This is a genomic window from Acinetobacter sp. M5A5_2a, assembly GCF_053345265.1.
This window is the reverse complement of sequence record NZ_JBKEZV010000012.1, coordinates 57,672-115,342: the sequence shown is the minus strand read 5'-3', so window position 1 is coordinate 115,342 and position 57,671 is coordinate 57,672. Positions and strand designations below refer to the sequence as shown.

Here is a 57,671-nt window from a genome sequence, read left to right as displayed (position 1 = left end):
CGTTTTTGGAAACCAAAACATATTTTCCGTTTTGAACCTGAAGCTGGTCAAACGCTAACTCAACAACCTACAACGATTCAACGTTATAGTATTGGGAAAATTGCTAAGGCATGGTCTCCATTTGCCATCTTAACAGTGATGGTAACCATCTGGAGTGTTAAGCCGTTTAAAGCATTATTTGCAAAAGATGGGGCACTGGAACATTTAATTTTTAAACTTGAAGTGCCGTATTTGCATAAATTGGTCGAAAAAATGCCGCCGATTGTGTCAGAGATGAAACCATATGAAGCGATTTATAAGTTTGACTGGTTCTCTGCGACAGGTACTGCAATTTTTATTGCTGCAATCATCACTGCTATTTTCTTGAAAATGAAAGCGAGTGAGGCAGTAACGACCTTTGGTGAAACACTAAATGAGTTAAAAACACCAATTTATTCAATTGGTATGGTGTTAGCTTTTGCTTTTATTGCGAACTATTCAGGGTTATCTGCAACTTTAGCTTTGGCTCTATCGCATACGGGTCATGCTTTTACTTTCTTCTCGCCATTCTTAGGTTGGCTTGGTGTGTTCCTTACGGGCTCAGATACATCTTCAAATGCTTTGTTCTCCGCATTACAAGCGACCACTGCTCAGCAGATTGGTATTCCCGAAGTATTGCTTGTAGCAGCGAATACCAGTGGTGGTGTGACAGGAAAGATGATTTCTCCACAGTCGATTGCAATTGCTTGTGCAGCAGTAGGTTTAGTTGGAAAAGAATCTGACTTGTTCCGTTTCACCGTAAAACATAGCATCATATTCACTGTCTTTGTTGGCATCATTATTACGGTTCAGGCTTATCTGGTTCCGTGGATGATTCCATAACTCGAGTGAAGGAAACGCGATGAGAATCTCAGATCAAGTGGTCATGAAATTGCAGGCATTAATTGAAGAGCGTCACATGAAAAAAGGTGAACGTTTGCCTGCCGAGCGCCAGCTTGCAACTAGCTTAGGGGTTTCTCGTCCGTCTTTACGTGAAGCGATTCAGCAGCTCAATAGTCAAGGTGTACTCACTAGCCGCCGTGGAGATGGGACTTATATTCAGCAGTTACCTGAACAGTGGCCGCAGCAACTGATTGTGAACCCGATTAGCAACCTGATTGAAGAAGATCCGCTCTATCGTTTTGATGTGCAAGAGGCGCGGTTATTACTTGAGGGCGGTACTGCATGGTATGCCGCATTACGCTCAACGCCTGAAGATCGCGCCAAAATTCATCATTATTTTAATGAAATTAGTCGCCACCAAAATGCGGGTGACTCAGCACAAGCTGCGGTGGCAGATGCTGAATTCCACTTGGCGATTGCAGAAGCATCTCACAATGTTGTGCTGATTCAGATGATGCGTAGCCTGTTTGATTTACTGCAATACAACGTCTTGTTGGGACGTAAAAAAGTTTATAACGATCCAATAAATAGTGACTTGCTGAGCGAGCAGCATTTTCAGGTCATGGATGCGATCGATCGTAAAGATCCCGAGGCCGCGCGCCAAGCTGTCTGCGGTCATATTGAATTTGTGATTAATCATGTACGTTCTCTGAATGAAGACGAAGCTCGTCAGAAACGTGCGAACCGTTTAAATAGAGTTGATTCAAAATGATTATTTCTTCTGGCAATGATTATCGTGCTGCGGCACAGCGTCGCTTACCCCCGTTTTTATTTCATTACATTGATGGTGGAGCGTATTCGGAACATACCTTAAAGCGTAACGTACAAGATTTGTCAGAAATTGCATTGCGTCAACGTGTGCTCAATGACATGTCAGCGTTAAGTTTAGAGACAAAACTGTTTAATGAAACATTGTCGATGCCGGTTGCATTGGCTCCTGTGGGTTTAACAGGTATGTATGCACGCCGTGGTGAAGTGCAAGCCGCAATGGCAGCCGATAAAAAGGGCATTCCATTTACGCTTTCAACAGTTTCGGTGTGCCCGATTGAAGAAGTTGCACCTGCAATTAATCGCCCAATGTGGTTCCAGCTTTATGTATTACGTGATCGTGGTTTTATGCGTAATGCTTTGGAACGTGCAAAAGCAGCTGGTTGTTCAACATTGGTATTTACCGTAGATATGCCTGTGCCGGGTGCACGTTACCGTGATGCACATTCGGGTATGAGTGGGCCAAATGCTGCGATGCGTCGTTATATGCAGTCTATGTTTCATCCGCATTGGTCATGGAATGTGGGCTTAATGGGACGTCCGCACGACTTGGGTAATATCTCTAAATATTTAGGTAAACCGACTGGGCTTGAAGATTATATCGGCTGGTTGGGTTCGAACTTTGACCCATCGATTTCATGGAAAGACCTTGAGTGGATTCGTGAGTTTTGGGATGGTCCAATGGTGATTAAAGGTATTTTAGACCCAGAAGATGCCAAAGATGCTGTGCGTTTTGGTGCAGATGGCATTGTGGTGTCTAACCATGGTGGTCGTCAGTTAGATGGCGTGATGTCATCTGCTCGTGCATTGCCTGCAATTGCTGATGCAGTTAAAGGTGACTTAGCCATTTTGGCTGACTCAGGCATTCGTAATGGTTTAGATGTGGTGCGTATGTTGGCTCTTGGTGCCGATACAGTGTTACTTGGCCGAGCATTTGTGTATGCCTTGGCAGCAGCAGGTGGGCAAGGAGTATCGAACTTACTTGATTTGATTGATAAGGAAATGCGTGTTGCGATGACGCTTACGGGTGCTAAGTCGATTCAGGAGATTAATGCGGATTGTTTAGTACAGGCAATGAAGCAAGGTTTTTAAGAAATAACTTTTTAAGTGAAGCAGTAAGCACAGCCTTAAAATTTGGTGATTTGCTAATGTTTTGCGTATAGGCATTTGTCACTTTTGAAAGGTCAAAAGTAACCAAAAACCTTTTGTTGAGCAAACCGTACTTCCTTGTACAGTTGCTCAACAGGCGGCATCCCTGCCGCTAACGTGTAGCCAATTGATTTATGAAATTAGTCGCTGATGCTAAGCGTCACTTACAGCCTGCGTAGCATTAGCAAAGTATTGTTTTTGCAATATAACTTGAAAAATGAATACAGCGAACAGGTTCTGTAAGTAGCTCATTACTTATAAACAGTAAGACTCTGTCGTGTTGCTCTAAATTTAAAAAAACTATGTGGTATGGATGACCAAAAGGAAACCATCATGCAAACATTTTCTCCTCAAGCAGTGATTGAACGTTTACAGAATATTGTAGGGCGTTCGCATGTTTTGACCGATGATCAAAGCACGCGTCAGTACCGTCAAGGCCGTCGTTTTGGTGAGGGGAAAGTACTTGCTGTGGTGGTGCCGGGCACCTTGCTAGAGCAATGGCAAGTTTTGCAGGCTGCAATTGAGGCAGATTGTATTGTGATTATGCAGGCGGCAAATACAGGACTCACTGGTGGTTCAACCCCATATGGTGATGACTATGATCGTCCTGTTTTGGTCATGAGTACGCGCCGATTAAAGGGTATTCAAGTCATTCATGATGGTAAGCAGGTGATTTGTTTACCGGGTGCGACTTTAGATAATTTAGAGCAAATTTTAAAAGGTTATGACCGAGAGCCGCATTCGGTGATTGGCTCATCATGTATTGGCGCATCGGTCCTTGGTGGTGTATGTAATAACTCTGGCGGTGCATTGGTACGCCGTGGTCCTGCTTATACGGAACTGGCGCTCTATGCTCAGGTGAATGCTGCTGGTCAATTAGAACTGGTGAACCATTTAGGGGTGAATTTAGGCTCGATGCCCGAAGAAATTTTGACTCGATTAGAGAAACAGCAATATCAAGCTGTAGATATTTTAGATGATGGTGAAAAGCAGGCTTCGGACCATCGCTACGCACACGATGTGACTCAAGTCGATGAAGATTCACCAGCACGTTTTAATGCTGACCCATCACGTTTGTTTGAAGCATCTGGTTCGGCGGGTAAAGTCTGTGTTTTTGCTGTACGCCTGGATACGTATGAAAAAGTAGAGAGCAATGTTTTCTATATTGGCAGTAATGATGCAGATGATTTAACAGCCATTCGCCGTTATTTACTCACTTCTTTGCCAAGTCTACCAATCGCAGGCGAGTATATTCACCGCGATGCTTACTTGATTGGTGAAAAGTATGGAAAAGATACTTTTTTGTTTATTGAAAAGTTCGGTACAGCCAATGTTCCAAAAGCCTTCGCCATGAAAGATAAAGTCGACGGCTTTTTAGAAAGATTTAAAATAAAAGGCTTAACTGATCATATTTTACAGGCCATTACGTTCTTTTTACCGAGCCACTTGCCAAAGCGTATGACCGAGTATCGAGACCGTTATGAGCATCATTTAGTGCTACGTGTCGAAAATAATTCAAAAGCACAGACCGAGCAGTTTTTAAAAGAATATTTTGCAGTGCATCAGTCAGGTAGCTATTTCGTATGTAGCGAAGAAGAAGGGCGAAAGGCTTTCTTACACCGTTTTGCAATTGCAGGAGCTGCAATTCGTTATCGCGATACGCATCGTAGTGAAGTTGAAGATATTGTGGCGCTAGATATTGCTTTACGCCGTAATGACCGAGAATGGGTAGAGCAACTGCCAGCCGAGATGGAAAAAAATATTATCCATAAACTCTATTATGGGCATTTCTTTTGCCATGTTTTCCATCAGGACTATATTCTTAAAAAGGGCAATGACCCTTTAGAAATGGAACATCAAATGTGGAAGTTGCTAGATGCGCGCCGTGCTGAGTATCCAGCAGAGCATAATGTCGGGCATCTTTACATTGCCAAACCTGCGTTAGCAAACTTTTATCAAAAACTCGACCCAACCAACAGCTTTAATGTGGGTATTGGACATACCTCAAAACTGAAATATTGGGGCAAAGCGAAATCTTAAGTTAGAGATATAAAAAAAGGCGCCGAAGCGCCTTTTCTTTTAAAGCTGTTTTATGCTGCTTCTGTTGATTTAGCAAGCACTTCTGCAACTGCTTTAGCAACAGTGTAAACATTGTTCATGTTTAAACCCGCTACACAAATACGACCACTACGTACTAAGTAGATTGCATATTCTTCACGCAAGATATCAACTTGCTCAGCAGTTAGACCTGTGTAGCTGAACATACCTTTTTGGTTCACAAGGTAGCTAAAGTCACGGTCTGGTAATGCTTTAGTGAGTTCATCTTTTAAGATGCTACGCATTTTGATAATACGCTCGCGCATCTCTTTCACTTCACCTTGCCATTGTTGGTTAAGTTCAGCGTCATTTAACACTTCATCAACTAACCATGCACCTGTTGTAGGAGGGCTAGAGTAAATACGGCGTACAGTCGCTTTTAACTGACCGAATGTGCACTGAGCAGCTTCTGCATCGTCACATACGAAAGTTAAGCCGCCAACGCGCTCGCCATATAAAGAGAAGATTTTAGAGAACGAGTTGCTCACAATGAAGTTTAGACCAGCTTGGTCTAAAGCACGGATTGCATACGCATCTTCTTCCATACCATCGCCAAAACCTTGGTAAGCGATGTCTAGGAAAGGAATAAGGTTACGATCTTTTAATACCGCAATCACTTGATCCCATTGCGCTGGGTTTAAGTCAGCACCAGTTGGGTTGTGGCAGCATGGGTGCAATAACACAATGCTTTGCTCAGGCAAAGTTTTAAGTGTAGACAGCATACCGTCAAAATCTACACCACGAGTTTCGTTATCGAAATATGGGTAGAAATGAGTCTTGATGCCAGCGCCATTGAAAATTGCAACGTGGTTATCCCAAGTTGGTTGGCTTACCCAAACGTCTGAATTTGGGAAATAGGTTTTTAAGAAATCCGCACCAACTTTCAATGCACCTGAACCACCAAGTGTTTGGATGGTTACAGCACGGCCAGCTTTAACTGCTGGGCTGTTTGCACCAAATAAAAGTGCTTGAATTGCTTCACGGTAAGGTTTGAAGCCTTCCATTGGCAAATAAAGTTTGGTTTTACCGTTTTTAGGCTCGATACGCTTTTGCGCTTCAATAATGGTCTCTAACTGAGGAACAATACTGTCTTCGTTATAGTAAAGACCAATACTCAAGTTTACTTTTTCAGAACGAGTATCAGCATTGAACTGTTCCATTAAAGAGAGAATTGGATCGCCTGCGTATGGGGGGATATGTTGAAACATCAAAAAAGTCCTTTCATTCAACAATATGCATAGAGTTAAGTTTTTTCTGTCTCGAAAAATACATTACATCTATGTCGATGCTCAATAATGTACCAATAAAGCTACTGTGAAGCACCAGATAATTTCACTAATATCGATATTTTCCAGAAGAAACGATAAAAAAGATTTAAAAGAAATTACGGTAAATAGATACTAATTTATAACTCATGATTTCATTCAAACAGATTGTCTACAATCTTACTGTCATACATGGGTTGTAGACTAAAGTTTGAAACAAAAGTTTAGCGCCCAAAAAACACTTGAGAAAGAACCATAAAACTATAGATAAATTGATATTAACTCTTTGTTTTATAAATACTAATAGATAGGCGGCGTAATAGTCTAAATATAAGGTGAAATAAGAGGTTAATCTATAAAAATTGACCTAGTGCGTTCTCTAAAGTGTCAACAATCACCTTGATTTTTTTCATTCATACCGCTATAAAAGCCATAATTGATTAAAAATTGTCGACAATATGCAAGATTTGACCTTCGCACCAGAGCCTCTACAAAGTCAGGGTAGAACACTGACCGAGAATGTATTTAAACAAATACAGACGGCTATTGTTTTGGGTCAAATTCCGGCAGGTAGCAAAATATCTGAACCTGAACTAGCACGGACTTATGGCATTAGCCGTGGACCTTTGCGTGAAGCGATTCATCGTCTTGAAGGCCAAAAATTAGTTGAGCGCACTGCACATGTGGGCGCGCGTGTGGTTTCACTATCGCTGCAACAGTTTAAAGAGCTTTACCAGATTCGTGCTTCTTTAGAAGGTTTGGCTTGCAAACTTGCTGCACAGCATATTGATAAAAAGCAAATCTTGGCATTGCGTGATGTATTGCGTATGCATGCTGAAGATGAAAATTTTAAAGCAGGTAAAGGATATTACTTGCAAGAAGGGCAGGACGATTTTCACTACTGCATCATTAAAAGTAGTGGCAATAAAACCCTAGAAAAAATGTTGTGTGATGAGCTCTATCACCTCATCCGCATGTACCGAATTCAGTTTTCAAACACACCTGATCGACCGAGCAAAGCTTGGGACGAACATATCCGTATTTTAGATGCAATTGCAGAAGGCGATGGTGAACTTGCCGAGCTGCTCATGCATCGACATATCAATGCTTCTTACAAAATTATTGAGCAAACACTGCTACAAGCACAAGGAGAACATAACAATGGCTAAACAATCCGCAGGTCAGCTATTTCGCGATGCCGTAGCCCAAGAAAAGCCATTACAAGTGGTTGGAACCATCAACGCCAATCATGCACTTTTGGCAAAACGTGCAGGTTATAAAGCGATTTACTTATCAGGTGGTGGTGTAGCCGCTGGTTCTTTAGGCTTACCTGATTTGGGAATCAGTAACCTTGATGATGTGTTAACCGATGTACGCCGTATTACCGATGTATGTGATCTTCCATTATTGGTCGATGCTGACACAGGTTTTGGTGCTTCTGCATTTAACATTGCGCGTACCACAAAAGCACTCATCAAGTTTGGTGCTGCGGCAATGCACATTGAAGACCAAGTGGGTGCAAAACGTTGTGGTCACCGTCCGAACAAAGCCATTGTGACTCAAGAAGAAATGGTTGACCGTATTAAAGCTGCGGTCGATGCACGTGGTGATGACAGCTTCGTGATTATGGCGCGTACTGATGCTTTGGCTGTAGACGGTTTACAAGCTGCAATTGACCGTGCGGGTGCCTACATTGAGGCGGGTGCAGACATGCTGTTCCCTGAAGCAATTACTGAGCTTGATATGTACAAGCAATTTGCTCAGACAACTGGTGCACCAATTTTGGCAAACATTACCGAGTTTGGTTCTACACCACTGTTTACCACTGAAGAGTTAGCATCTGCCGATGTAAGCCTTGCGCTTTATCCGCTTTCTGCTTTCCGTGCGATGAACAAAGCAGCCGAAACTGTGTATGAAACCTTACGTAAAGAAGGCACGCAAAAGAACGTGGTTGATATTATGCAAACGCGTAAAGAGTTATATGAACGCATTAACTACTATGCGTTTGAAGACTACTTAGACAACGCATTTGCTAAAAAGAAATAAGAAGTGAAAACGGTACGAATCCGTCGTGTTTAATAAATAAATTCAGTTAGATAGGAAAGGACAATCTTATGAGCTCAAATGAAACAACAACAGGCTTCAAACCAAAAAAATCAGTTGCACTTAGCGGACAAGTTGCAGGCAACACAGCACTTTGTACCGTAGGACGTAGCGGTAACGACTTGCACTACCGTGGCTATGACATTCTTGACCTTGCAGTGGGTAGCCAGTTTGAAGAAGTTGCTCACTTGCTCGTACATGGCAAATTACCAAACAAAGCTGAACTCAAAGCGTATAAAGCAAAATTAAAAGCACTTCGTGGCTTACCAGCAGCACTTAAAACTGCACTTGAGCAATTACCACCGTCTGCACACCCAATGGATGTGATGCGTACTGGTGTTTCAGTTTTAGGTTGTTTAACTCCAGAGCACGAAGACCACAACGAAGCGGGCGCAAAAGACATTGCTGATAAATTAATGGCAAGCCTAGGTTCAATGTTGTTGTATTGGTATCACTTCAGCAACAACGGTCGTCGTATTGAAGTTGAAACTGATGATGACTCAATTGCAGCGCATTTTTTGCACTTACTTCATGGTGAAAAACCATCTGAAGAGTGGATTGAAGCAATGCATACATCACTCATTTTGTATGCTGAGCACGAATTCAACGCATCTACATTTACGTCACGTGTAGTTGCAGGTACAGGTTCTGACATGTACTCGGCAATTACAGGCGGTATTGGTGCGCTTCGCGGACCTAAACATGGTGGTGCAAACGAAGTTGCATTTGTCATTCAACAACGTTACGACAACGCAGACGAAGCAGAAGCAGACATCCGTAGCCGTGTTGAGAAGAAAGAAGTTGTGATCGGTTTTGGTCACCCTGTCTATACAATCTCTGACCCACGTAACGAAGTCATCAAAAAAGTGGCACATGACTTGGCACAAGCACAAGAGAACACCAAGATGTACTTAATCGCTGAACGCTTAGAAGCAGTGATGAAAGATGCGAAAAACATGTTCCCGAACCTCGACTGGTTCAGTGCTGTGAGTTATCACTTAATGGGCGTTCCAACTGCAATGTTTACACCATTATTCGTGATTGCACGTACAGCAGGTTGGTCAGCGCACGTGATTGAACAACGTCAAGACGGCAAAATCATTCGTCCAAGCGCGAACTACACAGGCCCTGAAAACCTCAAATTCAAACCATTGGCGGAGCGTGGTTAATGAACACAAAATACCGTAAACCGCTGGCAGGAACCCAGCTTGAATATTACGACGTGCGTCAAGCCGTTGAAGATATTCAGCCAGGCGCATACGAAAAACTGCCTTACACGTCTAAAGTACTCGCAGAGCAATTGGTACGCCGTGCCGATGCCGAGAACTTAACTGCCTATTTAACGCAGTTGATTGAGCGCCGTCAGGACTTAGACTTTCCTTGGTATCCTGCGCGCGTGGTGTGTCACGACATTTTGGGCCAAACTGCTTTGGTTGACCTTGCAGGCTTGCGTGATGCAATTGCCGACAAAGGTGGTGACCCATCTAAAGTCAATCCAGTTGTACCAACTCAGCTCATTGTCGACCACTCTTTAGCAGTGGAATTCGGTGGTGCTGACCCAGACGCTTTTGAAAAAAACCGTGCTGTTGAAGACCGTCGTAACGAAGACCGTTTCCACTTTATTGAGTGGACTAAAACAGCATTTAAAAATGTCGATGTAATCCCTGCGGGGAACGGCATCATGCACCAGATTAACCTAGAGAAAATGTCTCCAGTGATTCAGGCGCGTGATGGCGTGGCATATCCAGACACATGTGTCGGTACAGATTCACACACTCCACATACAGACGCTTTGGGCGTAATTTCTGTGGGCGTTGGTGGCTTAGAAGCTGAAAATGTGATGTTAGGCCGTGCATCTTGGATGCGTCTACCAGACATTATTGGTGTTGAGTTTGTTGGTCAGCGTCAGGCAGGTATTACTGCAACAGATATCGTACTTGCTTTAACTGAATTCTTGCGTAAAGAGCGTGTGGTTGGTGCATACCTTGAGTTCTTTGGTGAAGGTGCTGACAGCATGTCTGTGGGCGACCGTGCAACCATTTCGAACATGACACCAGAATATGGCGCTACGGCTGCGATGTTCTACATCGATCAAAACACGATTGACTACTTACGCCTAACAGGTCGTGAAGATGCTCAAGTCGCGTTGGTTGAACAGTACGCAAAAGAAATCGGCCTTTGGGCAACTGACATGACCAAAGCAGAGTACCCACGTGTACTACGTTTTGATCTATCAAAAGTAACACGTAACATTGCTGGTCCATCAAACCCACATGCACGTGTTTCAACTGCGGACCTAAAAGAAAAAGGTATTGCGGGTGTTGTTGAAAACCGTTCTGACGGCTTAATGCCTGATGGCGCAATCATTATTGCGGCAATTACTTCCTGTACTAACACTTCTAACCCGCGTAACACTGTGGCGGCAGGCTTGTTGGCACGTAAGGCGAATGAGCTAGGCTTAGTTCGTAAACCTTGGGTGAAATCATCATTTGCACCGGGTTCAAAAGCGGCTGCACTTTACCTTGAAGAAGCGGGTGTTCTAAAAGACTTAGAGCAACTCGGTTTTGGTATTGTGGCTTACGCTTGTACGACTTGTAACGGTATGTCGGGTGCGTTAGATCCAGTTATTCAACAAGAAATTATTGACCGTGACTTGTACGCGACAGCAGTACTGTCTGGTAACCGTAACTTCGATGGCCGTATCCATCCATATGCAAAACAAGCGTTCTTGGCATCTCCACCACTAGTTGTGGCATATGCAATTGCAGGCACGATTCGTTTTGACATTGAAAAAGACGCATTAGGTCACGATAAAGACGGTAACCCGATTTACCTGAAAGACATTTGGCCATCTGATGCTGAAATTGATGCGTTAGTTAAAGAAGCTGTGAAGCCTGAACAGTTCCGTAAAGTCTACATTCCAATGTTTGACTTGGGCGTAACCGTAGAGGCCGAAAGTCCGCTTTATGACTGGCGTCCACAAAGTACTTACATCCGCCGTCCACCATATTGGGAAGGGGCGTTGGCTGCACCACGTACTTTAGCGAACATGCGTCCGCTTGCCATTTTGGGTGACAACATCACCACCGACCATTTGTCGCCTTCAAACGCGATTTTGATGGATTCGGCTGCGGGTGAATATCTTCACAAAATGGGTCTACCAGAAGAAGACTTCAACTCATATGCAACGCACCGTGGTGACCATTTGACTGCACAACGTGCAACATTTGCTAACCCGAAACTGTATAACGAAATGGTAGTTCGTTCAGACGGTACTATTAAGCAAGGTTCAAAAGCGCGTGTAGAGCCAGAAGGCGAAGTAATGCGTATGTGGGAAGCAATTGAAACCTACATGAACCGTAAGCAGCCATTAATTATTGTTGCGGGTGCTGACTACGGTCAGGGTTCAAGCCGTGACTGGGCTGCGAAAGGTGTACGCCTTGCAGGTGTTGAAGCGATTGTGGCAGAAGGCTTTGAACGTATTCACCGTACGAACTTGGTGGGTATGGGCGTGTTACCACTTGAGTTTAAAGCGGGTGTTAACCGCAAGACTTTAAAGCTAGATGGTACAGAGCTTTATAGCGTGATTGGTAATATCGCGCCACGTTCTGATTTAACGTTGGTGATTGAGCGCTCAACTGCCGATGGCAAAAATGAAATTGTGGAAGTGCCTGTGACTTGCCGTTTAGATACAGAAGAAGAAGTTTCTGTGTATGAAGCGGGCGGTGTATTGCAACGTTTTGCACAAGACTTTTTAGAAGGCCAAGTGGCTTAATATTTAGTCTATAACTGATTGAAAATTACTCAAAAGAGCCCTATCTTGATGATGGGGTTTTTTATACTTTAGGAAAATTATAATGACAGTTATTTCAAAAGGATCTGAATGGCATATTTGGGACTTACATTTTCATACACCTAGTTCATATGACTACAAGTATAAAGATGTGACAAATCAAGAAATTATACAGAAATTAAAAGAAAAAAACGTGAAAGTTGTAGCCATTACTGATCATCATATTATTGATATTGATAGAATTGTTGAGCTTCAAAAATTGGGTAGTGCTAATGGAATAATTGTTTTACCAGGAATCGAATTTTTATCTGATGCAAAAGGTAAAGAACCTATTCATTTTATTGGTATTTTCTCTCATGATAGTAAATTAGAGCATATTTGGGGGCAGATTAAGCATAGAACACCTATAAATAAAATAGATTCGGAGAGTAAACGTGTAAATGATATCTATTGTGATCTTGAAGATACTATTAAATTAATAAAGGAGTTGGGAGGAGTTGTAACTATACATGCAGGACAAAAGCATGGAAGTTTAGAAAATATAACTAACTCGTTAGATCATAGTATTGCTCAGAAAAAAGATATAGCTAATTTAGTTGATATCTTTGAATTGGGAAAAGAAACAGATCAAGATACTTATAATACTCATGTCTTTCCGAGGATTGAAAAAAGACTTCCAATGATTATTTGTTCAGATAATCACAATATTAGAAAATATGAAATTAAGCAAAAATTATGGATTAAGGGTGAACCAAGTTTTAATGGTTTAAAGTATGCACTTAATGAGCCACAGGAAAGATTTTATATTGGAGATGAGCCAGCGATATTAAAAAGAACTAGAGAAAATAAAACTAAATATATTAGTAGCTTGAAAATATCTCTTGATGGAAGTCATGATAAAAATAATATTTGGTTTGATGATGTTGAAATTCCTTTAAATAGTGAGTTAGTAACAATCATAGGTCATAAGGGGAATGGAAAAAGTGCGATATCAGATATTTTAGCTCTTTGTGCGGATGGTGAGCATTCGGGTGAATATCTATTTTTACACAAGGATAAGTTTAAAAAACGAGGCCTTGCTGAACGTTTTAAAGCATCGATTGAATTCTTAAGTAACTTTAAAACTTCTGAGCGAAAGCTAAACCATACAATTGATCCAACACAACAAAGTTTAGTTCGATATTTACCTCAAAGTTATTTTGAAAAAGTTTGTAATGAGATTGGTAAAGTCGAGGCTTTCAGAGAAGAAATTGAAAAAGTGGTTTATCAGTATGTACCCAAAGAGAAAAAAATGGGTGCAGAAAGTTTTAGAGATTTATTGGATTTAAAAAAGAAAGCAATTGAGACTGAAATTGCTTCAATTTTAGAAAGGTTAAGAGTATGTAATAAGCAAATAATTTCTTTAGAGGATCAGAGTGATCCTGCATTTAAAGAAAACTTAAAAAGTAAAATTAAAGTTAAGAAAGAAGAATTAGAAACGCATCGTCTTAACAAACCTACCGAAGTTTTAGATCCTTCTTTAGTTAGTCAATCGCCTGAAAATGAGAGGAAAAAAGTTGAATTATTGCAATATGAAAAAAATAGGGATGATCAAATAAGTCTAAAAGATCATTATGAGCAAAATTTAAAAAATTGTAATAGAACAAAATTAGAAATTGAAAACTTAATTAGAGAAATCAATAATAAAGTTAATGAGCTAAAATCATGTCTTGAAAATGGTATTAAATTATTTGAAAAATTGGAAATAAATCAAATAGATATTCTAAATGTGAATTTTAGTGAAAATATTCTGAGAAATAAAATTGCTGAATTAGATATTAAAATTGATGAATATGTAGCTTTACTTGATGAAGCTAATCATGAAAGCCCAATTTTTAAAATTAATAAATATCAATCTCTTATAGAATCAATTACTTCAGCTTTTACAGGAGAACAAAAAGCTTACCAAGCATATATAGATACGATAAAAGAATGGCGTTTTAAAGAAACAGAAATCATAGGGTCAATGGAAGAAGTAGACTCATTAACCTTTCTTGAAAATAAATTAAATTATATAGAACAGAAGCTTTTAATTGATTTATCTTTGCAGCGTAATGCTCGGTTGGAAATAGTAAAAGAAATTTATAAGAAAAAAGCTGAAATAAAGAATATATATGACGAAGTAAAAAATGGAATTGATAAACAGTTAGCTGAGTCAGATGTTTCTGAGCTAAATATTGCTAGCAAATTAGATTGTGACCAACATTTTAAGAAAAAAATATTAAGTAATATTCGACAGAATAAAGTTGGTAGTTTTTATGGTGGAGAAGACGGTGGCAGAATTTTACAAGATGATTTGATTAGTCAGACAGATTGGAATGATGAAGATAGTGTTATTGGTTTCCTAAAGAATTTTATTTATTATCTGGAACATGACATGAGAAATAATGAGAGAAAGAAAACTTATATTGGCGGAATTACTCAGGATAGATTCGAGCTGTACGATTATATTTTTGGATTAAATTTCTTAAATGAACATTATGATTTACAAAATAATGGTAAAAGTTTAGATCAATTATCACCAGGTGAGAAAGGTGCTTTATTATTAGTCTTTTATCTTGTTTTAGATAAGGAAGATATACCTTTAATTATTGATCAGCCTGAAGATAATTTAGACAATAATAGTGTTGCTAAGGTTTTAGTACCATTTATTAAACTTGCTAAGAAAAAGCGCCAGATTATACTCGTGACACATAATCCAAACTTGGCTGTAGTCGCGGATTCTGAACAGGTAATCAATGTGTCACTAGATAAACAAAATGGTTATAAATTTAATTTCATATCTGGTGGAATAGAAAATCAGACTATAAATAAACAGCTGTTGGAAGTACTTGAAGGGACGATACCAGCATTTTGTTTAAGGAAAGATAAGTATTCTATTACTTAATTTGTTTATAATCTAAATACTAGCAATAACTTGGGAAGCTTTTATTTCATCAGACTTCCCAAATTGCTTCTATTAAAATATATAAATACTTAGTGTTGTATGAAATTTCCAAAACTTTCAAGAAAAATATTGATAAGTAAAAATTAAAAAAAGCCCGACATCCTGTCGGGCTTTTTCGTATTTGGTTGCTAGATATGACTCCTGTCGTATCTCACGCTCCTAGTGCATGAACCTATTATTGTTGTTTTGTGTTCCGGAACATCCTGTTCCTCTATGAACTCATCATAGGAAAAAAGTGGGAAGTCGCCAATCCGCAAAATCCCTAAAAGTTTGTAAGATAAATCGTACAAATAACATTTTTCGCATTTATGCCATCATCATCGGGCGAAATGGACAATTGACAATCACTCTAACTGGGTTATATTCCTGTTTAATATCTATACGATTATAGGAACGCAATCATGGTAACAGCTGGCGAAAAACCCGGAACAGGCTTCTATTTCTGCGCTCAATGTGGCCAGAGAGTGTTTTTAGAAATTAATACAGATCGTTTACCGCCGTGCACTAAATGCTATTGCACTGAGTTTAAACGTTAAAAATAAAATAATATTTGCGTTCGCATTTAACAAAAAGCCCTGTCACCCGATGGGGCTTTTTTGTTAATTTAAAAATAAGACTTACATAACAAGACCCGCGATGGGCATGAAAAAGGAAACCGTTATGGAAACTATATTAGGTTTATGTATTGGCGTGGGTTTGAGCGCTGCCTGCGGTTTTCGCGTGTTTGTGCCGCTATTGGTCATGAGCATTGCAACCATGATGGGATGGTTTGAGCCATCAAAAGGTTTTGAGTGGTTAGCTCTACCATCGGTTTGCTTGGCTTTAGGTGTGGCAACGATGTGCGAAGTTGCGGCTTACTATATTCCGTGGGTCGATAATGCCTTAGACACGGTCGCAACACCTGCGGCTATGATTGCCGGTACGTTAGCGACGATGGCTGTGAGTAGTGGTGAAATGTCACAATTCGCAGGTTGGGCGGCAGCCATTATTGTGGGCGGTGGCACGGCTGGTGTGGTGCAAATGAGTACAGTCGCTGCACGCGGTGTTTCAACTGCAACTACGGGTGGCTTAGGGAATTTTGTAGTTGCGACAGGTGAGTGGATTGGGGCCATTTTACTTTCGGTTTCAGCTTTGCTAGTTCCCGGGCTTGTCGCAGTTGTGGTGGTTATTGCTGTTATTTTGGCAATACGTTGGATACGCCATAAAAAGCAAGAAAATATCAGTCATTCAACATCGTGAGTTTTTAAATTTAGTTGAATAAGAAAACTTAGACGTAATTTTATAATCTAAGTTTTCCATGTATATCACCACGTCACACGTTTTAATAAAATATCTTTATACATAGTAAAATCGCAGGCGAGGCCAAAGAACGGCTGTTTAAAGGTCGCAGGTTTATTATGCTTATAAAAGATCGGCTTTTCAGTTCAAGTCTATTTCACCCGAACTTTACGCCTTATGGTGGATTTTGTGCCATCGATGTTTAGAGCTAATACTAGTTTTATCAGCGGTAGCTCTACAGAAAAATAAACCAAGCATTGAGGCAGTACGGTCAAAGTATTTCTAAGATTCGATGCTAAGCTTTTTATGAGTACTCAAAAGAATTACATATATGAAAATCGTTGCCATTCAGCCTGCATTACAGTTAGGAAAGGTTGAAGCAAATTTAAAAAAACTTGAACAATTGATTTTAGCTGCACATCAAGAGCATACGCCTGATGTGATCGTACTTCCTGAGTCGATGACTTCTCCAAACGTCTATTCACCACAGGCGTTGTTTACACCACAACCTTTAGAGGGCAAGCCCTTACAGCTTTTAATCTGCTTAGCTAAGCAATTAAATGTGGTGATCACAGGTGGATTTGTAGCGATACGTGATGGGCATACTTATGGCAGTTATGTCATGGTGGAGCGTAATGGTGATTATCATCTGCATGACAAAGATATTCCAACGGCATGGGAGCAAAACTTTTATCGTGGTGGTTCGGACGATGGGCAGGTGGATTCGACAAGCTTAAACTGTAAAGTTGCTTTGCTGTCGGGCTGGGAGTGGGCAAGATTTCGCACAGCCAAACGTGTGCGAGAACAGCAAGCACAGTTGATTTTAGGCGGAATGTGTTGGTACTCCATGCCGATTAATTGGTATGGGCTATTGGGTACATGGATGCGTCATGAACATGAAATATATAAACATCAAAGTGAAGCACTGCCTGCACAAATGGCACGTTTAACAGGTATTCCAGTGGTACATGCTGCCCATGTCGGAGAAATCCTGAGTGATATGCCGATGTTACCTTACGTCAAATGGTTAACGGAAATGGTGGGTGAAACACAAATCTGTGATGCTACTGGAAATGTGTTGGCACGTATGAGTTTAGCGGATGGTGAAGGCTATATCGCCGCAGAGATTGAATTGGCTGAACCTAAACCTGTTGTACCCTTACAATCACGTTATTGGATTCCTGACATGACCCTGACTTCAAAATTAGCATGGCATGTCGGCAACCTGCATGGCGGATTGATGTATCGCGTGAGACATCGACTGAAAAAGTTTCCTTGGCAAAATGAGTTGAAGTAAAAATAGATTCCAATTAAACAAATAGCGATTAACAGGTCGTGAAGATGCTCGCGTGGTATTGATTGAACAGTACGCTTTAGGGTGATGAGAAGAATAAGAGTTGCTATTGATAACAATATGTTATGTTTAAGTTTGGTTGTAAAAAGAACAATTTTATCGGGAGTAATCAATAAATGACCGTTATGTTGGTAAAACCTCATTTGAGGTTTAAAGAGAGCTATAACAACTATATTAATGAATTAGCAGATGAAGAACGTTACCCTTTGACAATGGATTTTGATCATACAAATTTTGATTCGTTTTTGAATAAACTAAAAGAGTATGAAAATGGGGAATCTTTACAGGAAGGACATGTTGCCAATATTACATATTGGTTAGTAGAAGGCAGTGAAATTATTGGTGTATCTAACTTACGACCTAAGCTTAATGAACAGATTCAATATTGTGGCGGGCATATTGGTCTAGGTATTCGCCCTTCTAAACGTAGAAATGATTTTGGTTCAAAATTATTAGAGCTTACGATTCAGGAGGCCTGGAAATTAGGTTTAACGGAATTACATATACATTGTTATAAATCTAATTTAGCGTCCGCAAAAGTAATTCAAGCAAACAATGGTCGTCTTCATTCTGAAATTACTCAAGATCAAGTAATTCAACGGTATGTTGTGAATAAAACACTATAAGAATTTTCTTTCAGATTATTTTTAAACAGCAATAAAAAAAGCCCAACATCCTGTTGGGCTTTTTCGTATTTGGTTGCTAGATATGACTCCTGTCGTATCTCACGCTCCTAGTGCATGAACCTATTATTGTAGTTTTGTGTTCCGGAACATCCTGTTCCTGTATGAACTCATCATAGGAAAAAAGCAGGGTATCGCCAATCCGCAAAATCCCTAAAAGCTTGTAGGTTAAAACGTACATTGAGAAATAATTTAACTTTTCAAAGTGAATATGAATAATAGCCACCTTGTTACTTCAAGAAAAAATCAAATGCGTATTAGAAAATCTTCAAGACTATTAGTGATTAATGAAAAACATCAAATTTTATTATTTCAATTTACTCATACAAATGATGCTTTGGCTGGTCAATCATATTGGGCAACTGTCGGTGGAGGGCTTGAAGAAGGGGAAACCTTCGAGCAGGCAGCTTGCCGAGAGCTTTATGAAGAGTTAGGTGTAGTAAGACAAAATGTAGGTACTCATGTCGCAACACGAAATTTTGAAATGATGCTACCGAGTGCAGAAGTTGTGATTTCTGAAGAAAGGCTCTTTATTGTTTTTATTAAAAATGAAGAAGTGAATACAGCAAACTGGTCAGAACATGAGAAGCTTGTGATTAGTAAAAGTCGTTGGTGGACGTTTGATGAATTAAGTCAAACAGAAGAAATTGTTTATCCAAATAACATTCCTAATATTCTTGTAGATAGCTTGCCTGACATTTGTAAACTCTAAAATTTTCTTAATATTCAGATATAAAAAAAGCCCAACATCCTGTTGGGCTTTTTCGTATTTGGTTGCTAGATATGACTCCTGTCGTATCTCACGCTCCTAGTGCATGAACCTATTATTGTTGTTTTATGTTCCGGAACATCCTGTTCCTGTATGAACTCATCATAGGAAAAAAGTAGGGTATCGCCAATCCGCAAAATCCCTAAAAGCTTGTAGGTTAAAACGTACAAGGCATTTTAGATGGTATGTGTAAGTTTAAGCGTTTAAGCCATTAATAATGTATTTGCACTCTAGTTAAGTTCTATAATATGTACTTAAATTTAAAGAAGAAAATGATTATGTCTTTAATAGAAAAAGTGGTTCCTGTGGTATTCAGGGAAATAAATAATAACTTGGAAATTTTAGTATTTAGACATCCATTAGCAGGAATTCAAATCGTTAAAGGGACTGTAGAACACCAAGAACAATTGGAACAAGCAGCTTTGCGCGAGCTTTATGAAGAATCTGGAATAAAGAATGCACAAGTTCATTCATATCTAGGTAAACATATTCCCTCAGAGGCAGGGCCTGACTGGCATGTTTTTGTATGTACTACACATGACGCTTTACACGACACTTGGTCACATTTTTGTGAAGACGATAATGGATTAACTTTCGATTTTTTCTGGCATCCTTTCTTAAGTCCTCCAACAGAAGAATGGCATCCTCTTTTTAAAGAATTATTTGAATTTATTAAATCTAAATACAAGCTCAACTAACCAAACAACTTTAGGCCTCTGTGCCACAACAGACTTTAATCTTTTGCGCTGATTTAAAGTAAGAAACCATTGCAACACAGAGATAAAGGAGCTAAGCCAAACGCTTAGCTCATACTACTTTTGTCACACCGCTGCATGACGCTGAAAAAAGTAGGGGCAAAGTCCTGTGGGAGAACAGGACTTTGCAAACTGACATGTTCTAGGCGTTGCATGAGCTTAGGGGAGTAAGCTTGTTCAAGTCGCTGATAAATACAGTCACAACTAGTTTTGGTGTGCCCACCTGACAGGCAAATTTTTTCAAACTCCTGCTGGGTGTGTAGGTTGCAACCCGAAATACCCAAACTACCTAGAATGAAACTTAAAGCCAAAATAGGTTTATAAATTGTCATATTATTCTCATAATGATTTATATCTATGAGTAGAATAAAAATATAATTGGTTTTAAAGCTTAAAATAATTTTTAGGTAATAATTATCCCTCCCATGTATATAGGAAAATAAAATAATTTAAGTTTTAAAATAAAAATAATTTATAAATTTAAAAAATAGACAATAGAAAACCTAAATTTTAAATAAATAAAATAATTAATCTAAAGAGGGAATAAGTTTGAAAAGTGTCATGGTCAACTCCTTATAATTTATGGAGTCCTACCACCAGATTACCGCGAATTAATTTATGGTGGTAGAACGAAAGGGGGTTGACAGACTGGAAACAAAGGAACCAGCACACACAAAGGTGTCCCCCTTCCGCCCTACCATAGAGAAAAAGGGGGCGAACGAGTTCCCGACACACAAAATAAGAATTTTGCATATCGACTTTGTTATTCGCGGTCTGTCATAACCGACTGGCAATGTAGGCCAGCAACGAGATAATAATCGGTGATTTTAATTACGTCAATTTAATATTTAAAATATTTTTGATTTAATAATAAATCTAAATGTATTTTTAAAATAATGGAATTAATGTTTATGTTTAATTAGAAAAAATAAAGAATTAAATAAAACTCCAAAGATGTAGAAAATAATAATCAAATTAGTTTATATTTACTTTCTTTAAATAAAAAATTAATAGAATTATGAAAAAGCTTTTGGTTTTAGTCATGGCTGTCTTAAGTTCACAAGTTGGTTGTGCCCAAAAAACTGAGAATAAAACAGAAATGGGCATTCAAAATTCTAACTCTATTGTTATTCAACAATTAGAAAAGTTTAAAACTCAAGATCATTTTGCTGGAGATGGAAAGCTATACACAGGGGTTCAAGATCCTGCATTACGTATGAGTTTGGATCAAAAAGTGGCTAATGCTGCACAAGCTTTTATTGCGCTCTATCAACAAAAGAATGAGCCAACTAAGGCAGAACTTTTACATGTTCTTGCTTATGGAATTAGCCAAATCGATCCTGATAAGCTTGATACAGAAGATCGAGAACAAGTGGCAACTACATTTGAAAGTTTTCTCGATATTGTAGGCCTAGAAAGTTCGGAAGGTATTTTAAATAAATGGGTATACGGTGAAGAAATTAGTAATTTATTGGAGCAAGATAAACATTAAGTTTTGATTCTTTATTCTAAACTTTTAAGCATTTCTTTCGCATCTGTATCGCCTGCATTGGCCGCTTGCTGAAACCATTTCTTTGCCATTTCTAAGTTTTTCGGCGTGCCTTCACCATTTAAATACATCTGGGCCAAGTTGTACTGGGCATCGCTTTCGCCATGCTCAGCCGCTTTGGTGTACCACTTAAGTGCCTGCCCATCACTTTGGGTGATGCCGTGACCTTTTTTATATAGCTGAGCTAAATTATATTCTGCGGGTGGGTAGCCTTGCTCGGCAGCACGACTAAACCATTCAAACGCCTGCCCATAATCTTGAGCAGTTCCTTCACCTCTGTCGTATAAAACCCCTAAGTTATATTGCGCTTTAGCATGACCCTTAGCCGCAGCCTTAGTAAAATAATCAAAAGCGCGCTTGGCATCTTTTTCGACGCCCGTGCCTGTGTAATACATCATACCTAAACTATATTTTGCGCCCACGCTTCCATTTTGGTCAGCCGCAGTTAGCCATTTAAAAGCTTGCTCATAATTTTTAACAACGCCTTGTTCGCCACTTAAAAGCATCATACCCAAATGATATTGAGCAACGGGTTGCCCTTGTTCCGCACGATATTGAATATCCGCGACACTCGGCTCAGCAAATGCTGAAGAATGAAGCGAGAAAATCACCATAAATATATAAAAAGCAGACTTTTTTATTTTCATATCTCATCCTGAATTTTATTAATTTGAAGATTTACTTACTTTTGTATCTATTTGAATATAAAAGAAAAGTATCAAATATGTCTCTGTGGCTGATATCACTTTAAAATGATCTGATTCTACGGTTTAAATACCTACTTAAAAAGAAATTAACCTAAAACAGCAGATTTAGACCAGTTACATTTTGAAAATGAGTATAGATAGACAGGTTAGTCTTTTTTTAATTAAAATGCGGCCTAAATATAAGTTTGATTGATAATAAAAATGCAGATGAGTGTGTCGAGTATATTGGAGCGTTTAGGCCTTGTTTCACAAAATCGTGCTGTTCATATCCAATTCTCAAATCAGTCTTTAAATCAGCAAGTCTTCTTACAACGTATTGAAGGCGAGCATACGCTCAACCAAGGCAGCGTTGCTGAGTTACTGTGTCTGTCGACAAACGCACATATTGCATTAAAACAATTTATTGGCTGTCAGGTTGCCATCGATCAGGTGACAGACATGGGCCAGTTTTTTAGAACCACAGGCATTATTACCGAAGCGAGCCAAGGGCAAAGTGACGGCTCACTCACCATTTATAACTTAACTTTAAAAGACCCAACTGCACTGTGGCATAAACGCCGTAATAGCCGCGTGTTTATGAACAAAAGCGTGCGGGATATTAGCGAAATTCTGTTTAAGGAATGGCAGGGGAAAAGCCCGTTATTTGCCTCAAGCTTAACGCTCGACACGGCAGGCTTAACTAAAGACTATGATGTGCGTCCATTTGTGATGCAGTCAAACGAAAGCGATTATGACTTTTTAACCCGTTTGTGGCGCAGCGAAGGCATTAACTGGCTGGTCGACGAATCGCAGCTTTTGGTCGCTGACCCGAATGCGTCCATTCAGCCGCAAGTGTTACGTTTAGTTGACGATAACCAAAATTATCAGGCCCTTGAACGCCGTAGCCTACGTTACCAACGTAGTAGTGCTACGGAACAGTTCGATACCATTACCCAAGTTAAAGCTGAACGCCGTTTACAACCGACTTCGGTTCATGTGCAGCGCTGGCAAGCTGATGCCCTGCAACAAGAAGAAGGTAGCGGTAGCGTACAGGGCACGCAGCAACATAGTGAACACTATGACAATGCGAGCCTGAACCTTGAAGATGCATGGCACGTCAGCCCAGCGTGGATGCAGGACTTAAAAGGTGAAGACCAAGCCACCGCTTCCGGTAATAGTCAGATTGAACAGCTTAACCAGCATATTAATGCTTACCATCACCTGAGTTCTAAACAGTTTACCGTTTCAGGTAACGTCCGTGATGTACAAGTGGGTTACTGGTTTGAACTCAATGACCATCCTGAACTCGACCAACATGATAGTGCTGATAAAGAATTTTTAATCTTAAGCAAGCACTACTATAGCCAGAATAATTTACCGAAAGAATTACAGCAGCAACTTGAGCGCCTATTACCAAAAGACAAGCTCAAGGCAGCTCAGCTCGACAGCCAAAACCCTGAGCAGCGCCACTTTGCTGAGCTGAATGTTGTTCGACGTAACATTAAAGCTGTTCCTGAATATAACCCGCTAGAGCACCGACCAGCCGCTCACCCGCAGCGCGCTAAAGTGGTGGGGCTAGAAGGCGAAAGCATTCATGTCGATCAGTGGGGACGCATTAAAGTCCGTTTCTTGTTTACCCGAAATGACGACCATAGCCATGATGGTGGAGCTGGAAGTAACGACAATGACACCGACTCCGCTTGGGTAGATGTACTCACCCCGTGGGCAGGCGCAGGCTATGGCGCACGCTTCTTGCCTCGCGTGGGCGAAATCGTGGTCATCGACTTCTTTGATGGCAATATTGACCGTCCATTTGTGGTGGGACGCATTCACGAAGCTGAACGTCACCCCACCCAATTCGATCAGAAAGGCCAGCTACCTGATACCAAAAAACTCAGCGGCATTCGCTCCGAAGAAGTTGATGGTAAAGGCTTTAACCAGCTACGTTTTGATGACACTACGGGGCAGATCAGTGCCCAGCTACAAAGCAGCCATGCGGCAAGCCAGTTAAACTTGGGTAACTTAAGCCATCCAAAAGACAAGGCAGAGAGCGAAGGCCGAGGTGAAGGTTTCGAGCTACGAACTGACCAATGGGGTGCGGTGCGAGCGGGCAGTGGTTTACTCCTTAGTACCCACAAGCAGGACCAAGCTCAAGGCGTACACCTCGATGCAAATGAGGCCAAGCAACAAATAGACGGTGGCCTTAACAATGCCAAGGCACTCAGTGAAGTCGCCAAAAATCAGCAAACTGACCCTTTAGAAAATTTAGAAAACCTAAAATCCTTTATTGAAAAACTCGAGCAACAAGACAACGCAAAAGCCAAAACTTTCAAAGATGCAATTATGCTGCTGGCGAGTCCAAATAGCATCGCGCTGAGCAGTAACGAAGACATTCACTTAAGCGCAGATGGCCAGATAAACCAAACTGCTGGGGACAGCATAAATCTGTCTACACAAAAGAACCTGATTGCACATGCCCAAAATAAAATCAGCCTTTTTGCAGCGCAAGAAGGGGCAAGACTCTATGCAGGCAAAGGCAAAGTCGAGATACAAGCGCAAGGTGACGGAGCAGATTTAATTGCCCGTAAAGCTGTTCAGATTATTTCAGCAGAAGACAAAATTGAAGCGACCGCAGCCAAAGAAATTGTACTCACTGCGGGCGGCTCTCAAGTCAAAATTACCAGTTCGGGCATTTTTATGACTACAGGCGGTAAGTTTGAAGTGAAGGCTGGGCAGCATTTGTTTAAAGGAGGGGCTGAAGTAGGCATGAACCTTCAAGGTTTACCCGCTTATGAAACCTATAATGAGAGATTCAAGATGCTATTGCCTTCTGGTGAACCACTTTCATTTGTTGATTACAAGATATCTTCTGAAGGTAAAGAAATTTTTGCTAACGCAGATAAGAAAGGTCAAACCAAAGAAATACATAGCCCTAAAGAACAGGGGCTTAAGCTCGATTTGTTATGGTTGGATCTAGAAACAGTAGATGAAGCCGAAGTTTGGGTAGATCCAGAGCAAGGAAGTAAAAATGTCTAACAGTTTAGATTGGAACAGTAAAACGAACATAAGTGAACATAGTTGTAAGGATGCTCACTGTGATTGTTTGACATTTTGGGAAATATATCAGCAAGAAGCGATCAAAAGATTATCTAACTTACAAAAAGCGAATAACTATAAACTTGAGCCAGGATATGAGGCGAGAGCGAGAAGAATCGCCTCCGTTTATGCCAAAATATTTTTAGAAATAGAGCACGGCGGAAATAAAAATCTTTTAGGAAGATATTATTGGATGGGCTTAGGAGCTTTTGCCTCAAAAACGGTTGCAACTATATTCAAACATTGGGGGAGCCTGCTTGGTTATAATGTAGGCGTGCAAGAAGCTCTGAATCTTTTTGCTCGCGGTAATTTGTGGTTGTTTATGGATATTGCACCTTGGCATTTAGCTTGGAGCGTTTCGTCAGCGACCTTTGTAAGTTGTAAAGAAGAGCGAGATACTAGTAAATTTAAATTTGTTAAGCCAGCATTAATGAATTTGCCATGGTCATCATGTTTGCCCACTATTAAAAATTTAAAAGCGACGGATGAAATTAGAGCGGCTTTTGTTCTGTTACCTGAAATTGAGAAAGCTTTTTTGAAGGGCAGTGATGAGAAAAGTAAATATAGAAAAGCGAGTCAAAACCTATTCGATCATATGATGGATATTGCTGTGCAGGAACAACATAATATTCTTCAAGTCGTTGTTTGGGAAAATAGGTCAGTTAAATTCGGTGCCTGGATGCAACGTTGGTTTATAGGTATGCCAGATGCCACACTTGTTCTATCAAGTGATTATAGTGTAGACGCTGTAAAAAAGAATTGGTTTGGCAATTATACAGGTAATAAAGCTGATCAATTAGTAGAGTTAAAAGAGGATGTCTATCTTGCTCCTCTCGATGATACGATTGCTGAAGATTATGATAGTCGTATGAAGTGGATTGGTAAAGCAGCAGAAAAATATCACCGTTTAATGCTTGATGAAAAAGGTCGGCCATTTTTACAACAAGAATTGAAAACCATTTCTAAATGGGGAAATAGTAAAGCCGATTTTAAAATACATTCAAGTAGTAATGAAGGGAAGGTGTGATGCTAGACAAGGCTGAAAACTTATTATGAAAAACTATTTATCTTTATTTATCTGCATTATTACATGCATCTTTTTAACTTCTTGTAAGCCCGCAAATAATACTACCCAAGGAAATAAGTCGATGACCCAAAATCAAGATGTAATAGCCCTTCATTTTGGTGAACAAGGCATGCAGGATTTTACTAAAAATAGTACTACACCAGTTGATCGTCAGCCTGCAGGGATGAATTTTTTATCATTAGATTGGACTCCACCAAAACTAGGTCGAATACGTGTGTTTAGTGAAAAGAGTAATTTAGAAATAGAAAATGTAATCAGTGTGCTAGGTACACAAGTAGCTCGACGAAGCAATGATGGTATTCAAATCATGGACATTAATGCTAGCTTGCATCCAAATGAATATACCACGAGCCAAGAAGCTTATACTGCTTATACTAAATTAGTACATCAGATTAATGACAAACAATGGAAGCAGTATTTTTTACCTTTTAGTGCTCGAATTGATAAACAAGATAATCTAAAGCATATGACTGAAACTATGGGCGAGGTTATAGATCCAACTTATATCTTAAGTTTTAAAGAATGGCAGGATGTTCTTTCGAAAACAAATAGGTTGGTATTTAATTTATATAATGGGGATGTGGAGTTGGGTATTAGTCTTCGACGGACCTATAAAGATGATAAAAAAGAACAGTATATGGTGCGGTACAGCTTTGAAAACTTTAAATATGCAGGGCGAAATGCTATTTCTGATTCAGATAAGATGAATTCAGAACAATTAAAACAAGCATTTGAAGCTGAAGTTGCCAATAATAAGAAAGCTCGTAAAACTGAAGAAAACAATATGAAAAAAGAGGGTTATCATATAGATGAAAGCTATATAGACCCAGACATTTGGCCTTACGTGCAATAATCTGTAAGAAGCGTAATTGATTACGCTTCTTCGGTCATAAGAAATAATTTTAAGCAGCTTGAATTGCTTCTCCACAAAGAGAAACAGTTTCTTGTTTGCGTTGGTGTAAGTACCAGAACTGCTCTGCAATAGTTTCGGGATGTACTGTGTAGGTCTTATCTTCTGCGCCTGATGTCCCATCAACGAAACCATTCACAATCACTTGGCTCACGTAAACATTTGAGTCAGCTAGACTATGAGCAAGTAAGTTGGTGGTTTTATATTGGGCGGCAGCAGTAATTGCTAATGATGAATATTCTTTGGCAACTAAATCTATTCCGACCGCATCGAACGCGAAAATTCCATTGGTCGATAAAATGCTGCCATGATTTTTTTCTAAATCACGTAGGCAAGCTTGTACCGTAGCAATATAGCTCGAAACGCGAATATGAAAGCTTTTGGTGAGCTCCAGTGGAGGGGTTTCTAATATGTTGCCTTCAATATCATGGAAAGCATTCCAATGAATATTTTTAATCTCTCCTAATTGATCTTTAATACGATTAATAAGATTTGGTATGTTTTCAAGAACCGCTAAATCATATGTAAAAGCGTAAGCTTCAATACCATGTGATTTAAGTTCTAAAATGGCCTTTTCGAGTTTTTCGGCATTTCGTGCCACTAACCCGATTTTATAGCCTTCTTTACCAAATTTATGTGCTACGGCTTTGGAAATACCTGTTCCATAACCAAAGATTATAATATTGTTGTTCATTATAAAGTTCCAAAAACCAATTATTTGGTTAGAAATAGTTTATAATATGTTTTTATAATGTATTCAAGCGAAAAAGTTATCTATAAAAAATAATACTGAAAGAGCAAAACAAAAAATCTTAAAAGCAGTAATGAGTAAGTTTGGTTTGAATGATCCAGATGGGACAACGATTGATAAAATAACTTTTAATTTGACTTATTTATCTTCATATCATAAATTAATTGGAACGATCGTTCCTGTTAAGGCTGCTTATGAGAACAAAGGAATTTGAAATTGATGAAATTGCTGATGCAGCCATGCATGTTTTTTGGCGTCATGGATATGCAGCGACTTCAGTTCAAGACTTAGTTGAAGGTACAGGATTATCTAGAAGTAGCCTTTACAGTGCTTTTGAAAGTAAGCAAGGGCTTTATCAAAAAGCATTAAAACGTTATGAACTTTTAACTACACTTAATAATGTGAAGTTGTTGTCTGGTTCAGGCTCGCCAAAAGCACTGATTCGGCAATTACTGATTAATGTAGTTGAAGATGAGCTAAATGATGCAGAACACAAAGGCTGTCTGGTCGCAAATGCTTGTTTAGAGTTAGCTGGTCATGATGAAGATGTCACTCAATTTGTTGTAATTAACCTACAGAAACTACAGCATGCTTTAGAGCGTTTATTAATTAAAGCTCAACAATCTGGTGAAATTGCTTCTACTCAAAATCCGCGTGCGTTAGCAAGTTTCTTTCTAAATACTATGCAAGGTTTGCGTGTTTTAGGCAAAGGCAGCCCACTTGAACAAAGAAAGCAATGCTTAATGGATGTGGTCGAGATTGCTTTAAACGTTTTATAAAATTCATTTAAACCTTAACTATTGTTGAGCTGAATAGTTAAGGTTTTTATTTAACTTAAACTGGAATGATCATTCCATAATGGCGATTTTTAGTTCACATGGATAACAAATGTCTTCCTGTCCTAACGTTGTAAAACAAGCGTATAGCTATGCAGAGCATGGTAAGTACGTTAAAAAAGAATTTGAGAGTAAAGCTTTATGAATATTAAGAGTGATGAAGCATCTCATCAGTTAAGTGAAGAGTTCTCTGCTCAATTACCGATTTGGAAACTGTTGGCTTTTACTGTTGCAGGTTTTCTGACCATCATGACAGAAACTATGCCAGCAGGGCTTTTGCCCCAAATCAGTCAAGGGCTAAATATTTCAGAGGCATACGCAGGGCAGCTTATAGCAGTGTATGCCTTAGGTTCGGTTTTAGCGGCTATACCTCTCATTAGTCTTACCCGTAGTTGGAATCGGAGACCCTTATTACTCAGTGCTATTGCAGGGTTACTTTTATTTAATGCGATTACCGCGTTATCAAATGATTATATTTTGACTTTGATTGCTCGTTTCATTGCAGGTATGGCGGCGGGCGTTATATGGGGGCTTTTAGCGGGTTATGTAAGACGGATGGTCCCAGCATCTTACCAAGGTCGAGCTTTAGCAATTGCTGGGGTTGGGCAGCCAATTGCTTTGTCTATTGGTGTTCCTTTGGGTGCTTGGTTAGGAACGCTGTTTGAGTGGCGTGGCGTATTTTGGATAATGTCTTTACTGGCATTGATGTTATTTGTCTGGATTCGTTTTAGTATTCCTGATTTTGCGGGACAGTCAGCACAAAAAAGGTTGCCCATTTTAAAAGTTCTTTTAATGCCCGGCATTAGAGCTGTTTTAGCAGTCGTATTCCTTTGGATATTAGCCCATAGCATTCTTTATACTTATATTTCGCCTTTCTTGGCCTCGACAGGGCAGGCATACAAAGTCGGGACGATACTTTTTGTATTTGGTATTTCTTCAATTGTAGGCATCTTGATTACAGGTGTGTTTATCGATCGATCATTAAGAAAAATAACGCTTTTAAGCTTATTTGTATTTGCTATTGCAACAATACTGTTAGGTGCTTACAGTTCTTCGAGTTTTGTAGTTATAACTGGCGTAGTGCTATGGGGAGTAACTTTTGGCGGTGCTCCAACATTATTACAAACAGCCTTAGCAAATACTGCGGGTCATGAAGCAGATGTCGCACAGTCCATGTTGGTCACTATGTTTAACCTTGCTATCGCATTCGGTGGAATGGTTGGCGGTGGGTTACTTGAAAGTTTTGGCGCAGCTTCTTTTCCATGGATTATGCTGGTTTTTGCTCTCATCGCGTTATGCACTGTTTACAATGCTCGTAAGCATGGTTTTATCTCTTCATAAAAGATTTTTGCCCTTCATGACTGAAGAAGTGAAGGGTGGTTTAATTTTTATATTTTGATGCAATGCTATAAAAAACAGTTAAAGAGTTGGTAAAATAAACCGTAAAATACAAATAAAGTGGAATTTAAATTTAACTAATTATTGTGAAATGGGAATAAATTCTTTTTAATTTACTTAATGGCGTAAAAATTTCCAAAAATAATGAAAATTAGCTGTTCTTAGAAAAACAATCCCGCAGGGTGCTGGCTAAACTATATCTCAAGGGTGTGATAGGGATCGAAAAGAGTAGCATGCACCAAAACGTATAACGTTAGTGTGTACTCACCCAAAAGGTCTCGATTCGGCTTAGGACGCTATAGATCAAAAGTTTATAGGCATAAGGTTCTAACTTACAAAGTTATAATTGTTGAAGTAAACCATAGATGTTTTCCCTTGACACCCTAAAAAATTCTCTATAATAAAAACGATACTTTACAAGAATATAATTTATGAATAAGCCTTATCTTTCTGCCTTGCCGCATGACAGCCAAATCTCATCTCAATTGAACAATGCTTACTTCCACGACTCGTGGAGTATTGTGCTTGGTCAACCAGACCTTAATGTATTTGGGCAGCTCATTAAACTGTTCCATCACACGCCTCAATGGATAGAATGGAGTATGAATTTACGTAATAAAATTACTTCAAAGATTGGGCTTAAAGATTTAGGAAGTTTTAAGCAAATTGATGCGCATAAAAAAGAAAATGAATATGTAGCTGGTGATCGAATTGGAATTTTTACCTTGTTACAGCGTACCGAAAATGAGTTAGTAGTTGGCGATGACGATAAACATTTAAATGTGACTTTATCTATTTATAAAAATGAAGAGACTCAAGTTCTTACCGTGACCACAGTAGTCCATATTAAAAATTTACTTGGGCGGCTGTACATGTTGCCTGTGATTCCTGCCCACCGAAAAATAGTACCAGCCACTTTACAGATATTGGGTTAGAGCACTATTTTTATTTACGATGTTATCTGTTGAAATCGTTTATATAATATACGTATTATCAATTGCGAGCTGAATAAAATGGACAATAAAAACCAGTATCGCCAATGCGCCGTTTGTGGAAAAAATTTTCCCTTAAAAGATCTGGTTTCGGGTGAAGTCATTCGAGATGTAATTGGTGAAGAAATCTTGAAAGATTATCCGGAGTGGTCTTTTTCAACCTTTATTTGTCGTGCTGATTTGGCAGACTACCGTATTAAATATGTGCAATCACTATTACGTTCAGAAAAAGGCGAGTTAACAACTTTAGAAAATGAAGTGATTGGCAGTATGCAACGGCATGAGCTGATTAGTCGAAATACAGAGACAGAGTTCGATCAGAATTGGACTTTGGGTGAAAAACTAGCAGATAAAATAGCTTCATTTGGCGGAAGTTGGGTCTTTTTAACTTGTTTTGGACTATTTTTAGTGGCTTGGATCATTTTAAATACTGTAGTGATGGTTGTACATCCTGTTGATCCTTATCCATTTATTTTACTTAATCTGGTGTTGTCGTGCTTAGCTGCAATTCAGGCACCTGTCATTATGATGAGTCAAAATCGGCAAGAGGTAAAAGATCGGTTACGCGCTCAACATGACTATCAAATTAATTTAAAAGCTGAGCTTGAGATTCGCCATTTACATGAAAAAATGGATCATCTTTTATCACATCAATGGGAAAGACTTGCACATATTCAAGAAATCCAACTCGATCTTTTATCTGAAATGAATAAAAAACGTTAAAAACTGAATCTGAGTTTCACGTGGAACATGATGAGTTTTATAGAATATTTTGCGGTAAATTGGAAATTTCTTTATGATCTGCCGCCATGCTCCCTTGCTGTTTCTACGACAATGCCTTTAAACGACAACTTTGTTTATGCTCCGCCACAAGATCCGCTTTCAATCCTATTTGAAGATGACGATTTGGTCGTGGTTGATAAACCTGCGGGCTTGTTGTCGGTAATGGGACGTTTACCTGAACATCATGATAGTGCCTATTTAAGAGTGCTTGAAAAGTTCCCTTTAGCCAAAGTGACTCATCGTCTAGATATGGCGACTTCGGGGTTGCTTATGTTTGCAAAGCATCGTGATGCAGAAGTCGCGGTGAGTAAAATGTTTCAGGCGAGAACGGTCAAAAAACACTATATTGCCGTGGTACAAGGGCGAGTAAATCAAGAAGGGAGCGTCGAGGTTCCGCTCATTACCGATTGGGAAAATCGACCTAGACAAATCGTGCATTTTGAGTTGGGCAAACATGCCAAAACCTTATTTCAGCCTTTGGTTTATGATGCCCAAACAGATCAAAGCCGCGTCTTACTCGAACCAGTGACAGGGCGTTCGCATCAGCTACGTGTCCACATGATGCATATTGGACATCCGATTATGGGTGACAAGTTATATCACCCTGAACCTAAACGTTTTCACTTAAACCGTATGGCGTTACATGCCGCATATTTGGCTTTCCAACACCCATTAAATGGAACGGATGTGGTGATTGAATCGAAGGTGCCTTTTTAAAATTTATATAATTAAAAAAATTAATTTGATGCAATTGGGAACGGAATATATACCCAAACTGCAATAAAAGTCGGGTATTCTTAATGCCGAATAATATTAATACGGCAACAACAACAAGGGATCATATTATGACTCGTGATTACGAACAATTTCCAGATGACGATAACGGCAATGTACTTTGGCAAATGGCTGAAGACGGGGATGATTTAACCGATCTACATGAAATTGAATTTTCTATTGCTTTTCAAGATCAGAAAAATGCAGAGCAATGTGCACTCTATTTACTGTACCAAGAACAAAAAGTTTCACTTTTTCAAGATGATTCTGTTGAGCCAAATGAATGGGTGATTACAGTCTTTGTCAACATGGAACCAGAGTATTCAGATATTGTTGACTTGGAACAATGGTTTACCAGCATCGCTGAAAAGTTTCAGGGTGAATATGATGGATGGGGCTGCATGGCCTATGTCTTTGATGAGGATGAAGATGAAGAAGACGACCTGTTACAGTAAGGTCTAAAATAACGGGTAGGAGATAATCATGAACTTATCTCAAAAACAAATTGCAGTACGGTTTTTAGAGCTTGCCGCAGCTGGCGAAGTCGATGAAGCCTATAGCAATTACACCGTGCTTAACTTCAAGCATCACAACCCTTATTATGCGGGTGATGCAACTTCTTTGAAGGAAGGAATGCGTGAAAGTGCAATTGAAACTCCAAATAAATTCTTTGAAGTTCAACATGTCATTGAAGATGGTGATTTAGTTGCTGTGCATTCTAAAATTGAAATGCAAATGAACGGGTTAACAACCTTGGCAGTAGTTCACATTTGTCGTTTCGAAAATGGAAAAATTGCTGAGTTTTGGGACATTGGGCAAATACAGCCTGACCCACTCGTCAATGAAAACGGTATGTTTTAATGAAAAGCCCGAAAATTTTCGGGCTTTTTTATTTTATAGATAAATTAAAATTTCCACTGTGCCGAAATTGAAGCGTTCAGTGGTTCACCCGGTTGAACCCATAAATCGCTATAGCTTGAGACATAGTAAGTTTTATCAAACAAGTTATTTACATTCAGCTGATAACGTAAGCGGTCGGATGGGGCATAGTAGCCATTTAAATTCACCAGCGTATAACTTGGTAAGTTAAATCCATTATCAATGTTATGACCACTGCGCTCACCAACATAAGTGAGGTTGGCACCTACACCTGCCTTTTTCGTGCCTTCTTGCAGAAATTCATAATTGGTGCTGATTGAACCTTGGTGTTTTGGAACATTGCTAAGACGAGCACCTTTAGCTAGGTCTTGGTCTTTTTCAATTTGAGCATCAGTATAACTATAGTTGGCATTGACGAGCCATCGATCATTGATCTGGCTATTTAAGTCAAATTCAATCCCTTTACTGCTAACTTCACCAGCGGCTGTTTGGAATGCATTGTCGATTGGATCTGTCGTCAGCACATTCTGTTTTTTCATTTTAAATAGAGCGAGACTAAGTACACTTTGGTCATTTATTTTATATTTTGTACCAACCTCATAGCTTTCGCCTTTTTCAGGAGCAAAGGTTTGTCCATTTCGGTTCATACCGCTATTCATCGCAAATGAACGACCATAGTTCGTATAAAAAGCCCATTGGTCAGAAGCTTTAAAATTTACTCCGAAACGTGGACTATTTTGGTGAAGTGTCTGGTTGCTTTCGGTCTGAGTCAGGTGATTTTTAAAGTCTTGTTCGACCTGATCAAAACGGTTGCCGAATAACACACTCCACTGATCATTAAAAAAGATCTGGTCTTGTACATTGAGTGCGAAATAGCGTTGGCGCTCTTTGGTGTTGGTGAATGGTGCTAAATCTGGTAAATATTTTCCATATTCAGGTTGGTAAATATCAATTGTGTTTGGCATGCCTGAGCTATGGTTACGACGTAGCTGATATTGTTGATAGTCGAGTTGGCCAAGTTCAGTTGAAACTAAAATTTCGTGACGGGCCCAAGATGTATCAATTTTGCCAAGTAATTCTGTCTGAGCAAGCACATCTTCACTTTGATAATCACGATAGCGGCGTTGGCGCTCTAAAGTATGGTCGTCGGCTTGTATGCGTCGTGGTTCGGTCGAAAAGCCGACCATTTGAGCATCTTTATAACTAACGGCACTATTCAGTTTCCAGTCAGGGTTAAATTCATGACTAAGACGTAACTGATAAAAGTAGTCTTTTACTTTCATATCGCCGTCATCAGGTTCACCCGTAAAGGTTTTCGGGTTCATCACAAACTGGTGATTAACGGTGCTTACCCCACGGTCAAAAGTTCCTTTGTGCTGAGTAAATTCACTGTCAAAATCGATTTGCGTCTGGTCTGAAATTTTCCATGTGAGCTGCGGCGAAAAGAACCAGCGTTCACTGCTGACATGATCACGGAAGCTTTGATTATCTTCATGGGCAACAGCTAAACGATAGGCCAGTTCATTGTTAATTGGCGCGGTGTGTTCCAGACTCATTCGATATTGTTCTTGGCTATTGGCACGTAAGTTAATTTCACTTTCGCTTTCCCACTGTGGTTTTTTACTATTTAGATTGAGCAAACCTCCTGTTTCCCCACGGCCATATAGCGCAGCCATTGGCCCTTTTAAAAACTCTAAAGAGTCAATATTTACGATGTCTTTGGGAGCACTAATCCCTCGGTTTACACTCAAACCATTACGGATCATGGTAGCCCCTAAGTTTGGATCACCACTAAAACCACGGAAAGAGTAATTATCCCAAAAACCACCACCATAATTATTCTGATGAAAAACCCCACTGACTAAGGTTAATGCATCATCAATGCGCTGAACGTCTTGTTGTTCCATCACCTGTTTAGAAACAAAAGCACGATTAAAAGGGACGTCCAAAACATCATGGGAAAATTTAGTCGCTGAACTATTTTGACTTACATCTTCTTGGGTGGTTTCAGCCTGAACGCGTATGGTTGCCAGTACCGTTGACGTTTCTTCTCCCCAACTGAGTGTCGATATAAAAGATAGACCTAAGGAAGACAACAAACCTAATTTGTGTTGCATAAATGAGCAGCCATGAAAGACAAAAGGGATTAAATGTAATAGTATAACGTTACATTATTTTATTGATTATCGCTATGTCTTTAGAAAAAAATATTGAGCGTTTACAGTCGATTGATGCCTTACGTGGTTTGGTCATCTTGATTATGTTGCTCGACCATGTAAGAGAAACTTTCTATTTGCATAAGCAGGTCATAGATCCAATGGATGTAACAGTGACTGAACCTGCATTATTTGGTAGTCGGTTATTGGCACATATTTGTGCTCCAGTTTTTGTTCTTTTAACAGGTATTTCGGCTTTTTTATTTCATTCAAAAAAACAGGATTTACAGCAAACCCGTGCATTTTTATTGAAGCGTGGTCTATTTTTAATTGTGTTAGAGCTGACATTGGTGAACTTTGCTTGGACAGCAACTTTTCCACCAGAAGTCATTTATTTACAAGTGATATGGGCGATTGGGATTAGCATGGTGGTTTTGGCTTGCTGTGTGAGTTTACCGTTGCCTGTTCTTACTGGCGCGGCTTTAGTGATTATTTTTGGGCACAACTTATTAGATTCAGTGCATTTTACAAATGGTTTTTTACAGAATGTATGGTTCGTTTTACACGAGCGTGGTTGGATCGAGTTTGCAGGTATAAAGCTTCGCACAAGCTATCCTGTTTTGCCTTGGATTGGTGTTATTTTGCTGGGTTATGTTTTAGGCCAATTCTTTAGTTCAAAATATACTGCAAAACAAAGAAGCCGCTATTTATTGAGTATCGGTCTGGCAAGTATTGGATTATTTGTTTTACTGCGTTTTATCAATATCTATGGTGACCAGCCGTGGCAGCATTTTGAGTCATTACAACTCACTTTAATGAGCTTTTTTAACCTCACCAAGTATCCACCGTCTTTGCTGTTTATTTTGCTGAATGTTGGAATCGGTTTGATTGTACTGGTTGCTTTTGAACGTATGCAGCAATATTCATTTTTAAAACCATTGGTGGTGTTTGGCTCTGTGCCTATGTTCTTTTATTTACTGCATTTATATGTGTTGAAACTGATGTATGTGTTTGCAGTCAATATGTGGGGAGCCAACCATGGCAATTATTTGTCGGTTAATCATGTGTGGATGCTGTGGTTAATCACGATTGTGTTGTCTTTTGCGCTTTATCCTGCTGTTAAATGGTTCTCGAAATTCAAACATCAAAATAAACATATTTCGATTTTAAAATATTTCTAATGTTCAAAATGTGGGTAAGTAAAGCGAGTTCAATAGTGGCCTCGCTTTACTTACTCACATCTAGATATAAAGTTTCTTTAACTTCTTCCATGACCACATAACTATGTGAAGATGCTGAAGCGGGGAGTTTCTTTAACAGATCTCCTAACAAGCGGCGGTAGGCACTCATTTCTTTTAATCTGGCTTTTACAAGATAGTCAAACTCACCTGAAATGAGGTGACATTCGAGTACTTCAGGAATCTCGACTAAGTCTCTAGCAACCTGATCAAATACATCGCCTGATTTGGCTGATAGTTTAATTTCTAAAAAAACGAGCAGATTACGGTCAACGTAGGCTGGGTTTAGTCGTGCGAAATAACCCATGATGATGCCATCGCGTTCAAGTCGTTTGACACGCTCTGAACAGGGGGTGGTCGACAGGTTGACTCTCGATGCCAATTCACTGATCGCAATTCGTCCTTCACGCTGCAAAATATCCAGAATCATACGATCTATACGATCTAAGGGGCGCATAGATATTTCCTCTTTTTTTAAAATTCTTGTGATAAAAACATAAATTTACCTAGATTATAGCCCGAAAAACAGTGAAATAAACTATTGAGGCGGAAATATACTAGTTAAATAAACTGGTGTGCGTGAGGGAATGGAAATGCGCGTAATTGTATTAGGTAGCGGCGTTATCGGAGTGGCAAGTGCCTATTATCTAGCTCAACAAGGAGCTGAGGTCACTGTTCTTGATCGACAGTCAGGTCCTGCTGAAGAAACAAGTTTTGGTAATGCAGGTCAAATTTCGCCAGGGTATTCAACCCCTTGGGCAGCACCAGGAATTCCTTTTAAAGCTGTGAAGTGGATGTTCCAACACCACGCACCGCTTGCTATTAATTTAGATGGCAGCATGTGGCAGTTACAGTGGATGGCGCAAATGCTGAAAAACTGTAATCCACAAAGTTATGCTGTGAACAAAGAACGTATGATGCGTGTGGCTGAATACAGCCGTGACTGCTTACGTGAACTCAGAAAAGATACAGGTATTAATTACGAAAACCGTGCGAAAGGCACTTTGCAGTTATTCCGTAAAGAAGCACAAATGGAAGCGGTTCAACGCGACATTAGCGTGCTACAAGAGTGTGGCGTAAGTTACGAATTATTAAATGGCAATGAGCTTGGTCGTGTAGAGCCAGCTTTGGCAAATACGCAAGATAAACTTGTTGGCGGTTTGCATTTACCAAATGATGAGACAGGCGACTGTTATTTATTTACTAATGCTTTAGCTCAAATTGCTAAAGAGCTTGGGGTTAACTTCCAGTTCAACCAGAACGTAGAAAAATTGATTGTTGAAGGCGATGAAATTAAGGGCGTTCAGGTCAATGGCAAAGTCTTAACCGCAGATCGTTATGTTCTAGCATTTGGTAGTTATTCACGTGATTTCTTGAAACCACTCGATCTACAGTTGCCTGTATATCCTGTAAAAGGTTACTCGTTGACGATTCCAATTGTTGATCCAGCTTTTGCTCCGCAATCTACCGTGCTTGATGAAACCTACAAAATTGCGATTACCCGTTTTGATCAACGTATTCGTGTAGGTGGAATGGCAGAGTTAAGTGGCTTCAATTTGGGTTTAAATGAAGACCGCCGTGCAACCTTGCAAATGGTGACTCAGGACTTGTTCCCGGGCGGTGATATGGCACAGGCATCTTTCTGGACTGGTTTACGTCCAATGACACCAGACAGTACACCGATTATTGGTGCGACCCGCTTTAAAAATCTGTTCTTGAATACAGGCCACGGTACTTTAGGTTGGACTATGGCATGTGGTTCAGGAAAATTAATTAGTGACATCGTCTTGAATCATAAGACTGAAATCAGTACAGATGGTCTTTCAATTCAGCGCTATTCTCATGCACATGCTGCATAACGGACGTTAGGAAATTAATCATGCCTCGTCCTATTACCGCAGTCATCCACCGTCAAGCCTTGCAAAATAACTTGGCGGTGGTACGCAAGGCTATGCCAAACAGTAAGGTCTTTGCCGTTGTAAAAGCCAATGCTTATGGACATGGAATTGAACGTGTTTATGAAGCTTTTAAAGCCGCAGATGGCTTTGCGTTGCTTGATCTTGATGAAGCAAAACGAACTCGTGCCCTAGGTTGGACAGGTCCAATTTTATTGCTCGAAGGGATCTTTTCTCCTCAAGACTTATTTGATTGTGTGAAGTATCAGCTTAGTTTCACCATTCACAGTGAAGAGCAAATTGAGTGGGTTCAAAAGCATCCCTATCCAGCTCAATTTGATATTTGCCTAAAAATGAACAGTGGCATGAACCGCCTTGGTTTTAAACCACAGCACTATGTTCAGGCATGGGAACGTTTAAATAATTTAGCAAACGTCTCCAAGATTACGCACATGATGCATTTTTCAGATGCAGATGGCGATCGTTTCGGTCAGCAGGGTATTGATTATCAAATCACTGCATTTGAAGAAATTATTAAAGATTTACCGGGTGAAAGATCGGTAAGTAATAGTGCGGCAATTCTGCGCTATCAAGACCAGCTCAAATCAGATTATGCACGTAGCGGCATCATGCTTTATGGCAGCTCGCCAGACTACCCGACGCATAGTATTGCCGATTGGGGTTTACAACCCACCATGAGTTTACGCAGTGAAATTATTTCCGTTCAGCATTTAGATGCGAATGAAAGCGTAGGTTATGGCTCAAACTTTGTCGCAGAGCAAGCAATGACTATTGGGATTGTAGCTTGTGGCTATGCCGATGGTTATCAGCGTATTTCACCGACAGGTACGCCTGTTTTAGTGGACTCTGTCCGCACTCGTACAGTCGGCCGTGTCAGCATGGATATGTTGGCAGTCGACTTAACTGGCATTGATAGTGCCAAAGTCGGCAGCGAAGTGGTGCTCTGGGGGCAATCAAGTACAGGCGTTATTTTGCCTATTGACGATGTCGCAGTTTCATCGGGTACGGTGGGGTATGAACTGATGTGTGCTGTCACCGCCCGTGTTCAATTTATTAATCAGGTATAAGGAAATCCGAATGTCTAATTCAGATATACAAAAGATTAACACTAACGAAGTCATGAGTGCCGTGACTGTTTTTAACAAAGTGGTTTATTTGTCAGGTCAGGTACCTAAAAATACCGAGCAAGACGTGGCAGGCCAAACTCGTGAAATTCTTGCAACAATTGATGGACTTTTGGCGCTTGCCGATACCGATAAATCTCGCTTGCTCTCTGCACAGCTCTATTTGAAAAATCTTTCTGACTTTTCAACCGTAAATGCCATTTGGGTTGACTGGTTAAAAGGGTGTGTTGCTCCATCGCGTGCCACAATTCAGGCCGATTTGGTTAATCCAGACTGGCTCATTGAAATTGCCGTGACGGCAGCACAAAAGTAATTCGTTTTTACTCCAAAAATGATGATGTATCTAACAGAAGGAAGATAGGTACGGTTTAACCAGTCATTTTTTGGTGAACAGATTCAGTGACCTGTGGCATACGGTTCGATTTTCGCCATAGGTTGCTGATCTTAACAAAGGAATACAAAAAGGAATTTTAATATGACAACGGCTCGTCATTCAGATACAGAAAATTCTCCTGATCATCTGCAACGAAAACTGTCTAACCGTCATTTACAACTGATTGCAATTGGCGGTGCAATTGGAACCGGCCTATTTATGGGCTCGGGTAAAACTATCTCCCTCGCAGGTCCTTCAATCCTTTTGATCTATATGATCATTGGAGGAATGTTCTTTTTCTTAATGCGTGCAATGGGCGAGTTGCTCCTTGCAAATCTGCATTACAAATCTTTTGTTGATATGGCTCATGACTTGATTGGTCCTTGGGCTGGTTATTATTTGGGCTGGACCTATTGGTTAGGCTGGGTGCTGGTGGGTATTGCGGACCTTTCAGCGGTCATAAACTATTTAGGTTTCTGGCTGCCCGATGGCGCGAGCTTTTCTCCAACTCAACAAGCCATGATTAGTGCAGGCTGTGTATTGTTTGTGATGGGTCTTAACCTACTGACTGTACGTTTGTTTGGTGAAATTGAATTTTGGTTTGCACTCATTAAGATCTTGGCGATTATTGGCCTGATCGGAGTGGGTGGTTACATGATTTTCAGTCATTTCCAAGCGCCACAGGGCGCCGTAGCAAGCATCAGTAACGTTTGGTCGCATGGTGGTTTATTCCCGAAAGGTACTGAAGGCTTCTTGGCTGGTTTCCAGATTGCCGTATTTGCTTTTGTCGGGGTTGAACTTGTAGGTACAACGGCTGCTGAAACGAAAGATCCAGAGAAGAATTTACCGAAGGCAATTAACGCGATTCCGATACGTATTATTTTGTTCTATGTATTAGCGCTCTTTATTGTGATGTCAGTAACACCGTGGGATCACATTCGCGCAGATAAAAGCCCGTTTGTTGAGTTATTCTTAAATGCGGGTATTCCTGTTTCTGCGATCATCATGAACTTGGTGGTGCTGTCTTCGGTGATGTCTTCAATGAACAGCGGTGTGTTTTCAACCAGTCGTATGCTATTCGGTTTATCAAAAGATGGTCAGGCACCGGGTGCATTTGGTCGTTTATCAAAACGTGCAGTACCTTCAAATGGTTTGATTTTCTCATGTATTTTCATTATGGGTGGGGCGGTGCTTCAGTACTTTGTTCCAAACACAATGGAAGCATTTACCTTGGCAAGTTCACTCTGTGTGATTCTATTCATTAGTGTGTGGAGTCTCATCATGGTGTGCTATTTACGCTATCGTAAATTACGTCCTGAATTACATGAAAAGTCAACTTTTAAAATGCCAGGCGGCGTTTGGATGAGCTATATAGTTCTGGCATTTATGCTTTTCACTTTGGTGATCTTGGCATTAGAACCAGATACTTTAAAAGCACTATATGTCAGTCCAGTATGGTTGGTTATTTTAGGCGTCACATATCATGTGCTCTATAAACCACGCTTGAAAAAACTAGGACGTGAGCTCGTCAACGATCATTAAGTTTTAATAAAAAGCCAATCAATCATGATTGGCTTTTTTTATTTTCTTTCGATTTTTTATCGGAATAATATTGTTTATTTTTGAGTCAATGGTGCGATTTTGAGGGTGTTGGAAAAGTACATATAGCATTATCGCGTGCTACACTTCGGCTAATCTGGAGAATCCAGATATGTTAATTAAAATTGCCGTGAAGGCATTACATAAATAATGTGACTTAAAAAAAACAGGACAAACGATTTATCAATTAAGGAAAAATATACTTGAACATCTTGTCCTGAGGTATAGACTCAGCAACCCACGATATACGGTTCGTTTTTCTCCCTATAGGTTGCTGATTTAAGTTAAGCAAAATATAAAAAGGACTTCTAATATGACAATGGTTCATCATTCAGATGAGGCAGGCTCCCCTGATCATTTACAACGGAAATTAAATAATCGCCATCTACAAATGATTGCAATTGGCGGTGCAATTGGAACCGGCTTATTTATGGGCTCGGGCAAAACCATCTCCCTCGCAGGTCCTTCAATTCTCGTGATTTACATGTTAATTGGCGGCATGTTCTTTTTTCTGATGCGCGCATTGGGTGAACTACTGCTTGCCAACTTACATTACAAATCATTTGTTGATATGGCTTATGACTTGATCGGACCATGGGCTGGCTACTATATAGGCTGGACCTATTGGTTAGGCTGGGTGTTAGTGGGTATAGCCGATCTTTCTGCCGTCATTAACTATTTAAGTTTCTGGCTGCCCGAAGGCGCCAGTTTCTCACCAATGCAACAGGCCATGATTAGTGCAGGCTGTGTACTATTCATTTTAGGGCTTAACCTTCTTACGGTGAAGTTGTTTGGTGAAGTTGAATTCTGGTTCGCACTCATTAAGATTTTGGCCATTATTGGCCTGGTTGGAGTCGGTGGTTACATGATCCTCACTCATTTTCAAGCTCCACATGGAGAGGTTGTGAGTGTAAGTAATGTGTGGTCGCATGGCGGTATATTTCCAAAAGGCGTAAGCGGATTTTTGGCAGGTTTCCAGATTGCCGTGTTTGCCTTTATTGGCGTTGAACTGATTGGTACAACAGCGGCTGAAACGAAAGATCCAGAGAAAAATCTACCGAAAGCGATTAACGCGATTCCAATTCGTATTATTTTATTCTATGTGTTAGCACTCTTTGTGGTGATGTCAGTGACACCATGGGATCACATTCGCGCAGATAAAAGCCCGTTTGTTGAGTTGTTCTTAAATGCGGGTATTCCGGTTTCCGCGATTATCATGAACTTGGTGGTACTGTCTTCGGTCATGTCTTCAATGAATAGCGGTGTGTTTTCAACCAGTCGTATGCTGTTCGGTTTATCGAAAGATGGTCAGGCGCCAAGTGCATTGGGGCGTTTATCAAAACGTGCTGTACCTTCAAATGGTTTAATCTTCTCATGTATTTTCATTATGGGTGGGGCAGTGTTGCAGTACTTTGTTCCAAACACGATGGAAGCATTTACTTTGGCAAGTTCACTCTGTGTGATTCTCTTTATTAGCGTATGGCTTCTGATCATGGCGTGCTATTTACGTTACCGTAAGTTGAGTCCAGAGTTACATGCTAAATCGACCTTTAAAATGCCGGGCGGGGTGTTGATGGCGTATGTTGTCATTGCATTTTTCTTGTTCACTTTAGTGATTCTGGCATTAGAACCAGATACCTTAAAAGCGGTATATGTTAGTCCATTATGGTTAGTGGTTTTAGGCGTTAGCTATCATGTGTTTTATAAACCACGCATGAAAAAACTAGGCCAAGAAACTTTTGATTAATTATTAATAATTTCAAAAAAGCCAATCAATCATGATTGGCTTTTTTATTTAGACTCTTTAATCAACCAATAAATGTTGATATTTATCGGCTTGCTTACGTAGATAATCCCAAACTAATTTGATGCGTGGTTCATGTTGTAAATCAACAAATGTCAACATCCAGAACGTATGGGTAAAGCGAACTTGTTGCTCTAAAACGACGTCAAGTTCCGGTTTATCATCTGCCAAAAACTTGGGCAAAATTGCAAGCCCTGCACCAGCACTCACCGCAATTTGTTGAGCCAAAATACTGCTACTCCGAAAATTTGCATTGAGCTTTAAGGGCAATCGTTCTAAACAGTACAGCTCGGGGCTATAGACCAAATCATCAATATAATTCACGAAGCGATGCTGGGTTAAATCTTCTAAACCGCGAATAGGTGGGTTTTGCGCCAGATAGTTTTGGCTGCCATAAATTTTTAAACAATAGTCAGACAAGCGCGTAATGATATATGGCCCAGAAGTGGGGCGGTCAATTGACACCACAATGTCGGCCTCACGGTGTGAGAGCTTAATCATTTTTGGCACTGGAATCAGGTCGATGGTAAGCAATGGATATTGAATAGAGAACTCAGCCAGTAAGCGGGCCAAAAATGCGGTACCAAAACCTTCAGGTGTGCCAATTCGCACACGGCCTTGTAAAGGTTGATGTGGTTTTTCAATTTGTAAGAAAGCTTGTTCCATTTGTTCAACTCGAGGAACAAGTGCCATCCCTTCAAGTGTCAGTTCATAACCAGTTGCTTCACGCTTAAAGAGCGTTGTACCTAAAGCAAGTTCTAGAGCCTGAATCCGTCTTGCAACCGTACTATGCTCTACCCCAATAATACGCGCAGCATTGGTTAGGGTTTTAGTACGAGCTAAAACCAGAAAAAAATGTAGATGATCCCAATCCACTTTCATTTTTATTGTAATCCCTGTGCATATTTGCACATCAATCGTGCATGAATTTGCGTTGGTGGTCAAAGATTTCTTTGTTAGTCTCAATTGAAACTGAAATAAAGAAAATACGTCGAAAAAGTATTTTCTAATAATTGAACACAATAAAAATATGGCCTACGGAGAGGTTATGAACACAATCCAAAAAATCGAATTGGAAACCGCTAAATTACTCATTAACGGACAATTTATCGAATCTGAAACACAGGAATGGCAAGACATTGTTAACCCTGCAACTCAGGAAGTGATTGGTCGCGTACCATTTGCAACGGTTCAAGAAGTCGATGCTGCTATTCAAGCTGCACAAGATGCTTTTGCTTCTTGGCGCCAAACCCCAATTCAAGCACGTATGCGCATCATGCTTAAACTGCAAGATTTGATTCGTGCCAACATGAAGGAAATTGCGCAAGTACTGACGGCTGAACAAGGGAAAACCTTGGCAGATGCTGAAGGCGATATTCAACGTGGTTTAGAAGTGGTTGAGCATGCTTGTTCAATCGGCACCTTACAAATGGGTGAATATGTCGAGGGTGTGGCACGTGGTGTAGACACGTATACCTTGCAGCAACCTTTGGGTGTGTGTGCTGGCATTACGCCGTTTAACTTTCCAGCGATGATTCCACTGTGGATGTTCCCAATGGCGATCGTTTGTGGCAATACGTTTGTTTTAAAACCATCAGAACAAGACCCGTTATCGACCATGATGCTCGTTGAGCTTGCGATTCAAGCAGGTATTCCGGCAGGTGTACTGAATGTTGTGCATGGCGGTAAAGAAGTGGTTGATCGTCTCTGTACGCATAAAGACATTAAAGCCATTTCATTTGTTGGCTCAACTGCTGTCGGAACACATGTTTATAACCTTGCTGGGCAACATGGCAAACGCGTGCAGTCGATGATGGGTGCAAAAAACCATGTGGCTGTCATGCCAGATGCCAATAAAGAACAAACCTTAAATGCCTTGGTGGGCGCAGCGTTTGGTGCAGCAGGGCAGCGCTGTATGGCATTGTCGGTTGCAGTGATGGTGGGTGAAAGCAAACAGTGGATTCAAGAGTTAGTCGAAAAAGCGAAAACCTTAAAAGTGAATGCAGGCCATGAGCCAAATACTGACATTGGCCCTGTCATTTCAAAACGTGCGAAAGCGCGTGTAATTGATTTGATTAATAGCGGTGTTGAGCAAGGCGCAGAACTACTACTCGATGGTCGCGATGTTCAAGTTCAAGGCTATGAATCGGGCAACTTTGTAGGTGCAACGATTTTTAGCGGCGTAAATACCGACATGCGTATTTATAAAGAAGAAGTCTTTGGCCCTGTACTCTCAATTATTTGCGTAGACACACTTGAGGAAGCGATTGCTCTAATCAATGCCAATCCATTTGGTAACGGTGTGGGCTTATTTACGCAAAGTGGTGCGATTGCGCGTACTTTCCAAAACCTCATTGATATTGGTCAAGTGGGTATCAATATTCCAATTCCTGTGCCAGTGCCTTTCTTTAGTTTTACGGGTTCAAGAGGTTCAAAACTTGGTGATTTGGGACCATACGGCAAACAAGCTGTGCAGTTCTATACCCAAACCAAAACCATTACTAGTCGCTGGTTTGAAGACAGCCATGAGGTTGGTGCAGTAAATACAACCATTAGTTTACGTTAAGGGGATCACGGATGAATATCGCCTTTATCGGTCTAGGAAATATGGGCGGCAGAATGGCCCATAACCTACTTAAAGCCGGAATCAAAGTTTATGGTTATGACCTCAGTGAAGTTGCTATTCAGCACTTTGCCGAGGCGGGTGGCGTAGTATGTGACAGTCCACAGGCAGCCGCGAAAGAAGCTGATGTGGTCATTAGCATGTTGCCTGCGGCAAAGCATGTTAAAGAGGTTTACTTAGGTGAAAATGGTGTTTTAGAAGTGCTAAAAGCAGGTAGCTTATGCATTGATAGCAGTACCATTGACCCGCAAACCATTAAAGATATTGCTGCTGTTGCACATAGCAAAAATATTAAAATCTGTGATGCGCCAGTCTCTGGTGGGACCATTGGTGCTCAAGCGGGGACCCTAACCTTTATGGTGGGTGCCGATGATCAAACCTTTAACGAAGTAAAACCTGTGCTCAGCCACATGGGCAAAAATATTGTTCATTGTGGTGATGTCGGTGCAGGCCAAATTGCCAAAATTTGCAATAACCTGATTTTAGGTATTTCAATGGCAGCGGTGGCCGAAGGTATGGCACTCGGTGTAAAGCTGGGCATCGATCCACAAGCATTGGCAGGTGTTATTAACACCTCAAGCGGTCGTTGCTGGAGCTCGGATGTGTGTAACCCATGGCCACATATTAATGAAAATGCGCCAGCGTCTAGAGGCTATCAAGACGGCTTTGCAACTCAGCTGATGTTGAAAGATTTAGGTCTCGCTGTCGAAGCCGCAGGTCAAGTTAAACAGCCAATTTTATTAGGTGGCATGGTACAGCAGCTGTATCAGCAAATGTGCATGCGTGGTAATGCCAATCTCGATTTTTCGAGCATTATTCAGCAATACCTGCCTCAAGAGGCATAACGGCAAAGCCAAAGGATGGCTTTAACTCAATTAAACCCTGTCGTGAATAACAACAAATCCGGACTGAGGGAAAAGATATGATGGATTATCAAAATGCTGCACAGACTTTCGATTTGGAAAGTACTGCAAAAAAAATGTTATCAGGTTCACTCGATGCCTTAAATGCTTGTTATGAATGCTGTGATCGACACGCAGATGGCGACAAAATTGCACTGTATTGGCAAGGAAAAGACGGGCGAAAAGAGCAATACACCTTCCGTGAACTAAAAGAATGGTCGAGTCAATTTGCCAACTTTTTAAAATCACAAGGTGTGAAAGCAGGTGACCGTATTTCAGGTCTATTACCGAGAACACCTGAACTGATCGTGACCATTTTTGCAGCTTGGCGTATTGGTGCAGTTTATCAACCGCTATTTACTGCATTTGGTCCAAAAGCGATTGAGCACCGTATTCAGCTTGCACAAAGCAAGCTGGTGGTGACCGATGTAGGTAACCGCAGCAAGCTTGATGAAATTGAGAATTGCCCTCCAATTGTGACGGTTGCCGATGTGCAAGGTACTCCACTTAAAGCAGATGATTTTAACTTTTGGAATGAAGTGAAGCAGCAGTCTGATCAATGCGATTTGGTCATGCGTAGCATCCAAGATCCATTTTTATTGATGTTTACTTCAGGCACTACAGGGCCAGCGAAACCATTGGAAGTGCCGTTAAAAGCACTGATTGCCGTTGGGCGATATATGCAAGATGCCATTGGTTTAACCGAAGAAGACTCGTTTTGGAATATTGCCGATCCGGGTTGGGCTTATGGTCTGTACTATGCGATTACTGGGCCGTTATTTTTAGGCCACGCTACTTTGTTCTATGAAGGTGGTTTCAGCACAGATAGCCTATGTCAAATTGTGAAAGATTATAAGGTTAACAACTTGGCAGGTGCACCTACGGCTTACCGCATGATGATGGCGGCTGATCCGGCACAAATGGCGCCGTTAAAAGGATTATTCCGTGTCGTTAGCAGTGCAGGTGAGCCGCTTAATCCAGAAGTGATTCGCTGGTTTAAACAAGTGCTTGATGCGCCGATTTATGACCACTATGGGCAAACCGAAGTGGGCATGGTGGTATGTAATCATCATGGTTTAAAACATGAAATCCATGCCGGTTCAGCAGGTTTCCCAAGTCCGGGCTACCGTGTTGCGATTGTCAATGAACAAGGTGAAGAACTTCCGCCAGATACACCGGGAATTTTAGCGGTCGACATTAGCCAGTCTCCAATGATGTGGTTCGGTGGTTATAAAGAAAGCCGAAAATCGCCTTTCATTGGTCATTACTATTTAACTGGCGACACTGCCGAGCTCCATGCTGATGGCAGCATGAGCTTTGTTGGACGCAGTGATGATGTGATCACGACATCGGGTTATCGGATTGGGCCATTTGATGTGGAAAGTGCTTTGCTTGAACATGATGCTGTCATTGAAGCAGCAGTGATTGGTGTGCCTGACCCAGATCGTACCGAAGTCGTTAAAGCATTTGTAATTTTAGCTGCCGACGCTCAACCCTCAGATGCACTTGCTGAACAACTCAGCCAATTTGTTAAAAGACGACTTTCTGCACATGCTTACCCACGTTTAGTTGAATTTGTGAGTGAATTACCTAAAACTCCAAGTGGTAAAATTCAGCGCTTTTTATTGCGTAATCAAGAAATTGCTAAACAACAAGCTAAAGCAGGGTAAAGGAAATAACAATGCAATTTACCGAAGAACAATTACTCATTCGTGATATGGCGAAAAGTTTCGCCCAAGAGCAAATCAAGCCCAATGCCAGTGATTGGGATCGAGATGGGACATTCCCAAAGGAAACCTTGGCTCAAATGGGGCAACTTGGTTTTATGGGCATGCTTGTTTCAGAACAATGGGGTGGTTCAGACACGGGCAATTTAGCCTATGTGTTAGCACTTGAAGAAGTCGCCGCAGCAGATGGCGCAACCTCGACCATCATGAGCGTACATAACTCAGTTGGCTGTGTGCCTATTTTAAAGTTTGGTACCGATGAGCAAAAAGAGCGGTTTTTAAAACCTTTGGCGCAAGGTGAAATGATCGGTGCTTTCGCCCTAACTGAACCACATACAGGCTCAGACGCAGCAGCACTTAAAACCCGTGCAGTTAAAGATGGTGATGATTACATTTTAAATGGCGCCAAGCAGTTTATTACCTCTGGCAACAATGCGGGTGTGATTATCGTGTTTGCAGTCACTGACCCAAGTGCAGGTAAAAAAGGGATTAGTGCCTTTTTAGTTCCACGTGATACACCGGGTTATGAAGTGATTCGTGTTGAAGAAAAACTAGGCCTGCACGCATCCGATACCTGCCAGATTGCACTGACAGATGTACGCATTCATAAAAGCCTCATGCTAGGCAAAGAAGGCGAAGGTTTAAAAATTGCACTTGCCAATTTAGAAGGTGGTCGTATCGGCATTGCCGCACAGGCAGTAGGTTTGGCACGTGCAGCGCTCGAAGAAGCAACTCGCTATGCCAAAGAACGTATTACTTTTGGCAAACCGATTTTTGAGCATCAAGCTATCGCTTTTCGCCTTGCTAGTATGGCAACCGAAATTGAAGCTGCCAGACAACTGGTTCACTACGCTGCACGTTTAAAAGAAGCAGGGCAACCGTGTCTAAATGAAGCATCAATGGCCAAGCTATTTGCTTCGGAAATGACGGAGCGTGTGTGTTCGAGCGCCTTACAAGTGTTTGGTGGCTATGGCTATCTCAAAGACTTCCCGATTGAACGTATCTACCGTGATGCTCGTATTTGCCAAATTTACGAAGGCACGAGTGATATTCAACGTTTAGTCATCGCACGCAGTCTATAAAACCAGAACAAGGAATAAATCATGCAGTGGCAAAGTATTTTATTAGAAAAGCGTAATGGGGTTGGACTGATTACATTAAATCGCCCTCAAGCGCTCAATGCTTTAAACAGCGAATTAATTAGTGAGATTAATCAGGCATTAGATCAGCTTGAAAAAGATCGTGAAATTGGCTGCATGGTGTTAGCAGGCTCAGAAAAAGCTTTTGCCGCTGGTGCAGACATTAAAGAAATGGCTGATTTGGTATTTCCAGATATTTATTTTGATGACTTTTTTCATCTTGCAGACCGTATTGCCCAGCGCCGTAAACCTTTAATTGCAGCAGTCAGTGGTTATGCGTTGGGCGGTGGCTGTGAATTAGCGCTCATGTGTGACTTTATCTATTGTGCTGACAATGCCAAGTTTGGCTTACCCGAAGTTACTTTAGGCGTAATTCCGGGTATTGGTGGTACACAGCGTTTAACTCATGCGATTGGTAAAGCCAAAGCAATGGAAATGTGCTTTACCGCGCGACAAATGGGCGCAGTAGAGGCCGAGCAAAGTGGGCTGGTTGCACGTGTTTTTAGTAAAGAAGAATTACTTGAACAAACCCTGCAAGCCGCAGAAAAAATTGCAGCACGATCTTTAACTGCAAACATGATGCTCAAAGAAACCATTAACCGAGCTTATGAAGTGAATCTCACCGAAGGTTTACGCTTTGAGCGACGTATGTTCCATTCAATTTTTGCGACATCTGATCAAAAAGAAGGAATGCAGGCTTTCGTTGAAAAACGCCAGCCAAATTTTAAAAATCAATAAGAGATCAATAAAATGAATACAGAAAATCACTTAATGATTGAGCAGCAAGGTAAGTTGGGCATTATTACTCTAGACCGTGTGACTCATCTCAATGCATTGTCACTAGATATGATTGAAGGCATTGGTGCCCAATTGGAACTGTGGCGAAATGATGTTGCTGTTCAGGCAGTATTAATTAAGTCAAATAGTCCAAAGGCTTTCTGTGCAGGTGGAGATATTCGCTATCTTTACGACAGTTATAAAAATGGCACGGCTGACTATAAAGGCTATTTTAGTGCTGAATATAAAATGCTGACCACGCTGCGTGAATATGAAAAGCCAGTCATCGTTGTACTCGATGGCTATGTGTTAGGTGGTGGTTTTGGTTTAGCTCAGGCTTGTCATATTGTCGTGAGCAGTGAAAAGTCCAGATTTGCCATGCCTGAAACAGCGATTGGTTTTTTCCCAGACGTTGGCGCAACACACTTCCTGTCTCGACTTGATGATATCGGCGTTTATATGGCAATTACGGGTGAGCAGATCAGCAGTAGCGATGCACTCTATCTCGATTTAATTGACTACCATGTGCCAAGCGAGCAGTTACAAGCATTGCAAGAAGCACTTGTTGATACGCCAAGTTTAAGTAAAGAACGAATTGAGCAGATCATTACTCAATTTATTACTCGTCCTGCCGAAAGTGAGCTCAAACAATTGGCGGAAGGTATTCGTAAACATTTCGGTTTTCAGCATTTAGATGAAATTGAACAAAGTCTTGAAAATGAACAAGATGAAAGTTTAAAGACTTGGACCAGCAAGATGCTCAGCATTTTGCAGCAACGTTCATTTATTGCCAAACAAACGAGTTTGAAGCTGCAACATTTAGGGCGTGGGCTTTCTTTGCCGCAATGTATGCAACTTGAGCGTGATTTACAGGATATCTGGTTTGAGCATGGCGACTTTATTGAAGGTGTTCGTGCGCTCATTGTCGATAAAGATAAACAACCACAGTGGCAAGAACGTAATCCGGAGCTAGAGCAAATTTTAGAAAAGCTAAGCTAAGCCCGCATTATAAAAACAAAAAAGCTTAAGGAGATAAAACGAGACCTGAAAATGCTTATGGTCAGGGCTGGTCATAAGCATAAAAAAGACAAAACAAGAAAATCCAAGAAAGGAAATTGCGATGCAAACAATACAAGGAAATGGTTCACATTCTAAAAAGTCGTCACATCGATTAGCAGGCATCTCTAGCATGGTCGGTACTACTATTGAGTGGTATGACTTCTTTATTTATGGCGCAGCAGCAGCTCTCATCTTTAATAAGTTGTTTTTTCCAAATCTGGATGCACTTACAGGTGTACTTGCTGCATTTGCAACCTATGCCGTTGGGTTTATTGGGCGACCACTAGGTGGTTTAGTCTTTGGTCATTTTGGTGACAAGATTGGCCGTAAGTCGATGTTGTTGCTAACGTTAATGTTAATGGGGATTCCGACGGTTCTCATTGGCTTATTACCGACTTACGAATCAATTGGTTACTGGGCTGCAATCGGTTTGGTGATCTTACGATTCATTCAAGGTATGGCAATGGGCGGTGAATGGGGCGGTGCTGTACTCATGGCCGTTGAACATGCACCTGAAGGCGGTAAAGGGTTTTGGGGAAGCTTGCCTCAAGCCAGTACGGGTGGTGGCTTAATGCTAGCCTCAATCGCACTAGGACTGGTGTCATTATTACCTGAAGAAGCACTGTTTAGCTGGGGTTGGCGTTTACCATTTCTTGCCAGCATTATTTTACTGGCAGTTGGTTGGTATATTCGTGTAAAAGTGCCTGAGTCACCAGATTTTGAGAAAGTAAAACAGCAGTCTGAAGAGGTAAAAGTTCCTGCTTTACAAGTTTTTAAAAATCATCCAAAGCAGCTCATCACGATTATTTTGGCGCGTGCTGCTGAGAATGCATGGTTCTATATTGCTTCAACCTTTACGTTGGCTTACACCACTGCTCAACTTGGGATTCCACGCCAGGACATTTTATTTGCCACCATTTGCGGTGCTGTGGTCATTCTCTTTATGACGCCGTTATGTGGACATTTGTCAGATAAAGTTGGTCAACGCAATATGTTTATGTTTGGCCTATGCGTATTGGCACTTTATTGCTATCCATTTTTTACTATGCTCAACACAAAAGATCCGGTATTGGTCTGGACGGCAATTGTTTTAGCGATTGGTGTGGTTTTCCCGATTATGTATGCACCACAGGCTCAGCTTTTTGCTCGTCAATTTCCGGCAGAAATTCGTTATAGCGGAATCTCAATTTCGGTACAGCTAGCTGGAGTGCTCGGTGGTGGTTTAGCGCCGCTAATTGCGACGAAACTTTTAAGTATTGGGCAGGGTAATCCTTACTTAATTATGATTTATATTGGATCTATGGCTATCGTTGCGATTATATCGACTTCATTTATGCCACGTGATTGGCAGACTAAAACTGATGAGGCTTATCATAAGAAATCAGAATTAAATTTGAAAACCAAGATTACTGAGCATTCTTAATATTAAGTTTAATGCTTTAAATAGAAAAAAGCCCTAATCGTTTGATTAGGGCTTTTAAATTTTAACGAGGGAAACAAGATTCGAACTCATGCCCCTCATCTTTGCAATGTTACCAATTTTTTAGACTTTGATTTAACCAACTACACTTCAATTAAGCACGCAAACATAGCATATCCGTCGATAACCATTGGCGGACCTGCACGATGAGCACGAAAACCCGCAGCACGTAATAAACGCTCTACACCAAGAGGTGAGGTCGTAATGAGTTGTTTTGCGCCTTGTTCTCTTGCAAAGTTGATCGCTTCTTGCAGAATTGCAATAGAAACAGGAGATGACACTGCTTGACTAGCAGAGGAAGGTGGATTCGAGAAATCTACGGCTGAAAATCTTGATAACTCCCAAATTTCTGGCGAGCAAGGAATAGGCATTCCATTCATTAATTGAGGAAATACTTCACCGAGTAAATAGGGTTGAGTGGTGGGTAGCAATCTGGCACAGCCAATAATATTAGATTCTCTATCTTGAGCAACGACATAAGCTGTATCGATCTTATCAAATTGGTCTAGTTCTTCATTATTTGGACAGTTTAATTCCCAACCCAAATGTTCAACAAATACCCTGTAGCGGTAACTTTTAAATTTGGTATATAGGCCTTCTGAAAAATTGTTTTGGAATCCAACAATAACATTCATTACAAGTGCTTCCACTTATTTTTCAGGCGACTTTACTTGACAGCTGGAAAGGTGGTAACTGTAAGAATTAACAGGTTTCTAAGAGAAATTTGGACTTAATTTAGTCTTTGTTTGCGTTGTATTGATTTGAGCATAAATGAACTGTTCCCAAAACAAAGTATCTATTTTTTTTTCGATTAATGTTTCAGTAACATCAAATCCAATATCTGCACCAGATATATCAACAATCATGATATTACTTCGAGGTAGCCCAATTCGCTTTAAGCTAGCGATGCCATCTTGCTCAACAAACTCCCAGTCCCATCCGGTACTTAAAGCTGGGGTCAGTGATGTTGCCCATTCAGTAAACCCATAATATAGAATTTGAGAATCTTCAATTTGTGTTGATTCAACAGTAGATATGAGATGTTGGAGGGGGTAATTCATAAGCTGGTTTTCATTCATCCGAATAAAACCATCTGTTGAGATTGAGAAATCAGAGGGGATTGTGACCATGCTACCTGTTCAAGTGACTTGAATTACAGTTCTATAGATAAATAACATAAATTATTGCCAATTAAATACTGTTATGTTTTACAGGTCAGTCGTAATCTGGTGGTACACAGCGTTAAGCTGTTCTTTAGAAAGTAATTCAGGCAGTGGGTTTTACTTATGCAGAAATTGAGCATTCTGTAGCTTCAATATGAGAGAGTTGCTCATTTCAATATTATCAATAGGGTAAATTTATCATGTGCATTGTAGATAATGTCTATCCTCATTATTGAAACAATATTTTCCAGATCATTATAATTATTCTAAGCTTCACCAGATAATAAATGGAAAACTTATATAGAGTGTATTGTTAGTAGAAGTTATTATTTAGTTAAATTAATAGAAATATACAAATAAGGATAAATAATAGACTTCTTTTGAAAGTAAAAAATACTCATTTTTGGAATAAAATGCGTTCTTTATATTTGAGACTTTCAAGCATAATTCACATATGCAATATAACAACCTTAAAAAGCTTTCTGAAACTAGTTTATCCGAAGAATTTACCACCCTCTCAGGCTCAAAAATGTTGTTAATTGGATTATGAATTCCCTATATGCAACTAAAAAATGATTTATGAATAAGGTCTAATGAGAGTAAATGGAAAATTGGCAAGAGGATTTACTATCAGCATCTCTGATGGTAAAAAATGAATATCAGCTATTTGAGGTCGTCAAATCTACAGCTTTAAAGCTCGGATTTGATTATTGTGCTTATGGCATGCAGGCACCATTATCTATTGCTGAACCAAAAACGATTATGTTGAATAATTATCCAGAAGCATGGCAGAAGCGTTATGTTAAACAGCGATATGTGGTGGTAGATCCAACCGTACAGCATTGTATGCTGTCACTTCAACCTCTTGTCTGGTCGAGCCAATCTGCGAACACGCAATCTCAAAAAGATTTTTGGGAGGAGGCGCGTTCTTATGGTTTAAATGTTGGTTGGGCACAGTCAAGCCGTGACTTTATTGGTACAAGGGGGATGTTAACACTGGCAAGATCCGCTGACCAATTATCAGAAAAAGAGCAGAAAGCTCAATATACAAACATGTATTGGTTGTCTCAGACAGTGCATTCCAGCATTGCTAAAATTGTGAATGATGCGGAATTTGCTCAGTTTAATCTTTATTTAACGAACCGAGAAAAAGAGGTTCTACGTTGGACTGCGGAAGGTAAAACGTCAGCAGAGATAGCTCAGATTCTCGGTGTAGCTGAAAGAACCATAAATTTTCATCTTGGAAATTCAATGCAGAAGCTAAATGTGAATAATAAAATTTCAGCAGCTATTCGGGCTGTGATGTTAGGGATTTTGTAGGAATTCACATATAAATAATATGGAAAGTTAGTGTTGGATTTTAATAAAATAAAATATTATTAGATGTATGTTTAAAATAAAATTAATTTTTTAAAAAAGTATTTTTTAATTTAATAAAATTTTAATTAAAATGGAATTTTTCTATAAAAAATTATTTACTTGAGAGTCTGTTTTTTAAATTTTAACTAATAGAGTATTTTTAATTTTTCTATTATTTTAATATTAATAACAAAATAATTTTTTGATTAATATCCTTTCTAAAAATAAATATTCGTATTTTTTTGTATTATCTATGGATGAAATATATCGATTCTAAGTTTATATATTAGTCATGGTGCTGTACATGGTTTTGAGCTATTTAAATACAATTTAAAGCAGATTTCTTTATAAGATTTATCCTTGTAAATAAAGGCTCTTAGGGGATTTTACCTGAATCTTTTATTACCCTTTAAAAGAGAAAGCACACAGTAAATTAGATCTTAAATTCAAGATCTACAATCAAGAGAACAATAAAATAAGAATACGGACTGGTTGTAACTTGGCAGGCTAAAAACCTTTAGAAACCTTGTTAAATATTATTGAAATAGATATGAAAGATTGAATTTGAGTTTTAATTTAATTTCCAGATTTCACAAAATTGACTGAATAAAAATAATTTATGAAAGAGATCTAGTGTCTTAATTTTCAATAAATATAGGCCAACCTGTAAACCCTTACAGGTGTAATAAAAAACACTCGCACATAAAATATAATGTGAATTTATATTTTAAACAAAAAAAGTATATTCATTTTTTATTAAAAGCCCCAGCTAGACATGTAATTTTTGAATTAGCGAGTTTTAAGGGTGAATTATAAATAATTGGAGTTAAGTTATGGCTGTAATGGGTACGGATAATATCATTGCAACTTTGGAATCCCACGCAAATTTAAATGGAGGCAAGATTGCTTTTGAATATTTGGGACGCCAATCTGGTGGTATTCAATCTCTGACATATGCAGATCTGAACGAGCGGGTTCAATATCAAGCTCAAATATTAATGAATCTTGTAGACAGTGGCGATCGTGCCGTATTGTTGTTCGAGCCTGGACTGGACTTTATTGTATCGTTCTTTGCTTGTCTGAAAGCTAAAATTATCGCAGTACCTGTCAGCTTGCCTTTTAATCGCAACGGTTTTTCTAATATTTTGAATATTATGAATGACTGTGAGCCAAAGATCGTACTCACAACTCAGAAGATTCTTGAGCTATCAGGTCTGATCACATTAAAAGCTCAAAATGAAAATTTAATATTGCATGCCGTTGATGCCGAATTGCAACGTGACTTGGTGGAAAAGGATTTTCCTCTGATTTCTGAAGAAGATATCTGCTTCCTACAATACACTTCAGGATCAACAGGTTGGCCTAAAGGTGTGATCGTCACCCATAAAAATATCATGGCAAATGAAGTCATGATTGCTGAAGCTTTTGGCACACAAGCCGATGATATCGGTCTTACATGGCTACCTGTCTATCACGACATGGGATTGATCGGCTCGGTTTTACAGACCGTGTATGTAGGTCTGACTTGCTATGTGATGTCACCGCTGGATTTTATTCGTAAACCTCTTAA

50 protein-coding genes and 1 pseudogene (2 of these 51 cut by a window edge) are annotated in these 57,671 nt (G+C 40.1%); 41 read left to right on the top strand and 10 right to left on the bottom strand.

Features of this window, described 5'->3' with window-relative positions; translation table 11 throughout:
- The 4 genes from lldP to dld form a co-directional block, all read left to right on the top strand.
- Positions 1–861: the 3' portion of an L-lactate permease gene (gene lldP / locus ACLBWE_RS16320; RefSeq protein ID WP_171056797.1), read on the top strand. The gene continues 807 nt to the left of window position 1, outside the view; 861 of the gene's 1,668 nt are visible here — the last part of the coding sequence; the start codon falls outside the window, past its left edge; its stop codon occupies positions 859–861.
- Positions 862–880: 19 nt separating this feature from the next.
- Positions 881–1,633 carry a transcriptional regulator LldR gene (gene lldR, locus ACLBWE_RS16315; RefSeq protein WP_416660018.1) on the top strand — a complete coding sequence of 251 codons (753 nt, stop codon included), beginning with the start codon at positions 881–883 and terminating at the stop codon, positions 1,631–1,633.
- Entirely contained in the window at positions 1,630–2,781 is a 1,152-nt protein-coding gene (gene lldD / locus ACLBWE_RS16310) for an FMN-dependent L-lactate dehydrogenase LldD (RefSeq protein ID WP_447604009.1), read from the top strand. The genes lldR and lldD overlap by 4 nt, the downstream gene beginning before the upstream one ends.
- A gap of 390 nt (positions 2,782–3,171) precedes the next feature.
- The gene (dld, locus tag ACLBWE_RS16305; RefSeq protein ID WP_447604008.1) at positions 3,172–4,878 is read left to right on the top strand and encodes a D-lactate dehydrogenase; all 1,707 of its coding nucleotides are present in this window, start codon (positions 3,172–3,174) and stop codon (positions 4,876–4,878) included.
- Positions 4,879–4,928: 50 nt separating this feature from the next.
- On the opposite strand, the gene ACLBWE_RS16300 is transcribed toward dld, so the two are convergent.
- Complete coding sequence (locus ACLBWE_RS16300) at positions 4,929–6,143, bottom strand: amino acid aminotransferase (RefSeq protein WP_003655711.1); 1,215 nt, start codon at positions 6,141–6,143, stop codon at positions 4,929–4,931.
- 515 nt (positions 6,144–6,658) lie between these two features.
- On the opposite strand from ACLBWE_RS16300, the gene ACLBWE_RS16295 reads away from it, so the two are divergent.
- The 7 genes from ACLBWE_RS16295 (at position 6,659) to ACLBWE_RS16265 (ending at position 16,321) form a co-directional block, all read left to right on the top strand.
- Positions 6,659–7,369, top strand: a complete 711-nt coding sequence (locus ACLBWE_RS16295; RefSeq protein WP_003655709.1) for a GntR family transcriptional regulator — start codon at positions 6,659–6,661, stop codon at positions 7,367–7,369.
- Positions 7,362–8,246, top strand: coding sequence for a methylisocitrate lyase (gene prpB, locus ACLBWE_RS16290; protein WP_003655707.1), 885 nt, complete (start codon positions 7,362–7,364; stop codon positions 8,244–8,246). The genes ACLBWE_RS16295 and prpB overlap by 8 nt, the downstream gene beginning before the upstream one ends.
- 68 nt (positions 8,247–8,314) lie before the next feature.
- Positions 8,315–9,472 (top strand): bifunctional 2-methylcitrate synthase/citrate synthase, encoded by a 1,158-nt coding sequence (prpC, locus tag ACLBWE_RS16285; protein WP_003655705.1) that lies wholly within the window; start codon positions 8,315–8,317, stop codon positions 9,470–9,472.
- Positions 9,472–12,078 (top strand): Fe/S-dependent 2-methylisocitrate dehydratase AcnD, encoded by a 2,607-nt coding sequence (gene acnD / locus ACLBWE_RS16280; protein ID WP_416660026.1) that lies wholly within the window; start codon positions 9,472–9,474, stop codon positions 12,076–12,078. The genes prpC and acnD overlap by 1 nt, the downstream gene beginning before the upstream one ends.
- An 82-nt stretch (positions 12,079–12,160) precedes the next feature.
- Complete coding sequence (locus ACLBWE_RS16275; protein WP_447604007.1) at positions 12,161–15,022, top strand: TrlF family AAA-like ATPase; 2,862 nt, start codon at positions 12,161–12,163, stop codon at positions 15,020–15,022.
- A 461-nt stretch (positions 15,023–15,483) separates the two neighbouring features.
- On the top strand, positions 15,484–15,618 hold the full coding sequence (locus ACLBWE_RS16270) for a zinc ribbon-containing protein (RefSeq protein WP_004640417.1): 135 nt from the start codon (positions 15,484–15,486) through the stop codon (positions 15,616–15,618).
- 124 nt (positions 15,619–15,742) lie between these two features.
- Positions 15,743–16,321 (top strand): DUF4126 domain-containing protein, encoded by a 579-nt coding sequence (locus ACLBWE_RS16265; protein ID WP_447604006.1) that lies wholly within the window; start codon positions 15,743–15,745, stop codon positions 16,319–16,321.
- Between the two features lie 65 nt (positions 16,322–16,386).
- On the opposite strand, the pseudogene ACLBWE_RS16260 reads toward ACLBWE_RS16265, so the two are convergent.
- Positions 16,387–16,491: pseudogene (locus ACLBWE_RS16260) on the bottom strand (Mpo1-like protein); the annotation flags it as partial.
- Between the two features lie 200 nt (positions 16,492–16,691).
- Here ACLBWE_RS16260 and ACLBWE_RS16255 point away from each other — a divergent pair.
- The 4 genes from ACLBWE_RS16255 (at position 16,692) to ACLBWE_RS16240 (ending at position 19,864) form a co-directional block, all read left to right on the top strand.
- A complete protein-coding gene (locus ACLBWE_RS16255) occupies positions 16,692–17,657 on the top strand; it encodes a carbon-nitrogen hydrolase family protein (RefSeq protein ID WP_447604005.1) in 966 nt (321 codons plus the stop codon).
- A 173-nt stretch (positions 17,658–17,830) separates the two neighbouring features.
- The gene (locus tag ACLBWE_RS16250) at positions 17,831–18,340 is read left to right on the top strand and encodes a GNAT family N-acetyltransferase (RefSeq protein WP_447604004.1); all 510 of its coding nucleotides are present in this window, start codon (positions 17,831–17,833) and stop codon (positions 18,338–18,340) included.
- Positions 18,341–18,608: 268 nt separating this feature from the next.
- Positions 18,609–19,109: an NUDIX hydrolase gene (locus ACLBWE_RS16245; protein ID WP_447604003.1), complete on the top strand. Its 501-nt coding sequence runs from the start codon at positions 18,609–18,611 to the stop codon at positions 19,107–19,109.
- Positions 19,110–19,444: 335 nt separating this feature from the next.
- The gene (locus tag ACLBWE_RS16240) at positions 19,445–19,864 is read left to right on the top strand and encodes an NUDIX hydrolase (protein WP_447604002.1); all 420 of its coding nucleotides are present in this window, start codon (positions 19,445–19,447) and stop codon (positions 19,862–19,864) included.
- Positions 19,865–19,968: 104 nt separating this feature from the next.
- Here the strand turns inward: ACLBWE_RS16240 and ACLBWE_RS16235 are convergent, their stop codons facing one another.
- Entirely contained in the window at positions 19,969–20,253 is a 285-nt protein-coding gene (locus ACLBWE_RS16235) for a hypothetical protein (RefSeq protein ID WP_447604001.1), read from the bottom strand.
- A gap of 686 nt (positions 20,254–20,939) precedes the next feature.
- On the opposite strand from ACLBWE_RS16235, the gene ACLBWE_RS16230 reads away from it, so the two are divergent.
- Positions 20,940–21,413 carry a DUF4844 domain-containing protein gene (locus ACLBWE_RS16230; protein WP_132072361.1) on the top strand — a complete coding sequence of 158 codons (474 nt, stop codon included), beginning with the start codon at positions 20,940–20,942 and terminating at the stop codon, positions 21,411–21,413.
- 11 nt (positions 21,414–21,424) lie between these two features.
- On the opposite strand, the gene ACLBWE_RS16225 is transcribed toward ACLBWE_RS16230, so the two are convergent.
- Positions 21,425–22,117, bottom strand: a complete 693-nt coding sequence (locus tag ACLBWE_RS16225; protein ID WP_447604000.1) for a tetratricopeptide repeat protein — start codon at positions 22,115–22,117, stop codon at positions 21,425–21,427.
- 261 nt (positions 22,118–22,378) lie between these two features.
- On the opposite strand from ACLBWE_RS16225, the gene ACLBWE_RS16220 reads away from it, so the two are divergent.
- The 3 genes from ACLBWE_RS16220 to ACLBWE_RS16210 are packed head-to-tail and all read left to right on the top strand — an operon-like array spanning position 22,379 to position 27,192.
- Positions 22,379–25,192: a type VI secretion system Vgr family protein gene (locus tag ACLBWE_RS16220; RefSeq protein ID WP_447603999.1), complete on the top strand. Its 2,814-nt coding sequence runs from the start codon at positions 22,379–22,381 to the stop codon at positions 25,190–25,192.
- Positions 25,185–26,279, top strand: coding sequence for a DUF2515 family protein (locus tag ACLBWE_RS16215; protein WP_447603998.1), 1,095 nt, complete (start codon positions 25,185–25,187; stop codon positions 26,277–26,279). Before ACLBWE_RS16220 ends, ACLBWE_RS16215 begins: the two co-directional genes overlap by 8 nt.
- Before the next feature lie 25 nt (positions 26,280–26,304).
- Positions 26,305–27,192 carry a hypothetical protein gene (locus ACLBWE_RS16210; RefSeq protein WP_447603997.1) on the top strand — a complete coding sequence of 296 codons (888 nt, stop codon included), beginning with the start codon at positions 26,305–26,307 and terminating at the stop codon, positions 27,190–27,192.
- Between the two features lie 49 nt (positions 27,193–27,241).
- Here ACLBWE_RS16210 and ACLBWE_RS16205 read toward each other — a convergent pair whose 3' ends face one another.
- Complete coding sequence (locus ACLBWE_RS16205) at positions 27,242–27,943, bottom strand: SDR family NAD(P)-dependent oxidoreductase (RefSeq protein ID WP_447603996.1); 702 nt, start codon at positions 27,941–27,943, stop codon at positions 27,242–27,244.
- Positions 27,944–28,194: 251 nt separating this feature from the next.
- On the opposite strand from ACLBWE_RS16205, the gene ACLBWE_RS16200 reads away from it, so the two are divergent.
- The 7 genes from ACLBWE_RS16200 (at position 28,195) to ACLBWE_RS16170 (ending at position 33,644) form a co-directional block, all read left to right on the top strand.
- Positions 28,195–28,779: a TetR/AcrR family transcriptional regulator gene (locus ACLBWE_RS16200; RefSeq protein ID WP_447603995.1), complete on the top strand. Its 585-nt coding sequence runs from the start codon at positions 28,195–28,197 to the stop codon at positions 28,777–28,779.
- Between the two features lie 198 nt (positions 28,780–28,977).
- On the top strand, positions 28,978–30,177 hold the full coding sequence (locus ACLBWE_RS16195; protein ID WP_447603994.1) for an MFS transporter: 1,200 nt from the start codon (positions 28,978–28,980) through the stop codon (positions 30,175–30,177).
- A gap of 488 nt (positions 30,178–30,665) precedes the next feature.
- Positions 30,666–31,169, top strand: a complete 504-nt coding sequence (locus tag ACLBWE_RS16190; protein ID WP_017391556.1) for a DUF2867 domain-containing protein — start codon at positions 30,666–30,668, stop codon at positions 31,167–31,169.
- A 78-nt stretch (positions 31,170–31,247) separates the two neighbouring features.
- The gene (locus ACLBWE_RS16185) at positions 31,248–31,949 is read left to right on the top strand and encodes a DUF1003 domain-containing protein (protein ID WP_447603993.1); all 702 of its coding nucleotides are present in this window, start codon (positions 31,248–31,250) and stop codon (positions 31,947–31,949) included.
- Between the two features lie 111 nt (positions 31,950–32,060).
- Positions 32,061–32,726, top strand: coding sequence for an RluA family pseudouridine synthase (locus ACLBWE_RS16180; protein WP_447604041.1), 666 nt, complete (start codon positions 32,061–32,063; stop codon positions 32,724–32,726).
- A 128-nt stretch (positions 32,727–32,854) separates the two neighbouring features.
- Positions 32,855–33,238 (top strand): ribonuclease E inhibitor RraB, encoded by a 384-nt coding sequence (locus ACLBWE_RS16175; RefSeq protein WP_003655664.1) that lies wholly within the window; start codon positions 32,855–32,857, stop codon positions 33,236–33,238.
- A 28-nt stretch (positions 33,239–33,266) separates the two neighbouring features.
- Positions 33,267–33,644 carry a nuclear transport factor 2 family protein gene (locus ACLBWE_RS16170; protein WP_447603992.1) on the top strand — a complete coding sequence of 126 codons (378 nt, stop codon included), beginning with the start codon at positions 33,267–33,269 and terminating at the stop codon, positions 33,642–33,644.
- Between the two features lie 44 nt (positions 33,645–33,688).
- On the opposite strand, the gene ACLBWE_RS16165 is transcribed toward ACLBWE_RS16170, so the two are convergent.
- Positions 33,689–35,779, bottom strand: a complete 2,091-nt coding sequence (locus ACLBWE_RS16165) for a TonB-dependent siderophore receptor (protein ID WP_447603991.1) — start codon at positions 35,777–35,779, stop codon at positions 33,689–33,691.
- A gap of 74 nt (positions 35,780–35,853) precedes the next feature.
- Here ACLBWE_RS16165 and ACLBWE_RS16160 point away from each other — a divergent pair, with 74 nt between their 5' ends.
- Positions 35,854–36,999 (top strand): DUF1624 domain-containing protein, encoded by a 1,146-nt coding sequence (locus tag ACLBWE_RS16160; protein WP_447603990.1) that lies wholly within the window; start codon positions 35,854–35,856, stop codon positions 36,997–36,999.
- A 46-nt stretch (positions 37,000–37,045) separates the two neighbouring features.
- On the opposite strand, the gene ACLBWE_RS16155 is transcribed toward ACLBWE_RS16160, so the two are convergent.
- A complete protein-coding gene (locus ACLBWE_RS16155; RefSeq protein WP_003655656.1) occupies positions 37,046–37,513 on the bottom strand; it encodes an Lrp/AsnC ligand binding domain-containing protein in 468 nt (155 codons plus the stop codon).
- Positions 37,514–37,649: 136 nt separating this feature from the next.
- On the opposite strand from ACLBWE_RS16155, the gene ACLBWE_RS16150 reads away from it, so the two are divergent.
- From ACLBWE_RS16150 to ACLBWE_RS16130, 5 genes are all read left to right on the top strand, one after another.
- Positions 37,650–38,915: a D-amino acid dehydrogenase gene (locus ACLBWE_RS16150; protein WP_056484021.1), complete on the top strand. Its 1,266-nt coding sequence runs from the start codon at positions 37,650–37,652 to the stop codon at positions 38,913–38,915.
- A gap of 20 nt (positions 38,916–38,935) precedes the next feature.
- Positions 38,936–40,039: an alanine racemase gene (alr, locus tag ACLBWE_RS16145; RefSeq protein WP_447603989.1), complete on the top strand. Its 1,104-nt coding sequence runs from the start codon at positions 38,936–38,938 to the stop codon at positions 40,037–40,039.
- A gap of 10 nt (positions 40,040–40,049) precedes the next feature.
- Positions 40,050–40,409 carry a RidA family protein gene (locus tag ACLBWE_RS16140; protein ID WP_447603988.1) on the top strand — a complete coding sequence of 120 codons (360 nt, stop codon included), beginning with the start codon at positions 40,050–40,052 and terminating at the stop codon, positions 40,407–40,409.
- Positions 40,410–40,571: 162 nt separating this feature from the next.
- The gene (locus tag ACLBWE_RS16135; RefSeq protein WP_427962350.1) at positions 40,572–42,011 is read left to right on the top strand and encodes an amino acid permease; all 1,440 of its coding nucleotides are present in this window, start codon (positions 40,572–40,574) and stop codon (positions 42,009–42,011) included.
- A gap of 370 nt (positions 42,012–42,381) precedes the next feature.
- Positions 42,382–43,815, top strand: coding sequence for an amino acid permease (locus ACLBWE_RS16130; RefSeq protein WP_371864207.1), 1,434 nt, complete (start codon positions 42,382–42,384; stop codon positions 43,813–43,815).
- 57 nt (positions 43,816–43,872) lie between these two features.
- Here the strand turns inward: ACLBWE_RS16130 and ACLBWE_RS16125 are convergent, their stop codons facing one another.
- The gene (locus ACLBWE_RS16125; protein ID WP_004640467.1) at positions 43,873–44,754 is read right to left on the bottom strand and encodes a LysR family transcriptional regulator; all 882 of its coding nucleotides are present in this window, start codon (positions 44,752–44,754) and stop codon (positions 43,873–43,875) included.
- 166 nt (positions 44,755–44,920) lie between these two features.
- Between ACLBWE_RS16125 and ACLBWE_RS16120 the strand changes: the two genes are divergently transcribed.
- The 7 genes from ACLBWE_RS16120 (at position 44,921) to ACLBWE_RS16090 (ending at position 53,522) form a co-directional block, all read left to right on the top strand.
- Positions 44,921–46,438, top strand: a complete 1,518-nt coding sequence (locus ACLBWE_RS16120) for a CoA-acylating methylmalonate-semialdehyde dehydrogenase (RefSeq protein WP_447603987.1) — start codon at positions 44,921–44,923, stop codon at positions 46,436–46,438.
- A gap of 11 nt (positions 46,439–46,449) precedes the next feature.
- Positions 46,450–47,340: a 3-hydroxyisobutyrate dehydrogenase gene (mmsB, locus tag ACLBWE_RS16115; protein WP_447603986.1), complete on the top strand. Its 891-nt coding sequence runs from the start codon at positions 46,450–46,452 to the stop codon at positions 47,338–47,340.
- Between the two features lie 77 nt (positions 47,341–47,417).
- Positions 47,418–49,067, top strand: coding sequence for an AMP-binding protein (locus tag ACLBWE_RS16110; protein ID WP_447603985.1), 1,650 nt, complete (start codon positions 47,418–47,420; stop codon positions 49,065–49,067).
- Positions 49,068–49,078: 11 nt separating this feature from the next.
- Complete coding sequence (locus ACLBWE_RS16105; RefSeq protein ID WP_003655633.1) at positions 49,079–50,206, top strand: acyl-CoA dehydrogenase family protein; 1,128 nt, start codon at positions 49,079–49,081, stop codon at positions 50,204–50,206.
- A gap of 21 nt (positions 50,207–50,227) precedes the next feature.
- Positions 50,228–51,001, top strand: coding sequence for an enoyl-CoA hydratase (locus ACLBWE_RS16100; RefSeq protein ID WP_045126167.1), 774 nt, complete (start codon positions 50,228–50,230; stop codon positions 50,999–51,001).
- Between the two features lie 12 nt (positions 51,002–51,013).
- Positions 51,014–52,039 (top strand): enoyl-CoA hydratase/isomerase family protein, encoded by a 1,026-nt coding sequence (locus ACLBWE_RS16095; RefSeq protein WP_447603984.1) that lies wholly within the window; start codon positions 51,014–51,016, stop codon positions 52,037–52,039.
- Between the two features lie 121 nt (positions 52,040–52,160).
- Entirely contained in the window at positions 52,161–53,522 is a 1,362-nt protein-coding gene (locus ACLBWE_RS16090; protein ID WP_447603983.1) for an MFS transporter, read from the top strand.
- A 140-nt stretch (positions 53,523–53,662) separates the two neighbouring features.
- Here the strand turns inward: ACLBWE_RS16090 and abaI are convergent, their stop codons facing one another.
- Both abaI and ACLBWE_RS16080 read right to left on the bottom strand, forming a co-directional pair.
- The gene (abaI, locus tag ACLBWE_RS16085) at positions 53,663–54,229 is read right to left on the bottom strand and encodes an acyl-homoserine-lactone synthase AbaI (RefSeq protein WP_080632017.1); all 567 of its coding nucleotides are present in this window, start codon (positions 54,227–54,229) and stop codon (positions 53,663–53,665) included.
- A 63-nt stretch (positions 54,230–54,292) separates the two neighbouring features.
- Positions 54,293–54,709: a DUF4902 domain-containing protein gene (locus tag ACLBWE_RS16080; protein ID WP_348950932.1), complete on the bottom strand. Its 417-nt coding sequence runs from the start codon at positions 54,707–54,709 to the stop codon at positions 54,293–54,295.
- Between the two features lie 636 nt (positions 54,710–55,345).
- On the opposite strand from ACLBWE_RS16080, the gene abaR reads away from it, so the two are divergent.
- Both abaR and ACLBWE_RS16070 read left to right on the top strand, forming a co-directional pair.
- Entirely contained in the window at positions 55,346–56,062 is a 717-nt protein-coding gene (abaR, locus tag ACLBWE_RS16075) for a LuxR family transcriptional regulator AbaR (RefSeq protein ID WP_045437002.1), read from the top strand.
- 872 nt (positions 56,063–56,934) lie between these two features.
- Positions 56,935–57,671: the 5' portion of a fatty acyl-AMP ligase gene (locus tag ACLBWE_RS16070; protein ID WP_348950928.1), read on the top strand. 1,153 nt of this gene lie beyond the right edge of the window; the window shows 737 of its 1,890 coding nt (coding positions 1–737); it begins with the start codon at positions 56,935–56,937; its stop codon lies off the right edge, out of view.

Excerpts from the sequence above, each read along its gene's own strand:
- ACLBWE_RS16100 (WP_045126167.1), top strand. The coding sequence starts at position 50,228 with ATGCAGTGGCAAAGTATTTTATTAGAAAAGCGTAATGGGGTTGGACTG.
- ACLBWE_RS16225 (WP_447604000.1), bottom strand. The coding sequence starts at position 22,117 with ATGAAAATAAAAAAGTCTGCTTTTTATATATTTATGGTGATTTTCTCG.
- ACLBWE_RS16120 (WP_447603987.1), top strand. The coding sequence starts at position 44,921 with ATGAACACAATCCAAAAAATCGAATTGGAAACCGCTAAATTACTCATT.
- mmsB (WP_447603986.1), top strand. The coding sequence starts at position 46,450 with ATGAATATCGCCTTTATCGGTCTAGGAAATATGGGCGGCAGAATGGCC.
- ACLBWE_RS16300 (WP_003655711.1), bottom strand. The coding sequence starts at position 6,143 with ATGTTTCAACATATCCCCCCATACGCAGGCGATCCAATTCTCTCTTTA.
- ACLBWE_RS16230 (WP_132072361.1), top strand. The coding sequence starts at position 20,940 with ATGAAAAAGCTTTTGGTTTTAGTCATGGCTGTCTTAAGTTCACAAGTT.
- ACLBWE_RS16235 (WP_447604001.1), bottom strand. The coding sequence starts at position 20,253 with ATGACAATTTATAAACCTATTTTGGCTTTAAGTTTCATTCTAGGTAGT.
- alr (WP_447603989.1), top strand. The coding sequence starts at position 38,936 with ATGCCTCGTCCTATTACCGCAGTCATCCACCGTCAAGCCTTGCAAAAT.
- ACLBWE_RS16275 (WP_447604007.1), top strand. The coding sequence starts at position 12,161 with ATGACAGTTATTTCAAAAGGATCTGAATGGCATATTTGGGACTTACAT.
- lldD (WP_447604009.1), top strand. The coding sequence starts at position 1,630 with ATGATTATTTCTTCTGGCAATGATTATCGTGCTGCGGCACAGCGTCGC.
- ACLBWE_RS16215 (WP_447603998.1), top strand. The coding sequence starts at position 25,185 with ATGTCTAACAGTTTAGATTGGAACAGTAAAACGAACATAAGTGAACAT.
- ACLBWE_RS16295 (WP_003655709.1), top strand. The coding sequence starts at position 6,659 with ATGCAAGATTTGACCTTCGCACCAGAGCCTCTACAAAGTCAGGGTAGA.
- ACLBWE_RS16265 (WP_447604006.1), top strand. The coding sequence starts at position 15,743 with ATGGAAACTATATTAGGTTTATGTATTGGCGTGGGTTTGAGCGCTGCC.
- ACLBWE_RS16195 (WP_447603994.1), top strand. The coding sequence starts at position 28,978 with ATGAATATTAAGAGTGATGAAGCATCTCATCAGTTAAGTGAAGAGTTC.
- ACLBWE_RS16130 (WP_371864207.1), top strand. The coding sequence starts at position 42,382 with ATGACAATGGTTCATCATTCAGATGAGGCAGGCTCCCCTGATCATTTA.
- ACLBWE_RS16160 (WP_447603990.1), top strand. The coding sequence starts at position 35,854 with ATGTCTTTAGAAAAAAATATTGAGCGTTTACAGTCGATTGATGCCTTA.
- ACLBWE_RS16140 (WP_447603988.1), top strand. The coding sequence starts at position 40,050 with ATGTCTAATTCAGATATACAAAAGATTAACACTAACGAAGTCATGAGT.
- ACLBWE_RS16165 (WP_447603991.1), bottom strand. The coding sequence starts at position 35,779 with ATGCAACACAAATTAGGTTTGTTGTCTTCCTTAGGTCTATCTTTTATA.
- ACLBWE_RS16170 (WP_447603992.1), top strand. The coding sequence starts at position 33,267 with ATGAACTTATCTCAAAAACAAATTGCAGTACGGTTTTTAGAGCTTGCC.
- ACLBWE_RS16245 (WP_447604003.1), top strand. The coding sequence starts at position 18,609 with ATGAATAATAGCCACCTTGTTACTTCAAGAAAAAATCAAATGCGTATT.
- ACLBWE_RS16200 (WP_447603995.1), top strand. The coding sequence starts at position 28,195 with ATGAGAACAAAGGAATTTGAAATTGATGAAATTGCTGATGCAGCCATG.
- ACLBWE_RS16135 (WP_427962350.1), top strand. The coding sequence starts at position 40,572 with ATGACAACGGCTCGTCATTCAGATACAGAAAATTCTCCTGATCATCTG.
- ACLBWE_RS16255 (WP_447604005.1), top strand. The coding sequence starts at position 16,692 with ATGAAAATCGTTGCCATTCAGCCTGCATTACAGTTAGGAAAGGTTGAA.
- prpB (WP_003655707.1), top strand. The coding sequence starts at position 7,362 with ATGGCTAAACAATCCGCAGGTCAGCTATTTCGCGATGCCGTAGCCCAA.
- ACLBWE_RS16090 (WP_447603983.1), top strand. The coding sequence starts at position 52,161 with ATGCAAACAATACAAGGAAATGGTTCACATTCTAAAAAGTCGTCACAT.
- ACLBWE_RS16105 (WP_003655633.1), top strand. The coding sequence starts at position 49,079 with ATGCAATTTACCGAAGAACAATTACTCATTCGTGATATGGCGAAAAGT.
- ACLBWE_RS16185 (WP_447603993.1), top strand. The coding sequence starts at position 31,248 with ATGGACAATAAAAACCAGTATCGCCAATGCGCCGTTTGTGGAAAAAAT.
- ACLBWE_RS16125 (WP_004640467.1), bottom strand. The coding sequence starts at position 44,754 with ATGAAAGTGGATTGGGATCATCTACATTTTTTTCTGGTTTTAGCTCGT.
- ACLBWE_RS16080 (WP_348950932.1), bottom strand. The coding sequence starts at position 54,709 with ATGGTCACAATCCCCTCTGATTTCTCAATCTCAACAGATGGTTTTATT.
- lldR (WP_416660018.1), top strand. The coding sequence starts at position 881 with ATGAGAATCTCAGATCAAGTGGTCATGAAATTGCAGGCATTAATTGAA.
- acnD (WP_416660026.1), top strand. The coding sequence starts at position 9,472 with ATGAACACAAAATACCGTAAACCGCTGGCAGGAACCCAGCTTGAATAT.
- dld (WP_447604008.1), top strand. The coding sequence starts at position 3,172 with ATGCAAACATTTTCTCCTCAAGCAGTGATTGAACGTTTACAGAATATT.
- ACLBWE_RS16150 (WP_056484021.1), top strand. The coding sequence starts at position 37,650 with ATGCGCGTAATTGTATTAGGTAGCGGCGTTATCGGAGTGGCAAGTGCC.
- ACLBWE_RS16240 (WP_447604002.1), top strand. The coding sequence starts at position 19,445 with ATGTCTTTAATAGAAAAAGTGGTTCCTGTGGTATTCAGGGAAATAAAT.
- ACLBWE_RS16180 (WP_447604041.1), top strand. The coding sequence starts at position 32,061 with ATGCCTTTAAACGACAACTTTGTTTATGCTCCGCCACAAGATCCGCTT.
- ACLBWE_RS16205 (WP_447603996.1), bottom strand. The coding sequence starts at position 27,943 with ATGAACAACAATATTATAATCTTTGGTTATGGAACAGGTATTTCCAAA.
- ACLBWE_RS16210 (WP_447603997.1), top strand. The coding sequence starts at position 26,305 with ATGAAAAACTATTTATCTTTATTTATCTGCATTATTACATGCATCTTT.
- ACLBWE_RS16095 (WP_447603984.1), top strand. The coding sequence starts at position 51,014 with ATGAATACAGAAAATCACTTAATGATTGAGCAGCAAGGTAAGTTGGGC.
- ACLBWE_RS16250 (WP_447604004.1), top strand. The coding sequence starts at position 17,831 with ATGACCGTTATGTTGGTAAAACCTCATTTGAGGTTTAAAGAGAGCTAT.
- ACLBWE_RS16155 (WP_003655656.1), bottom strand. The coding sequence starts at position 37,513 with ATGCGCCCCTTAGATCGTATAGATCGTATGATTCTGGATATTTTGCAG.
- ACLBWE_RS16175 (WP_003655664.1), top strand. The coding sequence starts at position 32,855 with ATGACTCGTGATTACGAACAATTTCCAGATGACGATAACGGCAATGTA.
- ACLBWE_RS16270 (WP_004640417.1), top strand. The coding sequence starts at position 15,484 with ATGGTAACAGCTGGCGAAAAACCCGGAACAGGCTTCTATTTCTGCGCT.
- ACLBWE_RS16190 (WP_017391556.1), top strand. The coding sequence starts at position 30,666 with ATGAATAAGCCTTATCTTTCTGCCTTGCCGCATGACAGCCAAATCTCA.
- prpC (WP_003655705.1), top strand. The coding sequence starts at position 8,315 with ATGAGCTCAAATGAAACAACAACAGGCTTCAAACCAAAAAAATCAGTT.
- abaR (WP_045437002.1), top strand. The coding sequence starts at position 55,346 with ATGGAAAATTGGCAAGAGGATTTACTATCAGCATCTCTGATGGTAAAA.
- ACLBWE_RS16220 (WP_447603999.1), top strand. The coding sequence starts at position 22,379 with ATGCAGATGAGTGTGTCGAGTATATTGGAGCGTTTAGGCCTTGTTTCA.
- ACLBWE_RS16110 (WP_447603985.1), top strand. The coding sequence starts at position 47,418 with ATGATGGATTATCAAAATGCTGCACAGACTTTCGATTTGGAAAGTACT.